The organism is Peribacillus sp. TH14 (assembly GCF_016651145.1).
Taxonomy (GTDB): Bacteria; Bacillota; Bacilli; order Bacillales; family DSM-1321; genus Peribacillus; species Peribacillus butanolivorans.
The window spans coordinates 5322274-5379944 of record NZ_JAEKEK010000001.1 but is presented as its reverse complement, the minus strand read 5'-3'; the positions used below and the strand labels follow the sequence as shown (position 1 = coordinate 5379944).

The 57671-nt window shown below is 37.1% G+C and carries 47 protein-coding genes and 2 pseudogenes (1 of these 49 running past the window's edge); 42 read left to right on the top strand and 7 right to left on the bottom strand.

From position 1 onward, the window contains the following. The 7 genes and pseudogenes from JFU50_RS25885 to JFU50_RS25855 form a co-directional block, all read left to right on the top strand. On the top strand, positions 1 to 5 hold the end of the coding sequence (locus JFU50_RS25885) for a thiamine pyrophosphate-dependent dehydrogenase E1 component subunit alpha (RefSeq protein ID WP_201224749.1). It extends 991 nt beyond the left edge of the window; only the last 5 of its 996 coding nucleotides appear in the window; its start codon lies beyond the left edge, outside the window; the stop codon is at positions 3 to 5. A gap of 12 nt (positions 6 to 17) precedes the next feature. Beyond that, entirely contained in the window at positions 18 to 1001 is a 984-nt protein-coding gene (locus tag JFU50_RS25880; protein ID WP_201224748.1) for an alpha-ketoacid dehydrogenase subunit beta, read from the top strand. A 25-nt stretch (positions 1002 to 1026) separates the two neighbouring features. Then, positions 1027 to 2289 carry a dihydrolipoamide acetyltransferase family protein gene (locus tag JFU50_RS25875; RefSeq protein WP_201180883.1) on the top strand — a complete coding sequence of 421 codons (1263 nt, stop codon included), beginning with the start codon at positions 1027 to 1029 and terminating at the stop codon, positions 2287 to 2289. 51 nt (positions 2290 to 2340) lie between these two features. Continuing rightward, positions 2341 to 3210, top strand: coding sequence for an aminoglycoside 6-adenylyltransferase (locus JFU50_RS25870; protein ID WP_201224747.1), 870 nt, complete (start codon positions 2341 to 2343; stop codon positions 3208 to 3210). 406 nt (positions 3211 to 3616) lie between these two features. Continuing rightward, the gene (locus JFU50_RS25865) at positions 3617 to 4216 is read left to right on the top strand and encodes a nitroreductase family protein (RefSeq protein ID WP_098174704.1); all 600 of its coding nucleotides are present in this window, start codon (positions 3617 to 3619) and stop codon (positions 4214 to 4216) included. A 464-nt stretch (positions 4217 to 4680) separates the two neighbouring features. Then, complete coding sequence (locus JFU50_RS25860; RefSeq protein WP_201224746.1) at positions 4681 to 5658, top strand: ring-cleaving dioxygenase; 978 nt, start codon at positions 4681 to 4683, stop codon at positions 5656 to 5658. A 125-nt stretch (positions 5659 to 5783) separates the two neighbouring features. Beyond that, a pseudogene (locus tag JFU50_RS25855) lies at positions 5784 to 6385 on the top strand (nitroreductase family protein). Positions 6386 to 6533: 148 nt separating this feature from the next. Here the strand turns inward: JFU50_RS25855 and JFU50_RS25850 are convergent. Next, entirely contained in the window at positions 6534 to 7877 is a 1344-nt protein-coding gene (locus JFU50_RS25850; protein WP_201180877.1) for an aminotransferase-like domain-containing protein, read from the bottom strand. A 116-nt stretch (positions 7878 to 7993) separates the two neighbouring features. On the opposite strand from JFU50_RS25850, the gene JFU50_RS25845 reads away from it, so the two are divergent. Both JFU50_RS25845 and JFU50_RS25840 read left to right on the top strand, forming a co-directional pair. Further along, the gene (locus JFU50_RS25845; protein ID WP_201224745.1) at positions 7994 to 8962 is read left to right on the top strand and encodes a DMT family transporter; all 969 of its coding nucleotides are present in this window, start codon (positions 7994 to 7996) and stop codon (positions 8960 to 8962) included. Then, positions 8955 to 9839 carry a DMT family transporter gene (locus tag JFU50_RS25840; protein WP_201224744.1) on the top strand — a complete coding sequence of 295 codons (885 nt, stop codon included), beginning with the start codon at positions 8955 to 8957 and terminating at the stop codon, positions 9837 to 9839. Before JFU50_RS25845 ends, JFU50_RS25840 begins: the two co-directional genes overlap by 8 nt. Before the next feature lie 263 nt (positions 9840 to 10102). Here JFU50_RS25840 and JFU50_RS25835 read toward each other — a convergent pair whose 3' ends face one another. The 3 genes from JFU50_RS25835 to JFU50_RS25825 all read right to left on the bottom strand — a co-directional run bounded on the left by JFU50_RS25835 (position 10103) and on the right by JFU50_RS25825 (position 12856). Next, positions 10103 to 10660: an MFS transporter gene (locus JFU50_RS25835; RefSeq protein WP_201180874.1), complete on the bottom strand. Its 558-nt coding sequence runs from the start codon at positions 10658 to 10660 to the stop codon at positions 10103 to 10105. After that, a complete protein-coding gene (locus JFU50_RS25830; protein ID WP_201180873.1) occupies positions 10657 to 12087 on the bottom strand; it encodes an FAD-binding oxidoreductase in 1431 nt (476 codons plus the stop codon). The genes JFU50_RS25835 and JFU50_RS25830 overlap by 4 nt, the downstream gene beginning before the upstream one ends. A 160-nt stretch (positions 12088 to 12247) precedes the next feature. Beyond that, a complete protein-coding gene (locus tag JFU50_RS25825; RefSeq protein WP_053345796.1) occupies positions 12248 to 12856 on the bottom strand; it encodes a TetR/AcrR family transcriptional regulator in 609 nt (202 codons plus the stop codon). Positions 12857 to 13345: 489 nt separating this feature from the next. On the opposite strand from JFU50_RS25825, the gene JFU50_RS25820 reads away from it, so the two are divergent. The 28 genes from JFU50_RS25820 to JFU50_RS25685 all read left to right on the top strand — a co-directional run bounded on the left by JFU50_RS25820 (position 13346) and on the right by JFU50_RS25685 (position 45379). After that, positions 13346 to 14665: an MFS transporter gene (locus JFU50_RS25820; RefSeq protein ID WP_201224743.1), complete on the top strand. Its 1320-nt coding sequence runs from the start codon at positions 13346 to 13348 to the stop codon at positions 14663 to 14665. 506 nt (positions 14666 to 15171) lie between these two features. Then, a complete protein-coding gene (locus JFU50_RS25815; RefSeq protein ID WP_201224742.1) occupies positions 15172 to 16641 on the top strand; it encodes a response regulator transcription factor in 1470 nt (489 codons plus the stop codon). Between the two features lie 193 nt (positions 16642 to 16834). Beyond that, positions 16835 to 18514 carry a urocanate hydratase gene (gene hutU, locus JFU50_RS25810; RefSeq protein ID WP_201180870.1) on the top strand — a complete coding sequence of 560 codons (1680 nt, stop codon included), beginning with the start codon at positions 16835 to 16837 and terminating at the stop codon, positions 18512 to 18514. Further along, entirely contained in the window at positions 18511 to 19770 is a 1260-nt protein-coding gene (gene hutI, locus JFU50_RS25805; protein ID WP_201224741.1) for an imidazolonepropionase, read from the top strand. The genes hutU and hutI overlap by 4 nt, the downstream gene beginning before the upstream one ends. A gap of 186 nt (positions 19771 to 19956) precedes the next feature. Then, positions 19957 to 20220, top strand: coding sequence for a hypothetical protein (locus JFU50_RS30475; RefSeq protein ID WP_207196331.1), 264 nt, complete (start codon positions 19957 to 19959; stop codon positions 20218 to 20220). A 78-nt stretch (positions 20221 to 20298) separates the two neighbouring features. Further along, positions 20299 to 21621, top strand: coding sequence for an MFS transporter (locus JFU50_RS25795; protein ID WP_201224740.1), 1323 nt, complete (start codon positions 20299 to 20301; stop codon positions 21619 to 21621). Between the two features lie 409 nt (positions 21622 to 22030). Beyond that, a complete protein-coding gene (locus JFU50_RS25790) occupies positions 22031 to 23323 on the top strand; it encodes a Glu/Leu/Phe/Val family dehydrogenase (RefSeq protein WP_201180865.1) in 1293 nt (430 codons plus the stop codon). Between the two features lie 72 nt (positions 23324 to 23395). Next, positions 23396 to 23542 (top strand): hypothetical protein, encoded by a 147-nt coding sequence (locus JFU50_RS25785; RefSeq protein ID WP_162878834.1) that lies wholly within the window; start codon positions 23396 to 23398, stop codon positions 23540 to 23542. Positions 23543 to 24059: 517 nt separating this feature from the next. Further along, positions 24060 to 25445, top strand: a complete 1386-nt coding sequence (locus JFU50_RS25780; protein ID WP_201224739.1) for an MFS transporter — start codon at positions 24060 to 24062, stop codon at positions 25443 to 25445. A gap of 93 nt (positions 25446 to 25538) precedes the next feature. After that, entirely contained in the window at positions 25539 to 27098 is a 1560-nt protein-coding gene (gene hutH, locus JFU50_RS25775; protein WP_207198832.1) for a histidine ammonia-lyase, read from the top strand. 173 nt (positions 27099 to 27271) lie between these two features. Beyond that, on the top strand, positions 27272 to 28330 hold the full coding sequence (gene solA / locus JFU50_RS25770; protein ID WP_342366320.1) for an N-methyl-L-tryptophan oxidase: 1059 nt from the start codon (positions 27272 to 27274) through the stop codon (positions 28328 to 28330). Between the two features lie 536 nt (positions 28331 to 28866). Beyond that, positions 28867 to 29628, top strand: a complete 762-nt coding sequence (pxpA, locus tag JFU50_RS25765) for a 5-oxoprolinase subunit PxpA (protein WP_201180862.1) — start codon at positions 28867 to 28869, stop codon at positions 29626 to 29628. A 117-nt stretch (positions 29629 to 29745) separates the two neighbouring features. Then, the gene (locus tag JFU50_RS25760) at positions 29746 to 30885 is read left to right on the top strand and encodes an NRAMP family divalent metal transporter (RefSeq protein WP_201183296.1); all 1140 of its coding nucleotides are present in this window, start codon (positions 29746 to 29748) and stop codon (positions 30883 to 30885) included. 76 nt (positions 30886 to 30961) lie between these two features. After that, on the top strand, positions 30962 to 31753 hold the full coding sequence (locus JFU50_RS25755) for a putative hydro-lyase (RefSeq protein WP_201224738.1): 792 nt from the start codon (positions 30962 to 30964) through the stop codon (positions 31751 to 31753). 13 nt (positions 31754 to 31766) lie between these two features. After that, the gene (pxpB, locus tag JFU50_RS25750; RefSeq protein WP_376111246.1) at positions 31767 to 32534 is read left to right on the top strand and encodes a 5-oxoprolinase subunit PxpB; all 768 of its coding nucleotides are present in this window, start codon (positions 31767 to 31769) and stop codon (positions 32532 to 32534) included. Further along, a complete protein-coding gene (locus tag JFU50_RS25745) occupies positions 32531 to 33526 on the top strand; it encodes a 5-oxoprolinase/urea amidolyase family protein (RefSeq protein WP_201224737.1) in 996 nt (331 codons plus the stop codon). The genes pxpB and JFU50_RS25745 overlap by 4 nt, the downstream gene beginning before the upstream one ends. 324 nt (positions 33527 to 33850) lie before the next feature. After that, positions 33851 to 34933, top strand: a complete 1083-nt coding sequence (locus JFU50_RS25740; RefSeq protein ID WP_201224736.1) for a hypothetical protein — start codon at positions 33851 to 33853, stop codon at positions 34931 to 34933. Continuing rightward, a complete protein-coding gene (locus JFU50_RS25735; RefSeq protein WP_201224735.1) occupies positions 34920 to 37088 on the top strand; it encodes a molybdopterin oxidoreductase family protein in 2169 nt (722 codons plus the stop codon). The genes JFU50_RS25740 and JFU50_RS25735 overlap by 14 nt, the downstream gene beginning before the upstream one ends. Continuing rightward, the gene (locus JFU50_RS25730) at positions 37089 to 37649 is read left to right on the top strand and encodes a 4Fe-4S dicluster domain-containing protein (protein ID WP_201180850.1); all 561 of its coding nucleotides are present in this window, start codon (positions 37089 to 37091) and stop codon (positions 37647 to 37649) included. Between the two features lie 11 nt (positions 37650 to 37660). Further along, the gene (locus tag JFU50_RS25725; protein WP_056527086.1) at positions 37661 to 38188 is read left to right on the top strand and encodes a Rieske (2Fe-2S) protein; all 528 of its coding nucleotides are present in this window, start codon (positions 37661 to 37663) and stop codon (positions 38186 to 38188) included. Between the two features lie 186 nt (positions 38189 to 38374). Then, entirely contained in the window at positions 38375 to 38686 is a 312-nt protein-coding gene (locus tag JFU50_RS25720; protein ID WP_201224734.1) for a hypothetical protein, read from the top strand. Continuing rightward, on the top strand, positions 38673 to 38879 hold the full coding sequence (locus JFU50_RS31110; RefSeq protein ID WP_242489103.1) for a hypothetical protein: 207 nt from the start codon (positions 38673 to 38675) through the stop codon (positions 38877 to 38879). The genes JFU50_RS25720 and JFU50_RS31110 overlap by 14 nt, the downstream gene beginning before the upstream one ends. A 74-nt stretch (positions 38880 to 38953) precedes the next feature. Beyond that, positions 38954 to 40459: a nitrate/nitrite transporter gene (locus tag JFU50_RS25710; RefSeq protein ID WP_201224733.1), complete on the top strand. Its 1506-nt coding sequence runs from the start codon at positions 38954 to 38956 to the stop codon at positions 40457 to 40459. 204 nt (positions 40460 to 40663) lie between these two features. Further along, the gene (locus JFU50_RS25705; protein WP_201180841.1) at positions 40664 to 41314 is read left to right on the top strand and encodes a sensor histidine kinase; all 651 of its coding nucleotides are present in this window, start codon (positions 40664 to 40666) and stop codon (positions 41312 to 41314) included. A gap of 100 nt (positions 41315 to 41414) precedes the next feature. Continuing rightward, positions 41415 to 42068 carry a response regulator gene (locus JFU50_RS25700; protein ID WP_207196336.1) on the top strand — a complete coding sequence of 218 codons (654 nt, stop codon included), beginning with the start codon at positions 41415 to 41417 and terminating at the stop codon, positions 42066 to 42068. Then, a complete protein-coding gene (locus JFU50_RS25695; RefSeq protein WP_201180839.1) occupies positions 42058 to 42519 on the top strand; it encodes a GAF domain-containing protein in 462 nt (153 codons plus the stop codon). The genes JFU50_RS25700 and JFU50_RS25695 overlap by 11 nt, the downstream gene beginning before the upstream one ends. Positions 42520 to 42539: 20 nt before the next feature. Then, positions 42540 to 44267: a sensor histidine kinase gene (locus JFU50_RS25690; protein ID WP_201224732.1), complete on the top strand. Its 1728-nt coding sequence runs from the start codon at positions 42540 to 42542 to the stop codon at positions 44265 to 44267. A 356-nt stretch (positions 44268 to 44623) separates the two neighbouring features. Beyond that, positions 44624 to 45379, top strand: a complete 756-nt coding sequence (locus JFU50_RS25685) for an IclR family transcriptional regulator (protein WP_201180837.1) — start codon at positions 44624 to 44626, stop codon at positions 45377 to 45379. Between the two features lie 791 nt (positions 45380 to 46170). On the opposite strand, the gene JFU50_RS25680 is transcribed toward JFU50_RS25685, so the two are convergent. Continuing rightward, positions 46171 to 47193: an NAD(P)H-dependent amine dehydrogenase family protein gene (locus JFU50_RS25680; RefSeq protein WP_201224731.1), complete on the bottom strand. Its 1023-nt coding sequence runs from the start codon at positions 47191 to 47193 to the stop codon at positions 46171 to 46173. 296 nt (positions 47194 to 47489) lie between these two features. Beyond that, a complete protein-coding gene (locus tag JFU50_RS25675; protein WP_201180835.1) occupies positions 47490 to 48404 on the bottom strand; it encodes a LysR family transcriptional regulator in 915 nt (304 codons plus the stop codon). A gap of 367 nt (positions 48405 to 48771) precedes the next feature. Here JFU50_RS25675 and JFU50_RS25670 point away from each other — a divergent pair, with 367 nt between their 5' ends. From JFU50_RS25670 to ggt, 4 genes and pseudogenes are all read left to right on the top strand, one after another. Further along, positions 48772 to 49746, top strand: coding sequence for a TAXI family TRAP transporter solute-binding subunit (locus JFU50_RS25670; RefSeq protein ID WP_201224730.1), 975 nt, complete (start codon positions 48772 to 48774; stop codon positions 49744 to 49746). Positions 49747 to 49839: 93 nt separating this feature from the next. Further along, complete coding sequence (locus JFU50_RS25665) at positions 49840 to 50322, top strand: DUF1850 domain-containing protein (RefSeq protein ID WP_342366319.1); 483 nt, start codon at positions 49840 to 49842, stop codon at positions 50320 to 50322. A 15-nt stretch (positions 50323 to 50337) separates the two neighbouring features. Beyond that, positions 50338 to 52327 (top strand): annotated as a pseudogene (locus tag JFU50_RS25660) (TRAP transporter permease). Between the two features lie 433 nt (positions 52328 to 52760). Continuing rightward, the gene (gene ggt, locus JFU50_RS25655) at positions 52761 to 54836 is read left to right on the top strand and encodes a gamma-glutamyltransferase (RefSeq protein ID WP_201224729.1); all 2076 of its coding nucleotides are present in this window, start codon (positions 52761 to 52763) and stop codon (positions 54834 to 54836) included. 396 nt (positions 54837 to 55232) lie between these two features. Here the strand turns inward: ggt and JFU50_RS25650 are convergent, their stop codons facing one another. Further along, positions 55233 to 56414: an acyl-CoA dehydrogenase family protein gene (locus JFU50_RS25650; RefSeq protein ID WP_313889344.1), complete on the bottom strand. Its 1182-nt coding sequence runs from the start codon at positions 56412 to 56414 to the stop codon at positions 55233 to 55235. A gap of 318 nt (positions 56415 to 56732) precedes the next feature. Between JFU50_RS25650 and JFU50_RS25645 the strand changes: the two genes are divergently transcribed. Then, on the top strand, positions 56733 to 57608 hold the full coding sequence (locus tag JFU50_RS25645) for a transporter substrate-binding domain-containing protein (RefSeq protein WP_201180825.1): 876 nt from the start codon (positions 56733 to 56735) through the stop codon (positions 57606 to 57608). Positions 57609 to 57671 lie beyond the last annotated feature (63 nt).

Below are 57671 nucleotides of genomic sequence, written 5' to 3'. Positions count from 1 at the left end.
AGTAAGGAGGAAAGAAGATGGCTGTAATTTCTTATATAGATGCAGTGATAATGGCTATACGCGAAGAAATGGAACGCGATCCGCGTGTATTTGTACTAGGTGAGGATGTAGGGAAAAAAGGCGGGGTTTTTAAAGCAACAACTGGTTTATATGAACAATTCGGAGAACAACGGGTTATTGATACTCCGCTTGCTGAATCGGCTATAGCTGGGGTTGGCATTGGTGCGGCTATGTATGGAATGAGGCCGATTGCAGAAATGCAATTTGCTGATTTTATCATGCCTGCAATCAACCAAATTATTTCAGAGGCTGCCAAAATACGTTATCGCTCTAATAATGACTGGCAATGTCCAATAGTCATTAGAGCTCCATACGGCGGCGGAGTCCATGGGGCGTTATATCATTCACAATCCGTAGAAGCCATTTTTGCCAATCAACCAGGGCTGAAAATTGTCATGCCATCCACGCCATATGACGTGAAAGGGTTATTAAAAGCAGCTATTCGTGATGAAGACCCAGTTCTTTTCTTTGAACATAAACGTGCTTATCGCCTAATTAAAGAAGAAGTACCGACTGATGATTATGTATTACCTATTGGCAAAGCAGATGTGAAGCGTTACGGTGATGACGTTACCGTGATTACTTACGGCCTTTGTGTTCATTTTGCGCTTCAGGCAGCTGAAAAATTGGCCAGTGATGGGATATCTGTTTATATTCTTGATTTACGAACCGTTTATCCATTAGATCAAGAAGCCATTATTGAAGCAGCATGCAAAACTGGAAAAGTTCTATTAATTACAGAAGATAATAAAGAAGGAAGCATTATTAGTGAAGTGTCAGCCATTATTGCAGAAAACTGTCTTTTTGATCTGGATGCACCGATAATGAGACTCGCCGGTCCGGATGTTCCAGCCATGCCATATTCTCCACCATTGGAAAAATCCTTTATGGTGAATCCTGAAAAAGTAGAAAAAGCTCTACGGGATCTTGCAGCCTATTAAATTATCGGCAGGGAGGGTATGAAAATTGAAAATACAACAAATGAAAATGCCTCAGCTAGGGGAAAGTGTTACGGAAGGAACAATCAGCAAGTGGCTCGTTAGGCCTGGAGACCATGTGAATAAATATGATTCAATTGCGGAAGTGATGACTGATAAAGTCACAGCGGAAATCCCTTCGTCTTTTACCGGAAAGATTATAGAAATTTTTGCAAAAGAAAATGAGACAATGGTAGTTGGCGAAGTGATTTGTGCGATAGAAGTGGAAAATGTCAGTGAAAAGAAGGAAGACAGTGACCAACAATTAGTCGAAAGCCTGAAAACGATTGAAACAACAACTAGCACTAATCACCTTAAAACAAGATATTCACCAGCCGTATTAAAAATTTCACAGGAAAATGGCATTGATTTAACTAAAGTCAAAGGATCGGGAAGAGACGGAAGAATCACCCGGAAAGATTTAGTGAAACTTCTTGAAAAAGGAGTGAATAAAATTGAAGAAAATCAGGAGTTGGCACCAACAGTTATTGCTTCAAAACAAGATCCTGTTGAAAAATCGTTTTCTTCCATTGAGACATCAGTCCATTCAGTTGGCGATATAGAGATTCCTATTACAGGAATCAGAAAAACAATTGCAGCCAATATGGTGAAAAGTAAACATGAAGTCCCGCACGCTTGGATGATGGTCGAAGTCGATGCAACAAACCTTGTTAAGAATCGCGATTCATTAAAAGCTGAATTCAAGCAAAAAGAAGGCTATAATTTAACATACTTTGCATTTTTCATCAAAGCAGTATCACAAGCTCTAACCGAATTTCCGGAGATGAACTCTATGTGGGCTGGTGATAAAATCATTCAAAAAAAGGATATTAATATATCAATTGCTGTAGCTGCGAGTAATGCTCTTTTTGTTCCAGTGATTAAACATGCGGACGAAAAATCAATTAAGGGACTAGCCAGGGAGGTTCATGAACTCGCTCAAAAAGCGCGAACAGGAAAGTTGAAACCAGAAGATATGCAGAATGGGACATTTACAGTTAATAACACGGGGGCATTCGGATCTATTCAGTCGATGGGAATTATTAACCATCCACAGGCAGCCATCCTTCAAGTTGAGTCTATCGTCAAACGTCCAGTAATCATTGATGATATGATCGCGGTAAGGAATATGGTGAATTTATGTTTGTCGATTGACCATCGGGTACTTGATGGTTTAGTATGCGGTAAATTTTTAGCTAGAATAAAAGAAATTATTGAAACTGCTTTTCAGGAAGGTGCCTCCATTTATTGAGAAAAATATACCTTACACATAAGGCGTGTTTAATTAACTGGAGGTAAATGTATGCGGACTGAAGCTGACATGATTGAATTAATATTAAAAATTGCAGAAAAAGATGATCGAGTCCGTGCTGTGGGAATGAATGGTTCACGAACGAATACGAAAGTTCCAAAAGATGTGTTTCAGGATTATGATATCGTTTATATTGTGACCGAAATGGAATCTTTCATACGAGACCATAAATGGATTGATGTTTTTGGTGAACGAATCATTATGCAAAAACCTGAAGAAATGTCATTATTTCCACCAGAATTAGGAGGGCGTTTCTCTTATTTAATGCAGTTTACAGACGGAAACCGTATTGACCTATTATTAGTTCCTTTCGATGAAAAAGATGTTTATTGCAAAGAGGATAAACTTACGATTATTTTAATGGACAAGGATAATTGCCTTCCTTCAATTCCTAATCCGACCGATGTAGATTATTGGATTAAAAAACCTTCTACCGAATTCTTTGATGATTGTTGCATTGAATTTTGGTGGGTATCAACTTATGTAGCAAAGGGTTTATGGAGAAAGGAAATTCTATATGCACAAGAGCATCTTAACAATGTCAGATTAATGCTTATTCAAATGCTAGAATGGCAGGTAGGTATTGAAACGAACTTTTCAGTAAGCGTTGGTAAACACGGCAAATATTTGGAGTGTTTTTTGACTGAAAAGAGTTGGCAGAAGCTTCTTTCCACTTATGCAGATGGAAGTTATGATGGTGTTTGGAGAGCTTTATTTTCAATGTGTGATCTTTTTGATAGTACAGCGATGTATGTTGGAAAACATTTGAATTATGAATATCCTTATGAAAATGAAAAGAGTGTTATTACATACCTAAAACATATCCAAAACTTATCGCCCAATGCTACTGACATTTTTTAAGCTTTTTTAGCAAACATGTAAGTTCAAATGAATTGGGGAATATATGATGTATTTCTAAACAAGTGAAGTATAAGGTAATTGGAAGCGGATTTTTCCGATACTAGCGACATCTCCAATTACCTGTTCCCAAAAAAACTGAACCTTCATGAAACTAGCCACTTATTAATTCAAATTAAGCAACTTCTCAATTTATCCCATATACAATCACTCATCATTTATAGCCCAGCCTCGGATAAGCAGGCATTACTAAGGACTTCTCAGAAGAAACGACAGCCTTTTCCTATCAGCAATACAATTAGATCAGTATGAAATGTTTGACATTATTTTTTTTATGTTTAAAATTACTTTGAAATAAAGATATATGTATTCGAGATAAATATAAAGAATTCTGGAGGGAATAAACGTTATGACAAAAGATTTTTACACGGCTATTAAAGAAAGACGTTCTTATTATGGAATCAATAAAGAAGTACAAGTTTCAGATGACAAAATAAAGGACATTGTTGAATTTGCAGTAAAATACACTCCATCAGCTTTCAATTCTCAATCAGCACGCCTTGTTGTGTTAACAGGCGAAGCACATGATAAATTATGGGACATCACGACTGAAACGTTGAGAAAAGCAGTTGGAGAAGGAGATTTTACAGGTACTCAACAAAAAATGGATTCCTTTAAATCCGGTTATGGAACAGTATTATTCTTTGAAGATAAGGCGGTTGTGAAATCTCTTCAAGAACAATTCGCTTTATATGCTGATAATTTCCCAATTTGGTCACAACAAGCTTCAGGTATGCATCAATTAGTTGTGTGGACAGCATTGGAAACAGAAGGATTAGGAGCAACATTACAGCATTATAATCCACTAATTGATGATGAAGTGAAAAATGAATGGAACATCCCAAGTAACTGGAAACTAATTGCTCAAATGCCATTTGGTAATCCAACAGCTCCAGTGGGAGAAAAAGAATTTCAACCACTTGAAGATCGTGTTAAATTTTATAAATAAAATTGATTAGGAAGAAATAACTTTTAGTAGTCGCATTACGTATTAGCGAAAAGTTATATATCTAAGAAGTTCATGACCCCCTAATGGCAGCGACACTAAAAAAGTCTTCTATTCGGGTTTTTCTTTGCCAATAGATAGAGAACTATTAATAAATGGATTTTATTATGATGAGTAACAGCGAGTAAAAAGATTGAGTTCAAGTAAGGTCATATTAACAAAGGTTGCATAATTGTAATCATAATCCATATTTGTTGACAGAGAATGATATCCATGATAAATTATCTTTAAATGAAGATATATTAATTCGAGATAATTGACTGAAGATAAAACTCTAAACACAATATCACTTGAATAGACAATCGACGTTAAAGGAAAAATGTAGTAACCGATTACGAATGAGTGAATCAGCAAAAAGCGACAGTACCCAATAAGCCAAATTGTCGATTTTAGTAGGAGGAATATAAATGAATGAATTAAAAGGAATCCACCACGTAACAGCCATTACAAGTAGTGCAGAAAAGAATTATGAATTTTTCACTTATATTTTAGGAATGCGTTTAGTCAAAAAAACGGTAAACCAAGATGATATTCAAACATATCACCTATTTTTTGCAGATGATGTTGGTGGTCCAGGTACAGATATGACTTTCTTCGACTTCCCTGGTATTCCAAAAGGAGTACATGGCACTAATGAAATTTCAAAAACATCTTTCCGTGTACCAAATGATAAAGCATTAGAGTATTGGGTTAAACGTTTTGATCGTCTAGAGGTTAAAAATACCGGAATTCAAGAACAATTTGGTAAAAAAATCATTTCATTTGTTGATTTTGATGACCAGCAATATCAATTGATTTCAGATGAAAACAATGAAGGCGTTGCTGCGGGGATACCATGGCAAAAAGGACCTATTCCTTTAGAATATGCTATTACAGGATTAGGCCCCATTTTTATACGGATTGCCAACTTTGATTATTTTAAAGAAATGTTGGAAAAAGTTTTATTATTTAAAGAAATAGGGAAAGAAGGATCATTTCATTTATTTGAAGTTGGAGAAGGTGGGAATGGTGCTCAAGTAATTGTAGAGCATAATGCAATTCTTCCTCAAGCACGGCAAGGTTTTGGTACTGTTCACCATACTGCATTCCGTGTTGAAGACCGTTCTGTTTTAGAAGAATGGATTAAAAGAATGGAAAGCTTCCAATTTCAAACGTCTGGTTATGTAGACCGTCACTTTTTTGAGTCACTTTACGTAAGAGTGGCACCGCAAATTTTATTCGAATTTGCAACAGATGGCCCTGGCTTTATGGGAGATGAGCCATACGAAGCGCTAGGAGAAAAATTATCTTTACCGCCATTCTTAGAACCAAAACGTGAACAAATTGAAAAATTAGTTCGTCCAATTGATACAGTAAGAAGTACAAAGGAATTCATTAAAGAATAATTGATGTGAATTACATCTTTAAACGAATTATATGCTGGTTTGTTCCTAATACTAAAACAGGTAGAAATAATATGAAAAGAATGATTCAAGATACATTTTAAAAATAGTTCAGGAGGAAATGAGTTATGACTAAAGATTTTTATACAGCTATTAAAGAAAGACGTTCTATTTATGGAATAAATAATGAGGTAAAAGTATCAGATGAAAAGATTAAAGAGATTGTTGAATTTGCTGTAAAACATACCCCATCGGCATTTAATTCTCAATCTTCCCGTCTTGTTGTGTTAACTGGTGAAGCACATAATAAATTATGGGATATTACTACTGAAACGTTAAGAAAAGCGGTTGGAGGGGGAGATTTTACAGGTACTCAACAAAAAATGGATTCCTTTAAATCTGGATACGGAACAATATTATTCTTGGAAGATGAATCTGTTGTGAAATCGCTTCAAGAACAATTTGCAACATATGCTGATAACTTCCCAATCTGGTCACAACACACCTCAGGTATGCATCAACTGGTTGTTTGGACAGCACTGGAAGCAGAAGGATTAGGAGCAACTTTGCAAAGCATTATAATCCACTAATTGATGATGAAGTGAAAAAAGAATGGAGTATACCAAATAATTGGAAAATGATTGCGCAAATGCCATTTGGTAATCCAACTGCTCCAGCGGGAGAAAAAGAATTCCAACCACTTGAAGACCGTATTAAATTTTACAAATAAAGTGGACTAGGAAGAAAAACTTTGTTGAGAGCCAATACTAAATTGGCTCTTTCTTTGTACTCATTTTGCACATGCTTTTTCAGAATCACAAATGTAAATGTTATCCTGAAATGATATTTCAAAATGTAAAGTCGCATTTTAAGTTAGTTTATAGGTAATAGTTCTGTTTGTTATTCAATTCTTTAAAAATGAGAGCTATTCCTTGGTCTAGCTTTTGTATATTTGTATTGGACACATTTAATTTTAATATTTTTTCTTGGTGAAAGCCGTCTATATAATTTTGACCTATCGTCTCTACAAGTACTTGTTGATTCTGTAAGTTTTTTATGAGGTGAGCACTATTTAAACGATGAGGTAGCACGATATGAGAATTCATACATATGGATGCTGGGCGATAAAAGCCTAGGGTAGAGTGCTTTTCTAGAGCATCATATAGCAAGTTTGCACGCATTAAATAGGACAGACGTACTTTGTTTCTATGACGTTCAAACATGCCGCTTTTTATGTAGATTTCCAAGGCTGCTTGTGAAATCATTGAACTATCAATATCGGCTGTTCTTTTATAAAGTTGGAAGCTGTCTACTAATGATTTAGGCAATACGGCGACACCTATGCGTAATCCTGGAAACATTATTTTAGAAAAACTTTTTAAATAAATGACCATGTGATGAGTATCCTCGGAAAAAATAGGGTCTACCTTCAAATTTTCTTCGAAATCTGCTAAATAATCATCTTCTACAATATAAACACCATACTTTACAGCAAGTTTTAGTATCTCTTCTCTGTCCTTTTTAGAGTAAGAAGTCCCTAACGGATTATGAAAACGAGGCATCGTATAAAAAAATTTAATATCCTGACTTCTAAAAATCCTCTCTAATTCCCCTAAATCAATACCTTCTGCTGTTCTTTGGATTCCTAGCACGGAAATCTTGTACGCTTTCAATTGTTCCACAAATAGATGATAGCTGGGCTGTTCCACAAGTATATGAGTACGTTCATTTGGAAAGGGGATGAACGTTAATAAGGAAAGTGCTTGTTGCACGCCAGAAGTAATGAAAATCTGTTCTTCTTTTGCGAATACCTGATATTGCTCTAATTGTTTTTGTATCACTTTAATTAAAGAGGGTAGTCCTTTTGGAGTGCCATAGATAAACAATTCTTGCTGATAGGTATCGATGGCTTTGTTGATACAATGTTGAAAGTCATGATACGGAAATTGATGCCAAGCAGGAGCGGAGGTAACAAAATCGATTTCCGAAGTTGGTTCACTTTTAGCATCAAATTCTTTTTGCACGACATAATATCCACTTTTAGGAACCGAGTAGATTAAATGCCTCTTTTCCAATTCTTGCAGGGCTTTCAAGACTGTACTTTTACTACATTGATGTTTATCGCTTAATTGACGAATAGATGGGAGTTTAAAGCCCGCTTTGAGCTGTCCATTCTGGATGAGAGATTCAAATTCATTAAACAAAGCTACGTATTTTAGCATGTATACCTCCTATAAACTGTACCGTTACAGATGCTTCTTATTTGTATTGTATCGTAGTGGAACTTTTAATACGATACTAACAACCGGCCGAGTGATGAAAAGGAGGATTTACGCATATGTCAGAACAAAAAAAAGCCTATTTTGCGGCGATAGTATATGCCATTATTATTGGATTTTCATTTATCTTTACAAAAATATCATTAATAGAAGCGAGTCCGCTAGATACTTTAGCACATCGATTTACGATGGCTTTTTTGATCGCTATAATTTTAAAGCTGTTGTATAGGAGGTCTTCAGTGAAGATGAGTGCAAAGGATACTTTGAAAATTCTTCCGTTGGTGTTCCTTTATCCAATTTTATTCTTTACATTTCAAGTGTTTGGTCTCGTTTATACTTCATCTTCAGAAGCGGGTATTATCCAAGCGACCATACCAATTTTTACGTTATTATCAGCTTCATTATTTTTGAAAGAATATGCTGGTAAAGGTCAAAAATTTTTTCTTTATTTATCTGTGATGGGGGTTATCTTTATCTTTGTCATGAACGACTTGCAACTTGAGGCTCATAGTTTGAAAGGAACGATACTGATCTTATTATCCTCAATTGCTGCAGCTTTCTATAATGTGTTAGCAAGGACATTAACAAAGCAATATTCACTATTTACGTTAACTTATGTGATGACGTTCTTTGGTTTTGTTGCTTTTAATAGCATGGCCATCATCAACCATATAATTAACCAATCAATTAGTAGCTTTTTTTTACCCTTAACAAGTAGTTCATTTCTCATTTCAATCGTATATCTTGGTGCATTATCGTCACTGCTTACTGGGTTTTTATCAAACTATGCATTATCTATATTACCTGCCTCTAAAATGAGCGTTTTTAGTAATTTAGCAACATTGATTACGATCATAGCTGGGGTGATTTTCTTACATGAATCCATTCACTATTATCACGTTGTAGGTGCGATGATTATTCTTGTTGGTGTTATTGGCACGAACTATCTTGGTAGTAATCGGTCAAAGCATATTAATAAGACTATTGCCGATCCATTGATGAAAAAGGGGAGTAAAGTGAATGAATAAATATGTTTTATTACTCTTGATTAGCTGTATATGGGGATCTCAATTCTTCTTTATTGCATTAGTTATAGATGATGTTGGGGTTATTACTTTGTCAGCCATCAAAGCATGTATAGGTGGTATCTGTTTACTCTTCATTGGCTTTTTTTTATCGAAAGAAGAGCGAAGAGTAAATAAGAGTTATTATAAATGGTATATAATCATTGCGGTTTTCGAGGTTGTACTGCCATTTGCATTCATTGCACAAGGCCAGAAAACGGTGCCTAGCAGTGTCGCAGCGATGTTGATTGGAATGGTTCCTGTTTTTACTATCCTCTTTTTAATAGCATTTTTCAAAAGAAAAAGCACAATGCCGGAGATTACAAGTATCCTATTCGGATTTGCAGGTATTGTCTTTCTTTCCTGGCCAACACACGGTTTTCAAGATCTTTTCAACAGCATTCAGGGTAATATCCTATTGATATTAGCAGCTATGAGTTTTGGATTATCATTGATTATCCTGGAGAAATTAAACGAGGGATCTTCCGTTATTCATATGAGAAATGTATTACTGATTGCCAGTGCAATGCTCATCCCAATGTCCCTAGTGTTTGAGCAATCTTTCGAATTGGATTTAGAACGATCTCAATCTATTTACTTAGTCATTTTAGGCATTTTCCACGCTGGTGTTGTTTATGCATTATTTAATAGGCTGATTCGGCAAGAAGGCGCGTTATTTACGTCATTTAGTAATTATATTGTGCCAGTCATAGGAATGATTTTAGGCTTTTTCTTTTTACATGAAGCGTTGTCTATTCAACAGTTGATTGGAATGGGTGTTATTATGATGTCATTAGTTTTATCAGACGAAAAAATAATAACCATGTTGATAAGAAAGTAGTTTTTTATATTATTTGAACTCTGGTCCGTTATCTTTATACTTATAAACAAAGTAATTTTAGAATTCGTATATTTAACGAAACCAAATTGAGAAAAGGGGAGCAGGTTTAATATAACTTTGTAAGATCATTTTTTGTTTTTTGATCCGCAAATGATTTATATAGTAGAAGAAGCATCTGCTGAGGTTAATGCAGATGCTTCTTCTACTAAAAGGGGTAACTGATTTATTAGCGCTAACCAGTAATAAATCCTTATATTTTTTATTTATTCTACATTATATAGTGAAGTGTTTTTCTCCATCTTCATTATAATAAATCCACTCCAGGCAAACATTAAGGATGCAAGGTAAAAGATGCTGCCAATCGTTAAAAAGTCGACTAAATATCCGGTTGCAATCACCGCAGCTGCAGCACCTATGGATGTCCAGACATGGTAGTTTCCAATTTCCTCACCCGCTGTTGTCTTAGTAACATATCTTGCAAGTACCGTTTTTTCAGTGTTTTTTTGTACAGCTCCAAGGAGCCCCATTATGATCTGCAGGAGATAGACATGCCAAATTTCATATGCGAGAGGAAAGGCAAGAAGGATTAGTGCCATTCCCCATGAATAGAAAAGGAGAAATGCTTTGTCACCGGCTTTGTCAGTGAATTTTCCGATTAAAGGATAGCTAAGTGCTGCAGTCAGTGAGAATATTCCATATGCCCATCCGAATTGCGAATAACTGGTGCCTACATTTTTAATTAGTAAAATATAAAAAGGGAAAATCATGCTGGCAGCCATTCCAACAGTGCCTTGGTAAAAAACAAAACGTTTATAATTCATGGATGATACTCCTTATAGAAAAGATTCATGAAGCGATTATCAGGATCATATTTCTTCTTTAATCGAAAGAATTCATCGGTACGCGGATACGCTTCAAATAATTGTGTCTTTGTTGGATACCCATAATAGGGCAAATAGTAGCTACCGTTATGGTCAAGCGTCACATTAATCATGTTACGGATGACCCTTCCCGTATTTTCCTTACTTTCGTTATCTGTACCTTGATTGATGAGCATTACAAGAGCGAACATATCATCCTTGGCATAGGACATGAGTGATTCATCATTATGTTCCACATAACGAATGGTAATATTTAATAAATTAAACTCTTTTTCATCAGATAAGGTTTTTCTTAAATCATCGATATAATCAGCAAATTGATCAATCGGAACGAAATATTCTTGAAGAACTTCAGTTTTGGAGGGGTGGCTGTAATCCATAAAAGCAGAGTCAGACCGCATCACATTATTTCTGGAAATCAAGTTACCATCAATATTGGCCGTGTAGGTTTCTTGAGTTTCCCAAAACCTTTTTTTACCCCAGTCATTATAACGGGAGAGGCCAAGAAAGAATTTAGGCACGGCGATGATCGTTTCCCGTTTGAGAGTATTGTAGTTAGATAGCTGTGTTTGGTCAGTTGCCCTATAATAATCCGTTACATACATTTCATCCAAATAGGAGTCAGGAGCAACCGATATTCTTGCCAGATGCATTTTAACATCATCGTTTTGAAGAACATCTCTTTTAAAGTACGACGTATATTCATTATAATGGAGTGATTTAGTTTTAATTTTATAAAGTTCGTCATCGGTAAGTTGGAGTGTCACGTCGAGTATTACTCCAAACAAACCATACCCGCCAATAACCGAATAGAAGAGCTCCGAATTTTCTTTGCGGCTCACTGTTAGGATTTGTCCTTTTGCGTTTAGCAATCTAAAAGACTCCACAGTTTCTATCAAGGCATGATGCCGAATATCGCGGCCGTGGACATTAACGCTCAAAGAACCGCCTATGGTAAAAATATTTTGAGATTGACTGACCTTCAGTGCAAGTCCATATGGGTTGATATATTCCTGGAGAACAGCCCAGGTTGCTCCGCTTTGGACCGTGATGCGTTTTTCTTTTACATCCAAATCAAGTATTTTATCATATTGTTTCATATCTAGCAGAATACCATTTGGATATAATGTCTGTCCTCCTTGGCTATGTTGCATTCCGGCAATGGAAATATGATCATCGTTTTTTCCGGCTTCTAAAATGACCTTTTTGATTGCTTCTTCACTATCTTCTGCCTTTATCGCTTTCATTTTAACGGGCATCAGCCGGCTGATATCTTCTGCAATAGGGTGGTCAAGCTTGAAATTAAAAGCCTGCAGTGATAATCCAAATAAGATTGCATATAGGATGATAAAGAAAAATCGTTTCATAATATCTGGCTTTAAACTCCTCGTTTAAAATGTCTGACACTCAAGTGAAATAATGAAAATGTATGAACTTTATAGATTAATGGAGTTACCCTGACCATTCAATGAGATTGGGGTTAATATTGAATTAAATGTCAGATTTTTTGAAAATGAATCTTTTGATTTATGTATTTGTTCTTTTCAGCCCATTAATGATTGTTTCGGTTAGCGGTATGGATAGTGATTCCAAGCTTTGTTCTGAGTTGTTTAATCCCCAATGATAGATGATTCCCATCAGGCTTTGGGTGATAAGTTGTGAAATTTCGTTAACTGATTGGTCAGTGCCAATGTCGTTTTGTTCTTTCGCCTCTTCAATTAATGAACGAATAATTTGGACGAGTGAGCGATTTGAATTTAAAAAGTAAGTATGTTCTTTTGAATCTAAAGCGGAACTGTAAATCACTTTCATTAAATCTTTGCCCATTTCTTCTTCCAGAAAACGCATCAATTTGCGTATGAAAATAAACAATTTCTCGGTAGGGTCCATATCGACTGGGAACGAACGGAAGACTTCGCGATAGTAATCATCGACTTCTGTGAATCTCACTAAAAAGATGTCCGATTTCGCTGAAAAGTGTTGATAAAATGACCCTTTTGATGTGCCGCTTTTTTTCACGATTTCGTCAACGGTAACTTTATCATAACCTTTTTCGCTAAATAGCTTTAAAGATATTTTTAAAATTTTTTCACGAGTCTTTTCTCCCCTAAGCTGTTTCTTTCTGGGTTCAATCATAAAAAACCTCCAAATGTAAATTGACAGAATATTCCTATATAGTTTAATATCAGACTACAGTCTAGTTAAAGGATTGTTGGTCTATTTAATCTAACGTAGATCATGAATAATCACAACGCTTTCTTAATTGCATTTTGCACATTTAGAAGGCGTTTACAAAATTCAAGATAAGTATGGGGGAGGTTCATTCAGTTTAAATAGGAGGTTTTTCAAAGTAGAAGAATTTGGTGATAAGGTTCGTTAGATTTTTCTGAAGATTCCTATACAATCAGTTACTATCATCTAGAAAGGCTTATTCCTCTTTAGCCCTGAGTATATGGATTGTATTTATAATATTGTTGGATTCAGTATATGTAAATGGAGGGAGGTGGTATCAGGATAAATTGATAGTCCTAGGAATGAACCAGAGAGTCGGGAAGCACGAAAAGAGATGTGCAGTAAACGGATTATTTTTTGGGAAATAGTAGCATGAAAAGGGAGGAAATAATCATGAATCATTCCAGTGGTGAAATAGAGAAAAGAACGATCAGTAAAACGATGAAACGGATTCTTCCATTTATCTTGATCCTTTATATCATTGCTTACTTGGACAGGGTCAATTTAGGCTATGCTGCTTTACAAATGAATGCTGAATTAGCCTTATCCGCTGAAGTTTTTGGATTGCTTTCTGGTATTTTCTTCATAGGCTATTTCTTTTTTGAAGTTCCAAGCAACATGATCATGCATAAAGTGGGAGCTCGGATGTGGATTGCCCGTATAATGATTTCGTGGGGACTCGTGGTAATATTAACAGGTTTTGCACAAACAACGATGCATTTATACATTCTCCGTTTTTTATTAGGTGTCGCCGAAGCGGGTTTTTTTCCTGGTATAATTTTGTATTTAACTTATTGGTTCAGGGCCCGCGAAAGAGGACGGGCAACAGCGGTTTTGCTTTTAGCCTTACCGATAGGCGGATTGATTGGTGCGCCTGTGTCGACGTGGATTCTTGACAATATTTCCTGGTTTGGTATGGCAGGCTGGAGATGGATGTTCATCCTTGAGGGCATTCCAGCCATTATTATTGGAATTGTTGTTGTTTTCTATTTAACTAATAGACCGACTAACGCTAAATGGTTATCTAAGGAAGAAAGTGATTGGTTAGAAGGGGAATTGAGTGCGGAAAGAAAACTAAGCTCGAAAATAAATAAAGTCACAAAGCTTGATATGCTGAAAGATTCGAAAATATGGAAGTTGGCACTTTTCTATTTCGCAGGGTACACATCTATCTATGGATTGTCATTCTGGATTCCAACCATCATAAAATCTTTATCGGAAAATGCAACAACCAATTTAGAAATTGGATGGTTAGCGATGATTCCATCGTTAGTCGGGATACCTGCCGTTATGTTTGTAGGCTGGAATTCAGATCGGACCAATGCACATAAATCACACTTGCTCGTTTGTCTCATGATAGCAGTTATCGGTTTTATTGGGTGCGGCTTTTCTGATAGTGTCTTTATGATGGTGCTTATGTTAACGATTACATCTTTCGGGTTATACGGTTTCAGTGGATGTTTCTTTGCATATATGACCTTTTTCTTCACTGAATCCACTGCACCAGTTGGAATAGCCCTAGTCAATTCATTTGCGGCTTTAGGCGGTTTTGTAGGACCGATGATTCTCGGAACTGTTGCTTTTACTCAAGGTATGTTTATCTTATCTGGATTACTTGTAATAGGAGTCATCACCCTATTATCATTAAAATTGACAAGTGCTTCAGATGAAAACATCGTAAAAGAAGTTGAAGTCAATATTAATCAATTATAACTGATTTAAATGAAAATTAAATTGTGTGCCTTAAAAGGGATATAAAAAGAAACACCATTGAAAAGTGTAAGATTTTTCTCTGGTGTTTCTTTTTATTTTTTAATATAGTTGTATCGTAAAGAAAGAACAAGCTCTTTTACTGCCCCACCCATTTTTTAGAAAGCGTGAATTGAAAACTTGGAAAGACAGTTAATATACTAAGAATAAGAAACTCATGAACGAACAATGACTCGTATTTAGATTAATGGTAAGTCTTTGTAAGATAGCAGTTATCTTCAGTGGTTGCTCTTAATGTTAGTTCCTTCTGTAAAAACTTTTAATAAATCCGAATGGATGAAGTCTGCTCAACAAGACTTGTTCTTAACATTCTGTGTGGAATAGAATTGAAGGAAAGGTGAAAGCTTCTTAGAAAATAATTGTATTATTCATTTTCTTTTAAAGGCGACTTTAATGTATAGGTACGTTTCCTTGATGAAAGTAAATGCAAGAAGAGATGAGGGAATAATGTGGAAATCCATTTGGTGGCAAAAGATGAGATAGAAGCTCAAGGAATCCGGTGGATAGTGGAGTCTCATCTTACTGGAGTTCGATTGATTCTGTGGAAAACAATTGAGGAATTTGAAGTGGGTATGCAAAATCAACAACCAGAATTCGTCATTTTGGATATGGATTTATGGACGAGTGAAAGTGAGATGTTGGGTGTTAAGTTAAAGCAACGAGGTATTCGATGGTTAGGAGTTTCATCTGAGCGAATCTTTCAAACTGCATATCGAGCGCTTCGTTTTCGTGCGGAAGATGTTTTATTCCGTCCTTTTTCTTCTGTAGACTTAGTAAAACATATTCAACAATTACGTTATCAATTGAGAAACGGTCAAGGTTATCTCTCAAATAACACAATGGAAGTAGAGAATACGTTGGCCATCGGTTACCCTGATTTCTTTTTGACAGAGCGGAGACATAACAGTAGGTTAACGATGGTCGCATTTTTGACACCTCATCATAACACGCTTCCTTTAGTTTATGATGAATTACAACGTTATTCTTTTACCGGCAATAATCAAATATTTGCGTTATCGGATTTTATTTTATGCGTCCAGGAAACTAAGGAAGTCGATGTATATAAGGAAGAGTATCAAGCGTTTCTTGCTCACTGGAAAGAACGTATGGATGAGCCTCTTGCCATAATAATCAAAGTAGCAACTTCAGATGATTCGTTAAAAAATACATACCAGCAAACTCGTGAATTGACGAGGCGAATTTTTTTCGAAGGTTATGATATTATTTTAGCAGAAAGTCAACAAATGTCCTCTCAAGAGATGGATCCATTTCTCACTCCTCTGGAACAACGGCAATGGATTGAAATGCTTGAAAGACGAGATACGAAAGCGATTAGGAATTGGGTCGAGCATGAATTTCTGACTTTTCAGCAACCATACCCTGACCCTGAAATAGTTCGCATTCGCCTTACAAGTGTTCTTGCACAAATCAGGAGGCATATGAAATCATACAACCTCCAAAACTCTTCTTTAGAAGCAATCTATCATGAAGTTTTTCAGCAAATAGTACATAAACCAGTTATTTATCAAATTGTTAAAGAGCTGCTTATGTTTACCACCCGTTTGCTTCTTCAGGACCATGAGCAATTACAAAATGGGGCGCGCACACTTGTGGAAAAAGCAAGGGAGTTAATTGAGTCTAACTATTGGGATGCCCAATGGAGTTTATCAACATGCGCTGATGCGCTTCGTATTAATAAAAGCACTCTAAGCCGTCGTTTTGCAGCCGAATCCGGTCAGTCTTTTCGCAATACCCTGCATCAAGTTCGAATTAGAGAGGCTAAACGTCTATTAAAGGAATCGGATTTATCATTGGAAGAAATTGCACAATTAACGGGTTATTCACATCAAACATATTTTAATGCAAAATTCAAACTGCTTGAAGCGTGTACACCATCTGCTTATCGGTCTGGATTATGAAAAAAGGCGATTCAGCTAATACTGAATCGTTTTTTTTATTGGGCTACAAATGAAAAAAATGAAATTGTTTATAAAAATATAAAACAAATAAAAAAATATGAAAACAATTCATAAAAATATCATCAAATTATAATAAATTATTTGAATTTTTAGTTTAAAATGAAAATATAACACATCAAGGAGGCTGTAAAAAATGAATGCTAATACAAAAAACAAGGTTATACGATATGAAGGTACAGATTTGAATACAAAAGGGTGGCAACAAGAGGCCGTTCTTCGAATGTTGATGAATAATTTAGATCCAGAAGTAGCTGAACGCCCAGAAGATCTTGTGGTATACGGTGGAATTGGAAAAGCAGCTCGTAACTGGGAGTGCTTTGATGCAATTGTCAAATCACTGAAAGAACTGGAAGACAATGAAACTTTACTTGTTCAATCTGGAAAACCGGTGGCTATTTTTAAAACTCATACCGATGCGCCACGTGTACTTATTGCAAATTCGAACATTGTCCCGGCTTATGCAAATTGGGAAACATTCCATGAACTCGATAAAAAAGGGTTGATGATGTATGGACAAATGACAGCTGGCAGCTGGATATATATCGGTTCTCAAGGAATTGTACAAGGAACTTACGAAACATTCGCGGAGCTAGCGAAGCAGCATTTCAATAATACTTTAAGAGGCACTATCACAGTAACTGCGGGTCTTGGCGGTATGGGTGGGGCACAGCCGCTAGCCGTAACAATGAACGGCGGTGTCTGTATCGGAATTGATGTAGATGAAACAAGAATTGACCGGAGAATTGAAACTCGTTACACGGATGTGAAAACGGATTCATTAGAAGAGGCTATCCGTTTAGCTATAGAAGCAAAACAAGCAGGAAAAGCTTTATCCATTGGTCTGATTGGGAATGCTTCTGACATTCTTCCTGAAATGATTGCTAGTAACTTTATCCCGGACGTGTTAACCGATCAAACATCTGCACACGACCCACTAAACGGTTATACACCTTCAAGTATGTCATTTGAAGCAGCAGCTGAATTGCGCAAATCGAATCCAGAAGAGTATGTAAAACGCTCTAAAGCTTCTATGGCCAAACATGTTAGAGCAATGCTTGAAATGATGGAAAAAGGTGCAGTGACGTTTGACTATGGTAATAACATTAGACAAGTGGCGAAAGATGAAGGGGTGGAAAATGCATTTGACTTCCCTGGATTTGTTCCAGCTTATATCCGCCCACAATTCTGTGAAGGAAAAGGTCCTTTCCGTTGGGTAGCACTGTCTGGAGATCCTGAAGACATATATAAAACAGATCAGGCGATTTTACGTGAATTTGCAGATAATGAACATTTATGCAATTGGATTAAAATGGCTCAGGAAAAAATTCAATTCCAAGGCCTCCCTTCTAGGATTTGCTGGCTGGGGTATGGCGAGCGTGCCCGTTTCGGAAAAATTCTAAATGATATGGTCGCGAGCGGAGAATTAAAGGCACCAATAGTAATTGGGCGTGATCATCTGGATTCAGGCTCTGTTGCTTCGCCAAATCGTGAAACTGAAGCTATGAAAGACGGATCAGATGTGGTAGCTGACTGGCCAATTTTAAATGCCATGGTTAACGCAGTCGGTGGAGCTACCTGGGTATCCGTACATCACGGCGGTGGAGTAGGAATGGGTTACTCACTTCATGCAGGTGTGGTTATTGTGGCTGACGGTACAAAAGAAGCAGGGGCTCGCATTGAACGTGTATTAACAACAGACCCGGGTATGGGTGTAGTGCGACATGTGGATGCAGGATATGAATTGGCAGAGAAAACTGCTCGTGAAAAAGGAATTAATATCCCAATGCTTGATAAAGGAAAAGATAAGTCATGACAAAACCAATTTGGATAAAATATGCAGCAAATCTCGCTACTCTTGCATCAGTAAAAAAAGGTCCCCGTTCAAAAGAGGCTATGTCTGACCTTGGATTGATCGAAGATGGCAGCTTGTGGATGGAAAATGGTTTGATTCAAGCTGTCGGTACGACTAAAGAAATAGAGGAGCTTTATGCAGATAGATTGCATGAAGCTGAAGTTTTCGATGCGTCTGGCTACCTTGTAACACCGGGTCTAGTGGATCCCCATACGCATGTTGTATATGGCGGGAGTCGAGCAAGTGAATTTGAAATGCGTCTTGAAGGTGCAACATATATGGACATTATGAATGCGGGTGGCGGTATCCATGCAACCACCCGTATGACAAGGGAAGCAAGTGAAGAAGAATTGATGGAACAAACCATTCGTCGACTTGATTCGTTTCTCGCTCATGGTGTGACAACGGTGGAAGGGAAAAGCGGTTACGGTATGAATCTGGAAACCGAGTTGAAACAGTTGCGTGTGATGAAAAAGCTTCAGGAAAAGCACCATATTGATCTTGTTCCAACTTTTATGGGAGCACATGCGGTGCCGAATGAGTTTAAAGGTCGTGAAGATGACTTTGTCGATCATTTGATTAATGAAATGCTTCCCATTGTAGCAAAAGAAAAGCTGGCAGAGTTTAATGATGTATTTTGTGAAAAAGGCGTCTTTACACCTGAACAATCGGAGCGGATTCTAGAGGCGGGAAAAAATTACGGTTTGATTCCTAAAATTCATGCTGATGAAATTGAGTCTTATGGTGGCGCAGAATTAGCTGCGAAAATAGGAGCTATTTCAGCCGAGCATTTATTGAAAGCTTCAGAAGAGGGCATTCAAGATATGGCCAAATCAGGAACGATTGCCTGCCTCCTTCCAGCAACAGCTCTGTATTTACGTGAAGAGGCGGCTGCAGGACGACGGATGATAGATGAAGGTGTAGCGGTGGCCATTTCGACGGATTGCAATCCCGGGTCCTCACCGACGACTTCTATGCCCCTGGTTATGAATCTAGCATGCATCTCGATGCGGCTCACCCCAGCAGAAGCATTAACGGCGGCGACATACAATGCTGCTTGTGCGATCAATAGGCAGGAAAAGGTAGGATCGCTGGAAGTCGGAAAACAAGCAGATGTTGTTTTATGGAATGTAGAAAACTATCAGGAATTGCAATATTTATTTGGAGTTAACCACGTTAAGTCCGTATGGAAAAAAGGCGTACAAGTGGTGAAATAATATAGAGAAAGAATGGCTTCAAAAGCCTGATGATCTTGGGATGTACCAGAAGAAGATACGCCTTACCTTATCCTTTATGGAGCACCCATTTCACGGTCCTCAATCAGTGTATCAGGAGCCTCTTTATATCCGCTGAAATTTCGGCGGATGTGAATAGGCTTTGTTACCTACAACTTGGATGAAAAAGTGGATCTAACAGAATTCCGAATTGTCAATGAAGGAGATATACTTGATATTTTAGCTGCGCTGGGTGTACATGCTTCTACCCAAGGTGGAATGCCAGCTAATGAGTTGATTGATATTTTACTAGATATTGGCCAGCACACGATTGTCATGCAAATTGATTTTGTCTGTCTTGATCCGAGCAAAGCCTATACGGGTGCCGAAACAGTCAAAGTCAGGGTATGCATGGCTGCAATTTATTACAGGTTGCTAATACAGACTAGATAAAGGGTCTTATGATTACAGTTTTTATGTTTAAAATCAGTAAGTATTGCTGCTCTCTATCACACATCAAGGGGGAACTACATGTTGAGAAATAAATATCGTTATTTTATTATTTTTATGATTATTCTTATTACAATCATAAATTATATTGATAGAGGTGCACTTTCATATGCCCAAGCTGAAATCATCAAGGAGTTCAATTTAGATCCAGTAAGTTGGGGAGCAATCTTAGGATATTTTGGATATGGTTATATATTCGGAGCGCTATTTGGTGGTGCTTTAGCAGATAAGAAAGGTCCTAAATTTATGTGGATCATTGCTGGAACTACATGGTCTTTTTTTGAAATTGGGACAATATTCGCAGGTCATATAGGTGCAGCATTATTTGGAGGTTCTGCATTGGCAGGATTTGCGGTGTTTCGTGTTTTATTTGGGTTCGCTGAAGGACCTACCTTATCAACAATGAACCGAACTATGGCAAACTGGGTATCTCCTAAAGAAAAAGGGTTTGCTGTAGCACTTGGATTAGTTGGGACGCCAATTGGAGCATTAATTACTGCACCCATCGTAGTAGGTCTTCTAACATTCACTAACTGGAAAGTAACATTTGTTATTCTCGGTTTATTAGGTTTTATTTGGGTAGTAATTTGGAACAAAGTATTTACAAACCTACCTGAAGATCATCCAAGAGTCTCGAAAACCGAACTAGAAGAAATTCGAAGTGCAGATATATTAATTAAAGGCGAAACGAAATTAGACGAACAAATAAATGTACCGTGGTACCATTTTTTTAAAAACCCTACGTTAGTAATGAATGCCATTGGATATTTTGCCTTTTTATATGTAAATATTTTATTACTTACATGGACTCCCAAATATCTGCAAGATGAATTTAATTATTCACTTTCATCTCTTTCATATATTGGTATGATTCCCTGGGTAGGAGCTATTATCACTGGATTATTAGGTGGTAAAATCTCGGATATATTACGTAGAAAAACAGGGAATTTACGTATTGCTAGATCTTGGTTCACAGTAGTTTCCTTATTTTGTACAGCTGTTTGTTTTATGTTGATCCCAACTGTTGAGAGTGCAGCAGCAGTACTTGCATTAATGTGTATAGGCAATGCCTTTAATTATTTACCAAATTCTATCTATTGGATTGTTGTTCTTGATACAGAGCCAAATAAAGCAGGAACTTTTGGGGGAGTAACTCATTTTATTGCGAATCTAGCTACTATTATTGCACCGACCCTAACAGGAAGTCTTGTAGCAAAACATGGATATAATGCAATGTTTATTGCAGCATCCATTGCAGTAACAATAGGAATGATAGCCATGGTTTTTGTGAAACCAGGTAAACAAAGTAACTCGTCTAAATCAACCAATGATATGGTCAGTTAAAAACATAGTCTTTCTAGGAAATAGGGTTTCAACAAAGAAAGTAAATTAGAAAGAAGAGATTAAGACCAATAAATAAGAACTTACAGCTTATAAGGAGCAATGGTTACGGCGATTGCTCCTTTTTTGTAAGATGATGCTAAAAGAGAAACAATAAATATTGATATAAGAGAGGTTGGATTAGCTTCTTAATCCAAGATAAGTGGATGTTGCATTGGATGTTTTCTTTTTTGATAATCCTATACACATCCTTTCTCTTGATTTCCGCTTCATGGATTAGTACGAGACACAAAGCAAATGTTCTATTTGTATGATGCGTCTCAAAATTGTTTTTCTAAATAGGTTTAATCCTCCACTGCAATAGAAAAGACAACGAGGGATAAATTTAATTACTAATAATGGGGTGGATATCATGTCAATTATAAAGACTTCGGAGAGCTTATCCGAGGAACAGAAAAAGGAAAATGAATCACTCGATTTATTTCTTTCAACACAAACGGTCATCAAAGAGGCGCTGAATAAACTAGGTTACTCAAACGAATTATTTGAATTATTAAAAGAGCCTCTTCGAATGCTGACAGTTCGTATACCTGTCAAAATGGACGATGGTTCTGTTAAAGTTTTCACCGGCTACCGTTCTCAACATAATGATGCTGTAGGACCTACGAAAGGAGGCGTTCGCTTCCATCCAGAAGTAAATGAAAATGAGGTAAAAGCATTATCCATTTGGATGAGTTTAAAGTGCGGCATTACTGATCTTCCTTACGGCGGGGGAAAAGGTGGTATTATTTGCGACCCAAGGGTAATGTCGTTTGGAGAACTTGAGAGATTAAGTCGTGGATATGTTCGTGCTATTAGCCAAATTGTTGGCCCTACAAAAGATATACCAGCACCTGATATGTATACGAATTCTCAAATAATGGCGTGGATGATGGATGAGTACAGCCGCCTTCGAGAATTCGATTCTCCTGGATTTATAACAGGAAAACCGATTGTATTAGGAGGGTCACAAGGTCGTGAAACGGCTACTGCACGTGGCGTAACTATTTGCATTGAAGAAGCGGGAAAGAAAAAAGGCATTGACTTACATGGTGCACGCATCATTATTCAAGGCTTTGGGAATGCAGGGAGCTTTCTGGCAAAATTTATGCATAATGCAGGAGCTATGGTGATCGGCATTTCTGATGCAAATGGTGCTCTTTATGATCCAAAAGGACTTGATATTGATTATTTGATTGATCGACGTGATAGTTTTGGAACAGTAACGAACTTATTTACCAATGTTATTACGAATCAAGAATTACTTGAAAAAGAATGTGACATTCTTGTACCGGCAGCTATTTCAAACCAGATTACAGCACAAAATGCCCATCGTATTAAGGCATCGATTGTGGTGGAGGCAGCAAATGGGCCAACAACCCTCGAAGCAACCAAAATATTGGATGAAAGAGGAGTCCTCCTTGTTCCGGATATATTGGCAAGTGCCGGTGGGGTAACTGTTTCTTACTTCGAATGGGTTCAAAATAATCAAGGGTATTATTGGTCAGAGGAAGAGGTTGTTGAAAAACTGCGTAAAGTAATGATTGATTCTTTTGAAAATATATATCAAAACGCACAGGTTTATAAAGTGGATATGCGTTTAGCCGCCTATATGGTTGGAATTAAAAAGTCGGCTGAAGCTTCGTCTTTCCGTGGCTGGGTATAAAATGTGAAAATCTCTATTTAAATAGGAAAATAAGGGGTTTAAAATAAAATCTTCTAAGGGGAGGGAATTTTTATGTGGATAATCACTGTCCATGCGAAGAACAGTATAAAAATGTTTGAGTATGACACTGAAAAGGAAGCACGGGCAAAATTCGAGAGAATACAAGGGTGTAAAATCCTTAGTGAAGTCATTTATTTCAATGATTATTGTTTAGCTTAATCATGATAGTTTCGGTTCCATAGGTGATTTGGTAGAAGACTCTTTAATAGAAAATTGAGGATAGTTGAAAGTATTTGCAAAATGATGAAATCTATAATACTTGAGTTACATTAGTTTGGCACAAAAGAGATAATACTAGCGGAATTTTCGTTATAAGTGTTTATATTTATAAATGTTTTGTGTTTTTTAATAAAAATACAATAGAAATATAATATTATAATATAAATAATAAGATAATCATTAATTTATAATATTTTTTGTGAGATTTTCATAATAAAATTAGGTTCATAGCTAGGAGGTAAAAATATATCAAAGCGATAACAAATGGTGAAATAATGAATGTATAGTACAGCATGCTGGAGTTGGCATTTTGTATATAGATTATTCATTTTGAATTAGTTGTTGCGGAGGCCGGAAAATTTAGTGATTTTGTTGGAATATGTCCTAACTGATATTTCATTGTAAAGTATTTTTTTAAGTTGATATATCTGAAAAATCTAAAAATGGAGGGGATTCTTTGAGCGAACAAAAATTCACGATTGACGATGCACCATTTAAAAAGTTTCATTTTCGTATTGCTGGCCTTACTTTTGGATCAAGCTTCTGTGATGGTTATTCACTTGGAATCATCGCGATGGCTCTGACAGTACTTGGTCCTCAATTGGAGCTAAATGCAATGTGGACGGGATTGATCGGAAGTTCTGCATTAGTCGGTCTTTTTGCGGGAGCTTTGGTACTTGGAAGGCTTTCTGATCGTATAGGCAGACAGAAAATCTTTCTCGTAAACTTTTTACTTATCACGATTGCTACTATTTTACAATTTTTTGTTAGTAGTCCAGAAGAGCTTTTGATTTTACGGTTACTAATTGGTTTTGGACTTGGAGGAGATTACGCTGTCGGTACGACTTTACTCGCCGAGTTTTCACCAAAAAAGTATCGCTCCTCGCTCCTCGCGTCTATAAACGTAGTATGGACGCTTGGATATGTAGCATCAAACTTTGTGGGTCATTACTTGGGACAGGTTGGTTCAGACTCATGGCGTTGGATGCTTGTTAGTGCTGCTATTCCCGCTATTGTGGTTTTAATCTTACGGATAGGAACGCCTGAATCACCAAGATGGCTTGTCAGCATGGGGCGTGTCGAAGAAGCTCGCCAGATTGTAAAGAAACACCTTGGATCGAACGTTGAAATGGGAGAAACGACTACTAGTGCTGAAAATCAAAAGACTCTAGGATTTCGTGGGCTTTTCAGTAAAAAGCTTCGTAAGCGTTTGGCTTTTGGTGGAATATTCAAATTAACTCTTGTTATTCCGTACTTTGCAATCTACACCTTTCTACCGTCCATACTAAGTACAATGGGTTTTGAACAAAACTTTTTTGCCGATACAATGTTAAATCTATTCTTGCTTGTTGGGGCAATTGTTGGTTTTTGGTTGCTTGCGAAATTTTCACGTAGAGGATTTACCATCGGGGCTTTTACAATCCTTACTGTTTCATTGTTTTCACTCAACTTCTTACACAATGGTTCTCAGTTCTTAATGTTGATAGCCTTCTTGATCTTTACTTTTTTCATGTCAGCAGCATCAAACCTTACATTAGTATACCCAGCAGAGCTTTTTCCAACTGAGATTCGTGGATCTGGAATAGGTATGGTAACAGCAATTAGTCGGATTGGTTCTGCAATTGGAACATTTCTGCTGCCTATTAGTCTAAATTCATTTGGATTGGGTACTTCAATGATTGGTATGGCTGTAGTTCTGCTAATCGGTTTGATTGTATCGATTGCCTGGGCACCTGAAACGAAGAATCTTTCCTTACATGAAGCAAGTGACCCTTTGCTTGAAGCGGGTAACTCTCCGAAGGGAACTAATATTCTCTTTACCGAAAATAAGAAAATAACATAAGATTATTTTCTAGTAAATAATTGAGAAAAAGCGTTACTATCGTCTCCTTGTTTAATCTTGAATATATTTTCGAAAGGAGAGGAGTTTTGAATCATGACAACAATAAATTGTATACGCCCTAAAGATATTAAAGAGGTTGTACTTGGGGATGGTGCTATCTCAATCCAAGAAGTGATTGCGGTTGCTAGATATGGGGCGATCGTTTCCTTTACTCAAACATATTGTGATAGGGTGGATAAATCCCGTAGCCTAATAGACAAGTTTTTAGATGAAAATCGATTGATTTATGGTGTAACAACAGGATTTGGCAGTAATATGACAGAGATAATTTCTTCTGAAGATGCAGAAACTCTTCAACGAAATATTATTCGTTCTCATGCAGTTTCTGTTGGACCGCCTCTAGAAAGAGAAGTAGTGAGAGCCATTCAATTGATGATTCTTGTGAATTTAGGTCAAGGTTTTTCAGGAGTCAGATTAAAAGTATTAAATCTAATTTCTTCACTTTTAAATCACGATATTATTCCGTTTGTTCCAGGTGATGGGTCAGTGGGATATCTTTCTCCTGAAGCTCACATGGCCTTAGTAGTGATTGGAGAGGGGAAGGCATGGTATAAAGATGAGCTCATCCCTGGAATAGAAGCGTTAGAGAAAGCTGGATTAGCACCTGTTACGTTGGGTGCTAAAGAAGGATTGGCACTTACAAGTGGAACTACTTCTGTCACAGCGATGGCTATCTTGGCCTTATACAATAGCATGCAAGCAGCGAAAACTGCTGACATTACAGGGGCTATGTCCTTAGAAGTGCTAAAAGGTACAATTAAAGCATTTGATCCTCGTTCCCACACCGTAAAGAAACATGAGGAACAGGCTAAGACAGCCAGAAATGTAACAAGAATACTTGAGGGCAGCCAAATCATTGATACATACAAGGAACATAGATTACAAGATGCGCTTAGCATACGATGTATTCCACAAGTTCATGGTGCCATAAAGAGAGTATTGAAGGACGCTGCGGTTACTATTGAGAATGAGATGAACTCTGCAAGTGACAATCCAATTATATTTCCGGAAGAGGAAGATGGAATTGCACTCATGGGTGGAAATTTTGATGGTTCCTACGTAGGAATCTACGCGGATACGATGTGCATTGCCTTAGCGAATTTAGCGAAAATTACCGAACGAAGAATTGATCGTCTAGTAAACCATCACCTTAGTGAACTTCCTAATTTCTTAGTAGTTAATCCAGGGTTAAATAGCGGCTACATGATTCCACAATATACAGCTGCGGGACTATTGAATGAGATTAGAGTTCTTTCACATCCTGCAACCGTAGATAATGTCCCAACATGCGCTAACCAAGAAGACTTGATAAGTTTTGCCTATTATGCTTCGAAGAAAGCATATCAGATTTCAAAGAAACTTGAATATATTTTAGCCATTGAGCTTATGACGGCCACGCAAGCAATGGATTTTCATCACCCCTTGAAACCGTCGCCGATTACGGAAAGTGTGTACCATTTAATACGCGACCAAGTCCCAATGGTAAAAGAAGATCGATTTTTTTATCCTGATATCGAAACCGTTTATGAGCAAATTCACGAAGGAGAAATAGTCAAACTAGTCGAAATGGCGGTTGGTGAAATTGAGTTCTAAAACTATAGTGGAAGCTGTTTTACTCTAACCAATCTAAGTAAAGCGGCTTCCTTTTTTATCTTTCATCAAGTTAGGAATTTATTATCATCACGCTTATAGCAGAAAGCATAGTTTTTTCCCAACTATACTATCTAAAAGGCTTAATCACCTAATATAGGAGGAGTAAAGAAAAAATGCATTATGATGTAATTGTAATAGGAGCTGGATCTATGGGAATGTCTGCAGGATATTTCCTATCTAAAAATGGACAAAAGGTATTATTATTAGACTCTTTTGTTCCTCCTCATAATAAGGGCAGTCATCATGGAGAAACAAGAATTATAAGACATGCTTATGGTGAAGGGGAAGAGTATGTTTCTTTGGCACTTAAATCTCAAAAATTATGGAATGACTTAGAAAAACTTACGGATAAACAGTTATTTCTTCCAACAGGTGTACTGAATGCAGGCAGTCAAAAATCCACATTTATTAAGCAAGTAATCGCAAGTTCAAATAAATTTAATTTACCTTTAGAAATCCTAGATTCAAATCAAATCCATAAAAGATGGCCAGGTATTTCACTACCAGAAGATTATATTGGTTGCTTTGAATCGACTTCGGGTGTGTTAAAAAGTGAAGAGTGTATTCGAGCGTATCAACAACTTGCGGAGTCACATGGTGCTAACATCATTGTGAATAGCCAAGTAAGGAAGATATGTGTTCATAGAAATGGGGTCACGATTAAAACTGATGAACAGACTTTCTACGCAGAAGCATTAGTTGTTGCAGCGGGAGCATGGTCACCAAAACTTTTAGCGATGTTAGACTTAAATGTTCCTCTAGCCCCTATCAGAAAAACATTTGCATGGTTTGAAGCAAATGAATTATATAATTACAAAAACTTTCCGGCCTTCACTTTTGATACATCTGTAGGTACATACTATGGCTTTCCAAGTATAAATGACAGTGGTTTAAAATTAGGGAGACATGATGGGGGAAATTACATTAATCCTGATGATTCTATAGCAGGGTTTGGTGAATTGGATGAAGATGAGGGAGATTTGGTACAGTTCCTACAACAATTTATGCCTACCGGTCAAAAAATAAAATATGGGAAAAACTGCATCTATACAATGACCCCTGATGAGAACTTTATAGTGGATACCCATCCTAATTATCCACACATTGCTATTGCGAAGCAGGTTTCTCTGGGCACGGGTTTAAATTCAGTAGTGTTATTGGAGAGATTTTAAGTGACCTAATTATTTCAGGTAAGAGTGAGAATGATATCTCAGTATTTTCTATAAATCGATTTAATTAAAAATGAGAAGACTTGAAAAAAATATTTTGCTATCGGGATGAAAATACAAAGTCGCAAGTTTAACATGAACCTACATATAGAATGAAAATCCAAGTCGTTGATTCCTTATCTAAGGAAAAAACGGCTTTTTTTATTGGAAAATGCCTTAGCATTTGTTTTTACTGGTTAATTGTTATTACACCTATAGATTATTTTTTTACTTTAATCTATATAGAATAATCTTCTGTATCAATTGAAGAATATATCAATATATTCAAGGTTAATAAAAAATACAAAAACATATGTTAGGTTAGCTAACAAATTATATTGTCGAAATAATAAAAACATGCTAGAATGAGAATATTCCGAAATATGAAACACTAATTCCGAATTTCGGGATTTGTGAAATTGAATGAAAGTGAAATACAGATTTTCTACATATTTATAAGTTTTAATTTTCGAAATTTCTGTAAATAGGAGGAGTGTTCAATGAATACAGTTGATTTGAATTGTGATTTAGGAGAGAGTTTTGGCACATATCGAATTGGGAATGATGAAGAGATTTTGGATTATGTAACATCTGTCAATGTTGCTTGTGGCTTTCATGCTGGTGATCCGACCGTTATGAGAAAAACGGTTCAACTTGCTTTAGAGAAAGATGTCAAAATTGGTGCCCACCCTGGATTACAAGATTTAATAGGTTTTGGCCGACGCAATATTAATATTTCTCCACAGGAAGCTTATGATATTGTTGTATATCAAATTGGTGCATTAAATGGCTTCTTGCAATCAGAGGGCGGGAGTATGCAACATGTTAAACCACATGGTGCTTTGTACAATATGGCGGCAAAGAATAAAGAGTTGTCTCTTGCCATTGCTGAAGCTGTATACAAAATTAATCCTGAGCTCATTTTATTTGGCTTGTCGGGAAGTGAACTAATAAGTGCTGGACAGACCATTGGATTACAAACTGCTAGTGAAGTGTTCGCGGATCGAACTTATCAGCAGGATGGTTCATTGACTTCTCGAATGGAAAAGTATGCATTGATAGAAAATGATGATGATGCTGTTGCACAAGTTATTCGAATGGTTAAAGAAGGAAAGGTTTTGTCACAGCAAGGAACTGATGTGACTTTAAAGGCAGATACAATTTGTATTCATGGGGACGGAGAACATGCTTTAACCTTTGCTCGTCATGTAAAAAAATCCTTAGAAATATCTGAAATTACAGTTAAGTCTATTTCTATATAAAATCATATCTAGGGGGTAGATTCCATTGGAGCCAATCAAAAATACAACAACTGACCAGAAAAAAATCATTCTAAGCCAAAAACTAACCGGACATTATTGCTAGGTGCGGCATTTCTTATGGCAACATCAGCCATAGGACCAGGTTTTTTAATGCAGACAACTGTATATACCCAAAGTCTTGCAGCAAGTTTTGGGTTTGTTATTCTTATTTCAGTTATTCTTGATATTTTTGCACAAACAAATGTATGGCGCATTATTGCTGTATCTGAAAAACGAGGACAAGAGATTGCAAACATGGTTCTTCCAGGACTAGGTTATGTTCTAGCGGCACTCATAGTTATGGGGGGGCTAGCATTTAATATAGGGAACATCGCAGGAGCTGGACTTGGTCTAAATGCGATGACTGGAATTTCCCCAACTGTTGGGGCGGCAATTAGTGCCGTCATTGCAATATTAATTTTTGTTGTAAAAGAAGCAGGTAAAGCGATGGACCGTTTTACACAAATTGCCGGCGTGTTCATGATCTGTTTGATGGTGTACGTTGCTTGGACAACATCCCCTCCAGTTGGTGAAGCAGTAGTAAGGACATTTGTACCCGATAAGATTGATATTATCGCAATTGTTACTTTAGTTGGAGGATCTGTAGGTGGGTATATTACATTTGCTGGTGGGCATCGTCTATTGGATGCAGGCGTGAAAGGTGTCGGAGCACTGCCAGAAGTCACAAAGAGTTCAGTAATGGGTATTTTAATAACAACAGTTATGCGAATTGCTTTATTTTTAGCAGTTCTAGGTGTTGTATCTAAAGGCTTGCAAATTGATTCTGAAAACCCTGCAGCATCCGTTTTTCAACTTGCTGCTGGAAATGTTGGTTATAAAATCTTTGGTGTTGTTATGTGGGCTGCAGCAATCACATCAGTAGTTGGTGCTGCATATACTTCTGTTTCGTTTATCAGAACATTCAGTGAAAAAATAAATAAAAAGGCGAACTGGATTATTATTGCCTTTATAGTCGTTTCAACAATTTGCTTTTTGTTAATTGGCCAACCAGTTAAAGTACTACTTGTAGTGGGGGCAATTAATGGTCTGATTTTACCAATTGCACTTGGTACACTTTTAATTGCGGCATATAAGAAGAATATTGTGGGTGATTATAAACATCCTTTATGGTTAACGATATCAGGTGTATTTGTGGTAATTGTTATGGCGTTAATGGGTGGATATACATTAATTTCTCAACTACCATCACTATTTTAATAACTATAGATTCAATCTAATTATTACGACTAGCAGTTTGTGAAAAACTGCTAGTTACTTATAGGAGATGTATAATATGATTAATCTTTCGCAAGCAACCCCGGCTGAATTGCGCGCAATGATCCGCAACAATGAATTGATTAAACCGACTGCTGGAATGGCAAACGGCTATGCACAAGCAAACTTAGCCATCTTAAAAAAAGAGCATGCTTTTGATTTTTTATTATTTTGTCAGCGTAATCCTAAGTCTTGTCCACTTCTAGACGTAACAGAAATTGGTTCTCCTATTCCTAAATTTGCTGCTCAGTCTGGTGATATACGTACAGATATTCCAAAATACCGGATATATAAATATGGTGAATTAGTGGAAGAAGTAACGGATATTTCAGATTATTGGGAAGATGATATGGTTGGATTTTTAATCGGTTGCAGCTTTACATTTGAACATGCCCTTTTAAACAATGATATTTCCATTCGTCATATTGAAGAGGACTGTAATGTACCGATGTATAAAACGAATATTTCATGTATTGAAGCAGGGATATTTCACGGGGAAATGGTAGCAAGCATGCGTCCGATTCCTCAGCAAGATGTGGTGCGAGCGGCTCAAGTTACATCGCGTTTTCCTGCTGTTCATGGTGGTCCAATCCATATTGGAGATCCGGGGGTGATTGGTGTTTCTAACATACAGCAGCCTGATTTTGGTGATGCAGTAACGATTCGTGAAGGAGAAGTGCCAGTCTTCTGGGCTTGTGGAGTAACGCCTCAATCTATCGCAATGGAAACAAAACCGGCGATTATGATTACGCATGCACCAGGACATATGTTTATAACGGATATTCGTGATGAAAAATTAGGCGTTTTATAACTAACAGAAAGAGATGAGTTCTATGCCGGAAAAGCTTTTGAATAATACTACATGCGTACTGTCTCCCTTAGGCGATTCTGCAATCGTGATTACATTTGGGAATGAAATTAAATACGACATTCACAAAAAAATTAAAATGTTTATGGATTTGCTTGAAGATGAACCTTTTGTTGGATATATAGAATGTGTGCCGGCTTTTACAAATTTGACAGTTTTTTATGATCCTCTAGTTATCTATAAGAAACAAAAACAAAGCAATAACGATGAATTAATTTCTCCATATGAAGTGGTTCGTTCTATCCTGGAAAGGAAACTACAGTGGTTAAAAGAAGATAAAAAGCTGACACATCGAACAGTTTCTATTCCTGTATGTTATGGGGATGAATATGGCCCGGATTTAGAATATGTAGCTCGTTATAATAATTTATCTACTGATGAAGTCATCCATATTCATTCAAACGGTGAGTACCTAGCCTATATGATTGGATTTGCACCAGGTTTTCCATTTCTCGGTGGACTATCAGAAAAAATTTCAACGCCTAGACGATCTTCTCCAAGAATGACCATACCAACAGGGGCAGTTGGAATTGCAGGTATGCAAACGGGTGTATATCCTATATCAACACCTGGAGGGTGGCAATTAATTGGACAAACGCCAACCAAACTATTTTTACCAAATGTAAATCCTCCAAGTTTATTACAAGCAGGAGACATTGTGAAATTCCATCCAATTTCTAATCAAGAGTATAAAGAAATTATTCTAAAGGAGGGGTTACAGTGAGCCTGCGTGTAATCAAGCCGGGATTATTAACTAGTATTCAGGATCTTGGAAGAAAAGGATTTCAGCAACATGGAGTGATTGTAAGCGGGGCAATGGATGCATATTCCCTACGAATTGCCAATATGTTAGTTGGCAATAAAGAAGGTGAAGCGGCCCTGGAAATTACGTTAATGGGTCCGACTCTTAAAATAGAAAAAAATTGCTTGATCGCGATAACAGGTGGAAATTTATCACCTACTATTGACAGTCAAGCTGTTCCAATGTGGAAGCCTGTTTATGTAAAAAAAGGCACGATTCTTCGATTCGCTGGATGTAAATCAGGTTGTAGGGCTTATTTGTCTGTAGCGGGAGGATACGCTATTTCTACAGTTATGAATAGTAAAAGTACATATTTAAGAGGGGAAATTGGCGGCTATAATGGAAGAGCATTAAAAGTAGATGATGTTGTGGATTTTAATGAAACTTCTACTATTCTAGATAACCGGAAGTTTAAGGAAGCGTTTACCGCTCCAAAGTGGTTTGTCAATGAAAAGGAGTTTATGCCAAGTCGCATGCCAGTTATTCGTTTCATAGATGGAAGCCAGTACGATTATTTTACGGCCTCTAGTAAAGTTAGTTTTACAGAGAATTTGTTTAAAGTTTCAAACCAATCTGATCGTATGGGCTATAGAATATCAGGCCCTTTGCTGGAGTTACAAGAAAAACGTGAGCTATTGTCTGAAGCAGTAATTAACGGGTCTGTTCAAGTTCCTCCTGATGGAAACCCTATCATTCTTCTTGCGGATAGCCAAACAACGGGAGGGTATCCTAAGATAGCTCAAGTGATAACTGCAGATTTACCATTAATTGCTCAGGTCAAACCAGGGGAAGCTATTCAATTTTCACGAGTATCCTTAAAAGAAGCTGAGCAGCTTTTCCTTCAAAAAGAACAACAATTAAATGTATTAAAGGTTTCAATTTCATTAGCTCTAAAAAAACAGCATATTATATAGTTATTTCACATCAAGAAGTAGCAAAAAGGAAGAGAGTACTCTTATTAAAAGGGCACTTTCTTTTTTTTGTTTATTCTCCGAAAACAGCCTAACATCAAGAAAAAATTCCATCTGTATTTCCTCCTATATAATATAAATTACAAAAAAACTGGAAAATAGGAGGTTTGAAATAAAGTACAGGCAGTTCTGCACATCAGAGCTGTTTTTTTATTTTCAAAGATAGGGGAATTTTCCCCTTAGGATGGGGAAGTTCCCCGATATGGAAAAATCGGGGCACCTCTTACAATAAGGGTATGGTAATTGTTTGAATGAGGAGGAATAGTAATGCAGGCAAAAGTCGCAGCAAATCAAAAAACAGGAAAATCAATTGATAATGCATTTGCATCACATTTTGCTAAGTCTATGTTTCTAGCAGTTTGCGGACTTGTAACCTTATCGTTTTTTGGCACAAGAATGTTTACACACGTAGATTTAAACCTTTATGGCTATATGGTGGGGACGATTATTTTTATTGGGGGGGTCTTTTACAGGTATATCGCATGGGGAGAAAGGCCGCCAACAAAGATTTTTATAAAAAAAGGCATCAAACTTCTATTTAGAAAATCAACGCCTAAAACATCAGTTGAACATTTAGCAACATACAATTTCATCTGGAATAGGGGAATTTACCGATGGACTCAGCACATTCTAATCGGATGGGGATGTATTCTTTCCTGCTTCGTGACATTTCCTCTAGTATTTGGATGGATGTACTTCACCATGGACGAAAATGGCTACTACAACATTATCGCAATGGGGATCCGGGTAATAACAGTACCAGCTAATGGGATCATTGCGAACTTATCATATAACGCTCTGAACATTACAGCTGTGATGGTTATCGCCGGAGTATGCATGGCTCTATACCGCCGTTTGAAAAATATGCAGGCAAGAGCAGAACAAAAATTCATGTATGACTTTCTTCCATTATATATGCTGTTATTAGTTAGCATTACAGGCTTGTCACTAACGTTTATGAACATCTCTTTGCACGGTGCAGGTCAGCCAGCTATGTCCCTGATTCACCAGTGGTCAGTCATTATTACATTGATTTATCTTCCGTTCGGAAAACTTGCTCACATACCATTCCGCCCAATGAGTGTATTTGCAAGAAACTACAGAGAGCATTATGCGGAACAATCCATGAAAGGATGCAAAGTGTGTGGTGATGAGTTTGTTTCAACAGAACAATCAAAAGATGTCGTAGAGGTTCTCGGCGTGAACGATATCGAATTTCAAACGAAGGAAGGCCATCATCTCGCTGAAATGTGCCTACCTTGCCGAAGAAAATACCGGATTGCTCAATTTTCCGGTTTCCCTATCCATGAGCTAAAAGTTAAGGAGGCAAACCAGAATGCAAAGGGATAAGTTTTTTAAAGAAGTAGAGAATGTGATACACCCGAATGAAACATTGGTCAAAACGCATTGTGCATATTGTGGAATGCAGTGCGGAATGAATTTAAGGGTAAATAGAGCGACAAATAAAATCATTGGGGTTGAACCACGTTATGACTGGCCTGTAACGGTTGGGAAAATGTGTCCAAAAGGGGTTACAGCTTACCAGCAGACGAACCATGATGATCGTATTTTAAAACCGCTTATTCGTGATGATGCATCATTAAAGGGAACAAAGGAAGGCTTTCGTGAAGCAAGTTGGAATGAAGCATATGATTTAATCGTGAAAAAGTTCAGTGAGCTTCAAAATAAATATGGAAAAGATTCATTATCCGTTTTCAGCGGCGTATCAATGACAAATGAAAAATGCTATTTAACAGGGAAATTTGCACGTGTGGCTCTTGGAACGCGCTACATTGACTATAATGGCCGTTTCTGTATGTCTAGTGCGGCCGGGGGATTCCTTCGTTCTTTCGGCATAGATAGAGGTTCAACATTACCCTGGACAGATATTCATGAAACGGATTGCTTATTTATTGCAGGAAGTAATACAGCAGAATGTCATCCAACTTCTATGTTCCGAGTCTGGAACGTTCAAGAAAGAGGCGGATACATTATCGTGGTGGATCCCCGCGAAACGCCAATTGCGAGAAGAGCAGATGTGCACCTTGACCTGAAACCGGGAACGGATCTTGCCCTTGCTAATGGAATCTTAAATTTATTAATTCAAAAGGGTTATGCTGACAAAGAGTTTATTAATAATCATACAAACGGATTTGAAGAAACAAAAGAGCTTGTAAAAGAATTTACACCGGAATATACGAGTGAGCTTACAGGTGTGGCACCGGAAAAAATCATTCGCGCAGCAGAGATTTATGGAAAAGCACCGAATGCAGTTGTCATGTTTGCCCGTGGAATTGAACAGCAGCATAAGGGTGTTGACAATGTATCTGGATATACAAACATGGCGCTTGTAACGGGTAAGATTGGCCGTCTGAAGTCTGGTGTAGCAACATTCACAGGTCAAGGAAACGGACAGGGTGGACGAGAGCATGGTCAGAAAGCGGATTTATTGCCAGGATATCGAAAAATTACAAATCCTAAACATGTAGAAGAAGTTTGTAAAGTATGGAAAATCACTCCGGAAGAAATGCCTCATCCGGGTGTTTCTGCTTATGAAATGTTTGAACTAATGGAACAAAAAACGATCCGCGGATTGTATCTGCTATGTTCTAATCCTGCAGTATCCGCGCCGAATTTAAATTTCGTCAGAAGCGCGATGAAAAACCTGGATTTTATGTTGTGTTCGGATTTCTATCTTTCTGAATCAGCAGAGTTTGCGGATGTGATCCTGCCGTCTGTAACGTGGTCAGAAGATGAAGGGACAGTTACAAACCTGGAAGGAAGAATTATTAAGATAAATAAGGCACAAGAACCAATCGGTGAATCTAAGCCCGATTGGCAAATACAAGTAGAGCTTGCAGAACGTCTCGGAAGAGGAAAATATTTTTCAAATTTGAAAACAGCAAAAGATATAGCTGATGAATTCAGACTGGCTAGTAAAGGCGGATATGCTGATTATTATGGAGCTACATGGGATAAAATCGACAAACAGGACGGTGTATTTTGGCCTTGCAAGGATGAAAATGATAAGGGAACGCCGCATATGTTCCTGGATAAAAAATTCTATCACGCAGACGGCAAAGCGAAAATTTGTGCGCTTCCTTACCGCCCCCCTGCTGAAGAGCCAGATGAAAAATATCCGCTTCGTTTAACAACTGGACGTGTCGTTTACCACTACTTATCAGGGAACCAGACGAGAAGAATCCAGTTCCTGCGTGATATGTGTCCGGAGCCATACGTCGAAGTACATCCGGAAACAGCAAAAATATACAATATGGAACATGAAGAAAGAATCCGCCTATTTACCCGAAGAGGTGAGGCAATCTATAAAGTGAAAATTACAGAAGCAATTCGTAAAGATACTGTATTTGTTCCGTACCACTTTGGTCACGAGCAATCTATCAATCTATTAACCATTGCAGCACTGGATCCGATTTCCCGTATGCCGGAATATAAGGCATGTGCTGCTCAATTGGAAAAAGTAGAAATAAAGAAGGTGCAATAAATGGAAAAGAGGCTGTACTTAGAACTTGAAAACTGTATAGGATGCCGTTCATGCCTTGCAGCATGTACACAATGCGGAGGGCATGAAGAGCGGAACAGAAACTACGTTTACGATGTAAACCCTATGGTTAATCGGCAAACCATGCCTCTTATGTGCCTTCATTGTGTGAATCCAGCCTGTGCAAGAAGCTGTCCAGCCCAGGCAATCCAAATCCATGAAACAGGGGCCGTATTATCAGCTCTCGTTGAAAAATGTATCGGCTGCCAAAACTGTACGATTGCTTGTCCATACGGAATACCAAAATTTGATACTGAACAAAACTTAATGTACAAATGCGATTTATGTATCGACCGGACAAAAGACAGTATCCCGCCAATGTGTGCAAGTGTTTGCCCGTCTAATACACTTCAATGGCTAACAGATGAAGAAATTGAAAATAAGAAAAAACAATTTAATCTAGATAATGGAAAATGGGTGACTAGCATACCGTATCTTGAAGGTGAAACGAACGTTAAAGTAAATTTGCCTGGTATTTTACAGGGGATAACAAAGCTATTTTAGGAGGGATTAAGGTGCCGTCAGATAAAAATAATAAAATTCCCTTTAATGAAGATAATTACACTCATAATATTGAACGGAATAATGAAAGAAAGCTTGACAGACGTGGGTTCATGAAAACATTAGTGGGGGCTGCTGGCGTATTCGCAATTTCCTCCCTTCCTTGGGGGGCGGTAGCGGCTAAAGAATTGCTGGGGCTTGGGGAAAAGGAGTATCCTCACAAAAAAATCACAGATGTAAGCAAACTTGCAATTGGTGACGCATTAGAGTTTAAATTTCCAGGTGATCATGATGATGCTCTTTTGATCAGATTGTCAGAAAAGAAATACGTAGCTTACCAAAATGCATGCACACATCTTCGCTGTCCGGTTTTCTGGGTGAAGGAAGAAGGAGAGATGATTTGTCCTTGTCATCATGGAAAATTTGATGTTGAAACAGGTGCTCCAACTGCCGGTCCGCCAAGAAGGCCGCTGCCTGAGATTCAGGTGAAAGTTGAAAATGGCGCGGTATACGCAGTAAGGGTGAAGCGTTATGAGGCTTAAGTTTATTGGTGTCGCGCTGCTTTGTGCCTTCTTTATGATGAATATTGTATTTACCCAATTTATGGTTCACCAATATTATTATGAAAATTATGTAAATGTATTAATATTTGGGGGATTAAACATTGTGGTGTTTCCCTTAGCGTTATTTACTTATAAAAAAACGAAAAATGAAAAGGCGTGAATCAAATGAACAGTGAAACATACCTTGATTTTTGTTTTATAAAAGAAGCATCTGGAAATTTTGCTACTGAAATCGATAAGCTCCTTTCAGACCTTTTTAAAGATGTCCGTCTTAACTGGTATTTAGATGAAAAGTCAATAGATGGGGTTGATATTGTAGTTGCCGAAGTAAAGGGAATGAGCAGATGGGAGTCTGAAGAGGAAACAATGGAATTTATCGAGAATTATGCAAAAGATACATTCTGGAAATATTTGCAGGGTTATCAGATGAATGTTTACCTGGCAAAGAGAGGGTGCAATACCTGTGGAACAAATTAATGTAGAAGATATACAACCATTAGTATCGGAAAAAGCAAGAGTAGCCATCTTCGATGATCATGGCCAGGATAAAGCTCCTTTCGTTTCTATAACGATTGTTAAGGTGGAGCTTTGTCCTGACAAAACACATCTGCGTATTTATTTTGACGACATTAACTTTTTCGGCTGTCCCATTGATATCCAATGTGACTAAAAATGAAAATGAGTGGTCAGCTTTTGATGAAAATTCGGGTTTACAATATATAATTAGAAGAGAGAGTGGTCAGGATGTTTAGAAAAATTCAGCTTCCATTACAAACCTTAAATCTCGTTGTAGGATTTATGGTGTGGGTATTAATTTCTTCCCTGCTGCCTTTTATTAAAGAAGATATCGCTATACAGGATGGTCAGCTTGCACTGGTAACAGCTGTTCCTGTTATTTTAGGATCTATTCTTCGCATTCCCCTTGGCTTTTACGCCAATCAGTTCGGGGCTAGGAAAATTTTCCTGATTAGCTTTATATTGCTGTTATTCCCTGTTTATTATATCAGTATCGCGGACTCTCTTGCTGATTTGTTGATTGGAGGGCTTTTTCTTGGTATTGGGGGAGCCGTATTCTCTGTAGGAGTAACCTCTTTACCAAAGTATTATCCTAAGGAACGCCATGGCTTTATAAACGGAATTTACGGTGCAGGAAACCTTGGAACGGCTATATCAGCGTTTGCAGCCCCTGTTGTAGCTACGAAGTTTGGCTGGTCTACAACCGTGCAGCTTTACCTTGTAATTTTGGCAGTCTTTATTGCAGGTAACTTCCTATTAGGAGATAAAAGGGAACTGAGAGTTAAAACACCGCTTTTAGAACAAATTAAGGGTGTCTACAAAAATGAAAAACTATGGCTGCTAAGCTTATTTTACTTTATAACATTCGGTTCTTTTGTTGCATTTACTATTTACCTGCCAAACTTTCTTGTAGCGAACTTTGGATTAGATAAAGTTGATGCCGGTATAAGGACAGCAGGCTTTATTGTCCTTGCTACTCTTATGAGACCAATTGGCGGGTGGCTTGCCGACCGCTTCCATTCTCTTATTCTGCTCATGTTTGTTTTTGGAGTTTATACGATTTCAGCAATGATCCTATCCTTTGCTCCTTCAATTAGCTGGTACACATTTGGCTGTTTAAGTATTGCTCTATGTGCTGGAATGGGAAATGGTGTTATTTTTAAGCTAGTGCCGATGTATTTCCAAAAACAGGCTGGTATTGTGAATGGAATTGTGTCCGCAATGGGCGGTTTGGGAGGATTTTTCCCGCCGTTAATTCTATCCTTGTTATTCAATATCACAGGCCATTATGCAATCGGGTTCATGGCATTGTCAGAAGTTGCTCTTGCAAGTTTGATTTTAGTCGTCTGGATGTATTTCCAAGGTAAAATGGAGCTTGCCAAAGAAGTTATTGACCATACAATAGAAGGCATTTTGATCACCGATACCAGTGGTAAAATCATTTCAGTAAACCCTGCGTTTACAAGTATTACGGGCTATCAGGAAAATGAAGTAATTGGAAAGAATCCTAGTATACTTAAGTCAGGTAAACAGCCTCAAACTTTTTATAAGGATTTATGGAAATCTATTGAAAAAAATGGTTTCTGGCAAGGTGAAATCTTGAATAGCCGTAAGGATGGACAACAATATCTACAATGGCTGACAATTAGTGCAATAAAGAATAATGCTGGGGATGTTGTTCAATATGCCGGGATGTTTAGTGACATTTCAAGTAATAAAATGAAAAAATCATAAAAAATCAATGTGCAGTAAATCATTGAATCCCAGTTTTGAAGCGGAGTTTTCGACGTACAAGAAGTACTAGTGCAAACTTTCCCTAAGGACAGAAACTCTTCATCAGCTTTTACATCGCTCGACCGAAAGCGTAACTTTTGGGAGGACGTCTCGTATTAGTCGGCCTGCCCGATAATTTGCGACAAACGATTAAGGAGGGTGGGAATGAATACTCAGCCACTCAAAAAAAACATCAGTTCTTATATTATTCAAACTCATGAAGAAGAGATTAAACGAATTGCAATGGAGCTTCATGAAGGCGTGGGACAGTCCCTCTACAGTCTTTTTACAGGTATGCAGCTCATTGAAAAGGCAATCGAACAGCCTGCCATGAAAAGCTATGCAGGTGATATGAGCCAGCTATTGGAAAAGACAATTCAAGAAATCAGGCTCTTGGCTGTAGAATTGCATCCTCCTACCCTTACAACTCTGGGGCTAATTTCTGCTATGAAAAGCTATATAAAATTATACACTTCAACATATGGCATTGAAGTTGAGGTAGAGAATCTGGGTGTTGAATCGCAAATCTCTGATAGAGATAGCATTACACTTTTCAGAGTCTGCCAGGAAGCATTAGTGAATATAGCAAGGTATGCTGATACGATGAAGGCAAGTATAATATTCAAATGGAAAAAAAGCAGGTTATTGATTATGATTAAAGATTCAGGAAAAGGGTTTGAGGTGGAAACGGCTATGAATAAGTCGAGCGGGCTTGCAGCCATGAGTGAAAGAATGCATTTGATTGGCGGAGAATGTACCATATTTTCAAAAATAGATAAAGGGACTTCTATAGAGATTTCTCTTCCATTATATTAAAATGGACTAAACAGGGGGTTTGCTAATTGAGCAATCCCCGTTGTTGTTTCAAATTCATTTATAACAATACATATACGAACAAAGCTAAGGGGGAACAGCTTTGATAAAAATTTTGCTTTGCGATGATCACGCCGTTGTAAGAATGGGCTTAAAGATGCTATTAAATAATCATTCTGATATGGAAGTGATAGGGGAAGCTTCCGAGGGGAACGAAGGAATACAGCAAGCACTAGAGCTCCAGCCAAATGTGGTAGTCATGGATTTAAGCATGCCTCATGGGAAAGATGGCTTATCAGCAACTTCAGAACTGAAAAAACTAATGCCTGAAGTAGCCATATTAATACTTACTATGCATGATGATGAAGAATATTTGTTCAGAGCTATTCAAGCGGGTGCTTCAGGCTGTATTTTAAAAACTGCACCACATGAAGAATTATTGGTAGCTATTCGCTCTGTTTCGACCGGAAATGCTTACCTTCATCCATCTGCAACTAAAAGGTTAATGGAAGTATACATAGGCAGTGTGAAGCAGGGGACCTCTGATACTTTCAATCTGCTTTCGGACCGTGAAAAAGAGGTCCTGACCTTGATTGCGAAAGGATTTTCCAATAAAGAAATTGCCGGACAGCTTGTTATAAGTGTGAAAACGGTTGAAACCCATAAAGGAAACCTGATGGAGAAGCTTCAGATGAAAACAAGACCTGAACTTGTTGCATTTGCTTTAAAAAAGGGGTTATTAGGGTATGGAATTTAACGTGTGCAATAAATCGAGAAAAGATCAACCATTTAAACAAGCGTGTGAACAAGTATTAGAAGAATTGAACTGTGATTTTGTTGGACTGGCTTTACAAAACAGCATCGGTCCAGACGTAAGCTGGCATTATGCCGCCGGGAACAGAAATGATAAATACAAAAGAATAACAGTTCGATATGGAAAAGGGATAGCAGGTAAGGTAATATCAACAGGCAGACCGATGGGAATTGAAGATTTTCCTAATAATATTCTGGGTAAAGCACTAGAATATCCTATCATGCTCGCGGAAAATCTCAGCTACGCTTTCGCAGTTCCAATTCAATTTAAAGGTGTTCTCAAAGGTGTATTATTAGTAGGTAATAGAACAAAACAGCCTATTTCTGAAAGTGACCAGCATACGATCCTTGATGCAGCGAAAAGATTGGAAAAGGAATTAAACAGCTCAATTTAACGGCAACAGGAGGACTATGTATGGACTGGAATAATCATTTGGAAATGGAAAAAGAGAATTCTTTTGGGTCCAGCGAAGCGACAATTCTCGTTAATGAATCAGGCGTCATCTCATTTGCGAATCAACAGGTATATGAAAATTTTGGTTATTTAAATCATGAATTAATAGGAGAAAAGCTTTTGAATCTTATGCCAGGAGCAAATCTTCAGGCCAGTGGGGAAGGGGAAATAATCCACCAGTTCGGAATCCACAGGGATGGACATACTTTTTCACTTTTTTTCAGGGTAAATGCCTTTTCGCTTGAAAAAGAGGTCTTTTACTTAGTCGTGTTCCATAAAGTGAAAGACCAATCACGACTTAATCAACAGCAAACCTATCCCATAAATGAGCTGGTTGATTTAATGTACGCACTCGATGAATCAACGATTGTCGCTTTTACAGATGAAAAAGGCAAGATACAATCCATAAACAAGAAATTTTGTGCTGTATCCCAATATTCAGCAGCAGAACTTATAGGGAAGGATCATCGAATTATCAATTCAGGTTATCATTCAAAGGAATTTATGCAAAATCTTTGGATAACAATCTCGACAGGAAGTGTATGGAGGGGCGAAATTAAGAACAGAGCAAAGGATGGAACCTATTATTGGGTAGATACCACAATTGTCCCTTTCTTAAATGAAATAGGGAGCCCTTATAAATACCTGGCAATTCGGAAGGAAATTACCGAATATAAACGAGTTGTAGAGGAACTGAAAAAGTCCGTAAATAAACTTGTCGATTTTCAATTTGCTTTGGATGCTTCATCAATTGTAGCTATAACCGATCAAAGAGGGACCATCAAATTTGTTAATGATCAATTTTGCCGGATTTCGGAGTTTTCAAAGGAAGAGCTGATTGGACAGAATCATCGAATTATTAACTCGGGATTTCATTCTAGAGAATTTTTCAATGATCTTTGGAGAACAATTTCATCGGGGAAAGTATGGAAAGGTGAGATTAAAAATAAGACCAAGGGTGGAACCTATTATTGGGTAGATACGACTATAGTTCCGTTTCTTGATGAGCACAATAAACCATACCAGTATTTAGCGATTCGCTATGAAGTGACCAAGAGGAAGATTGCGGAAGAAGAGATTCAGAAAATGACGGGAAAAATCATTGATGTTCAGGAAGATGAAAGGAAACGCCTTTCTCGAGAGCTTCACGATGGTATCGGACAAAACTTATACAGCCATCTCATCACGATTAACAGGCTGCAGACAGAAATGAGTCATCCTCTTTTAGATCAGATGCGAGATGAAGCAACTGAAATTATCGAAGAACTCCGACACCTATCATGGGAACTGCGGCCATCAGTACTTGATGATCTTGGTTTGTTCCCAGCCATTCGCTCTTATTTGGTCCGGTTTTCAGAGCATCACCATATCAAGATCCATTTTGACTGCTATTTAAATTGCCGTCTGAATACAAACAAAGAAATTACCATTTACCGTGTAATCCAAGAAGCATTAACGAATATTCGTAAATATGCTCAAACCGAAGAAGCAACAGTGACGATTCGGGAAATAGATGACGAAATTCGTGTGGTTATAGAGGATAAAGGAAAGGGATTTGATTTAGAAAAGGTTACCCGTGGAGTAGGCATATTCAGTATGGAAGAGAGAGCCAAAGCTGCCGGTGGAAACCTTTCCCTTCATTCTGTTGAGGAGAAAGGGACAAAAGTATTTTTGGAAATACCTTTGTAAAGAAATTTTTTTTGTAACGATCAGGTAAATTTAGCTCCCAAGGAATTCCTGATAGCTTTACGCATTAAGATAATATTCCCATTAAAGATCCTCTAAGGGGTCTGTTAAGCTTATAACCCATGGCGAAAGCTTCCAATTTACAAGCAAATAAAAGTTGAAAGTTATGAAGAAAACCGCTACGAAGCTAATATGAATATGTGCTCAGAGCATTTATGCAAAATAACAATCTATGCGAAAACAGTCTTATTCAATTACAACTTTTGTGCTTTGTTTTATAATAAATTGATAGTATAGGTGAACACCAATTTCTATCTTCTGCACTAATAAAAATACTAAAATCATGAAAGGAGCCATGTATGCAATCACAAAATAAAACCGTTATAAAGTCAATGCAGATTCTTAACCTTTTCATAAATCATTCCAGGCTCACTTTTAATGAAATGATGGAACTTTCTGGCCTCCCAAAAACCTCTCTGCACCGTATGATTGGATCATTAGAAGAAATGGGGTTTTTAACAAGAGATGATGATGGTTATTATTCACTTGGGCTAGTATTCTTGCAGTTTGGACAACTCGTAGGGGAGCGTTTAGATATAAGAAAAATCGCATACCCCATTATGAAAGAACTTCGAGATGATGTTGAAGAAGCTGTGAATCTAATTGTGAGAGATACTAACGAAGCCATGTATATTGAAAAGGTAGATACGTTGCATCCTGTTCGTTTATATACTTCAATCGGAAGGCGTTCACCACTGTACGCAGGTGACTCTCGAATAATACTCGCCTATTTGTCTGAAGAAGAGTGTGAAGCATATCTCGAAAATATAGAATTAAAACCAATTGCTATTGGAACGATAACAGATAAAAAAATACTCCGTCATGCTTTGGAAGATGCAAGAATGAAAGGTTATACGATTACTTCCTCTGAATTAGAGGATTATACAAAATCCGTAAGTGCACCAATACTTAACGGTAAAAATCAAATTGTAGCAGGTATAAGCGTAGCTGGAATTGATGCAAGATTTCAAGAAGATCGCTTGCCGGAATTAATTGAAAAAGTAACGAATGCCGCCAGACGAATTTCATTGAAACTAGGTTCTCAAACTTCGTAAACTAAAACCGAAAAAGAGGTAGCAGATTAATAAACTTTGTATGTCCCCCAATTCAATTCAGTACTATACTATCTGATTTTTGTTTCCATAAGATTTACTTGGAATTTCTAAAAGTTGAGGGATAGGACTATGGAAAGCCATTCCCGAACGGAAACAACCATGAGCAGACCTTTCTTTGATATTTCTTAGGAGAACCTTTTACCACTTGGTTCCTTGAAGGTAGTGAATGCTTCATCTCAACTAAGGGAATAATTTGTGTAACCACTCTAATCATTTACGATTAGGTGGTTTTTGGGGTTTTTGTTATCATTTTACTAACAGTTTTTATCCTCATTGAGTTGTTAAAACATCTAAGCATATAAATTGAGCTCTCCAACCTTTTTCAGTATCATAGTCACCTATGATAGTTTTGATACCGTCTTCCATAACATTTTTGTTGAATAAATATCTGCTTGTGAAGAAGCTGATTTTTTTATACGGCGTATGCCTCAGAAAAATAAAACAATACTTTATTTTATAATTTAATCTGTCCACGTAGACTGTTAAAATACGATATTTACTCTTGTAAGGGAACAAATAAAATGAACTAAAACATAATTGGTAATAATTAGGAAATTCATCGAATAAGAAACGAAACGTGTACGGGAATCATCCTATTTTCAAATCTAGAATTCTCGTACACGTCAAGGAAATATAATAAACTATTGAAGAAATGAACATATTCTGTGTTGTCTATTTTTTTAAGCCATTAGAGCAGGTTACACTTCGCCCCAGTGATGCTGTTTCTGCATTTAAATACGTGCAAATTCGGATTGATATATATTCCTTGGTACTCCAATGTCAGCCATGGTAAGTAACCCTGGTTTGCGAATGGCATCGATCTGCTTAGCGGTATTGATAACCATTGCAGCGGTCGCAGTATCTCCAAAAATACCATTTGGAATGATCAATCTTTGCGTTTCGTTTCCTTCAATAATAATTTCATCTTCTTGATTAATTCCAACAGACATAGTCAAATCCAAGCATATTTCCCTTCCATTTGAGGTCTTGCCCTTGGATACTTGATGAAGGCCATTTACATCTCCTGGTTTTAAGGAAGTAAGTGGAACGGTAATATTTTCTCCAGCAATCGTCGGTTCAATTGTATTGTTTACACTTGCAAGGTTCCAATTGAGACCATAAGCGATTAATCTGACAGATTCTTCAAGCCCAACATGCCCAATTTTATTCTGTTCAGCTAAGGATTCAAATTCTTCTTTGGGCATACCGATACCGACTTTTTTTTGTAAGGGAATGCGTCGTTTTGAAACATCTACCCTACGGTTGACAATTATTTTATTGACCGTTGTTAATACTGTTGAAAAACAGATGACCAATGTATCCATGATGAATCCTGGATTAATGCCAGTCCCAATGACACTAAGCCTTTTAGCCTTAGCGTAATCATCTATTTCCTTGGCAAGTTCAGGGTAACGGTCCCAGGGGAAAGAAAGCTGTTCGCAGGTAGAAACGACTGAAAAACCATGATCTAGAAGTTCTTTGATTTGTGGCCATACTTGTTGTAAGTTAGAACCGGTTGCATGAAGGGCGACAGGATGATCTGTGTTCGTTTTTACTTCTTGTATACTGGATACTACATTTAGTCCTGTTTGTTTTTCATTGATTAATAACCCAATATCATTTCCAATCTTTTCAGGATCAATATCTATAACACCAATAATCGAGTGTGGATTAGTTTGGTATGCACTGCGGAGAATTTCTATACCAATAGGGCCGAGTCCGAATACTGAAAATTTTGAATGTTGTTTAGTCAATAATCTCTCATCCTTTCAAATATCGTATAAAAAAATGCTAACATGGTAAGATAAATAATAAAAATAGTAAATTTTTATATACTTATAAATATTGGTTATAGAAGGGAGTACTTAAAGAAAGGGGGAATTATCAAGAAACGTATTTGTTCAAAGCGGGAAAATTATTTGGATTATAATTGAAATTGAATAATCAATATAAATTTATGTAAAAGAGGCTCTACCAAAGGTTTTACTTTTGGTAGGGCCTCTTTTTTAAAAATAACCTAATGTTTATTCTGGATCAAAATAAAAAACTCTTATCTATCGTAAAACGTTGGATCGTTTTGTAGAGTATGCAAAATTTGATTAGTTAATAATGACGTATCATCGTTGTTTTTCCATATCGCTGAAATGGAACTAGTTAATTCAGTGTTATCGATGTCTAAAGCTTTAACGTTACTTGTCCCTAACAAACCAATCATATCTTTGGGCATGAGAGCAACGCCTAGGTTATTAGAGACCAAATTAGCTATAGTTAATAATTCCGATCCTTTACATAATTCTTTCGGAGAAAATCCAGCAGTTAAACAAGCCTTTTCCAATAGAAATTGAAGGGAGTGTGCTTGAACCGCATCATAATGAATGAAAGATTCATCCTTTGCTTCGTATAAGTGTATAGAATCCTTTTGAGCTAGTGGATGAACAGTTGAAACCACTAATTGTAATGGAAATCTTTTGAATTCAATCATGTTCAATCCTTCATGGGCAATTATGTTATTGTGAATGGGTGTTCGGATAAACCCGATGTGATAATTTTGTTGATTAACTAGTTTGACAGCCCTTGATGATGTTGTTTCATGTAGATAAAATTCAACATCAGGATATTCCCCAAGAAACTTTTTTAATAGCTTTGGGATATAAATGCTAGCTGCAGAGGGTACGGTAGCGATTTCTATTTTAGGTTTGGGGATAATCTTGTTTTCAACTATGTAATTGATCGTTTTCTCAATATCATCGAAGGAAGGAGCGAGTTTTTTATAGATGTACTCTCCCTCCTCTGTTAATGTGATTTTTCTTGTTGTTCGATTTAAAAGTTTAAAACCTAGTTGTTTTTCAAGGGAAGAGATTTGTTGACTTAGCCCGGGTTGGGAAATATGCAGGGTTTTGGATGCCTCACTGAAACTAAGATGGTTAGAAATCTCTATAAAATAGCGTAGAGATAGAAAATTCATATGATCACTCACTTCAGTTGGATTTCAAGAATCACTGCCAAAAAGGTAATTTTTATAATGAACACTTATAAGTTTATAACAATAATATATTTCTAATATAGAAGAGTCAATATTATCCTTTAATAAAGGGTGGAGCTGTATAATTAGGGATTTCCACTCACAAATGATTGAATTTTCTTATTTATTTGCAGTATTTTGACCCATTTACGCCTTGTATTTTACTGATTTTGTAAGAAATAATAATTTATTCCTAGAGATTTTTCAGTACTAAGGTCTAACTGGAAAATACAGGTAAATCAAGGTAGTCGGTAGAATATTAACAATATCATCTATTAAATGGTGATAAAAATGCAAAAGGAGGATTTTAATGAAAAAATTATACAGTGGCTTTCTATTAGTTAGTATCTTGATGCTTATCGGAATCATGACAGCATGTAGTGGCAGTAAAGAAGGTGTCTCCGGCGGTGGAAGCCAAAACTTAAGTCTATTGACTGGCGGAACTGGCGGTACATATTATCCACTTGGTGGACAAATTGGAAATATCATTTCTGATAACACAAAGGCGAATATAACACCCCAAACATCCGGTGCTTCAGCTGAAAACATGGAAACCTTGAGAGTGGGAGAAGCTGAAATTGCTTTCTCGCAAACAGATATCGGAGCATATGCAATTGAAGGAAAAGAAATGTTTGAAGGAAAACCAATTGATAATATCCAAGCAATCAGCTCTTTATATCCGGAAACGGTACAACTTGTAACGACAGCTAAAAGTGGAATTAAATCAGTTAGCGATCTAAAAGGAAAAAAAGTATCAGTGGGCGCACCTGGATCAGGAGCATACATTAATGCCATGCAAATTCTAGAAATTCATGGATTATCAGACAAAGATATTAAAGCACAAAATCTATCTTTTGATGAGTCAACTGACGGAATCCAGGCAGGTAATATTGACGCAGCATTTATAACTGCAGGCACACCAACTGGTGCGGTTGAAGCGTTATCTGTACAAAATGATATTGTCATTATTCCAATGGAAGACGACAAAGTTCAAGCATTGGTTGACAAATATCCATACTATGCAGAGGATACCATTCCTAGTGGCACTTATAAAATAAAATCTGACATTAAAACGGTGGCTGTTAAAGCAATGTTAGTTGTATCAAAGGATCTTGATGAAGAATTAGTATACGAAATGACAAGAGCTATTTATGAAAATACAGACAAAATCACACATGCAAAAGGTAAGTTCATTAAACCTGAAACGGCACTTGAAGGATTAGGGGATATGGAGCTTCATCCTGGTGCAGCTAAATACTTTAAAGAAAAAGGTGTAACTCAGTAAACACTATAATGGTCGGTAGTACGCTATATGTGTTCTATCGACTTTTGTTTTCTGGAAAATAGATTCCTAATTTTGAAAGGGGTATCTATGAGAGTGAAGAAATTTACGATTTATTGTATACCTCTACTATTGTTTAGCGCTTTTCTATTCTTCTTTCCATATAAACAAGTCATTGCTTTTTCTTACCAGGATCAAGAGGAATTACTAGCATATTTACCGTTGAAAAAAGAAAAAACTGTTCAAATAAAGTATACACACTCTATTCACTTATCAGAAGTACTCGAAACTTATCACTTATCCGACAAGAAAATGAAACTAACCGAGCTTGCATATAAAGATTTTGCAGTTGGTATGCCTTCTAATGCAGAAGGTGACGAAGTATTTGAAGAGAAAGACGGCACTTATTATATAAAAAATATGAATCGCCAATTTGCATATATTGATTTAAGAATAGGGAAAGTTAGAGCAAATCATCGGTTAATTTATAAGGGGTGTACATACACATTTTCAAGTTTTATTAAGCCAGGCACATGGATCAGAATTTCTCCAAAAAAATTTCATTTTGGGAACAATTGAATGGAGTGAATATAAATGGCTGATGATAACGAAATAGCGAAGTATTTAACGGAAGAAGAACAACAGGAACTATTAGAAAAATACGATCCTGAAGCGGGAACAAGGAAATTAACAGGTATTTTGGGTTACATTGCTTTTATCGGTCTCTTAGCCTTTTCATTATTTCAATTATATACGGCTGTTTTTGGTGTTTTTACAGCACAAATTCAAAGGACGATACATTTAGGTTTTGCACTTTCTTTAATTTTTTTACTATTCCCCGCAAACCGCAAGAAACGTCAAAAGGGAAAGTTCCAAATTGCCTGGTACGATATTATTTTAGCTGTTCTTAGTATTGGAGTAGGCGCTTATTGGCCATTATTTTTCGAGGATCTCGTTATGAATGTTGGTCGTTTAGGCACTTTGGATTTTGCAGTTGGTTTAGTAGCGATTCTACTTGTACTTGAGGCTACTAGGCGTGCAGTAGGTCTTCCCATTATGGTTATTGCCATAGTATTTGTTCTCTATGGACTTTTTGGACAATATATGCCTGGGTTCTTATCACATCGTGGTTTAACCTTTGAGCGTATGGTACAAACGATGTTTTTCTCTACGGAGGGGATATTAGGCACACCATTAGCGATTTCATCTACATTTATCTTCCTGTTTTTATTGTTTGGTTCTTTCCTTATTCGAACAGGGGTTGGTCAATATTTTAATGATCTTTCAACAGCGATTGCTGGTAGAAGAATAGGAGGGCCTGCAAAGGTTGCAATTTTTTCAAGTGCTCTTCAAGGAACGATAAGCGGAAGCTCTGTAGCTAATGTTGTTACTTCAGGAGCATTCACGATTCCGATGATGAAAAACCTTGGATATAAAAAGGAATTTGCTGGTGCAGTAGAGGCAGCTGCTTCAACAGGTGGTCAATTAATGCCGCCAATAATGGGGGCTGCTGCATTTTTAATGGTTGAGTTTATTGGTAACGGGATTACGTATTGGGATATAGCTAAAGCAGCTTCCATTCCAGCCATACTTTACTTTTCAGGAATTTGGATAATGACACACTTTGAAGCGAAGAGACTTGGATTGCGTGGGTTAACCAAAGAAGAAATGCCTAGTAAGAAAGAAGTATTTGGTAAGATTTATTTATTAATTCCGATAATCGCCATTGTTTTATTACTCATGTCAAATATAACGGTTACACATGTCTGCACTGTACTCAATTGTCATCTCTGTCATAGTGGGCTTTATTAACAAAGATGTACGTATGAAATTCATTGATATTATTTATGCATTAGTTGATGGAGCTCGTACAGCACTTGCAGTAGCAGCTGCCACTGCATCAGCAGGTATTATTGTAGGAATTGTGACGAAAACGGGATTAGGGCTAAAGCTGGCAAATGGTTTAATCGATTTGTCTGGTGGATATTTAATACCAACACTTATGCTAACGATGGTAGCAGCACTTGTTTTGGGAATGGGATCACCGACAACTGCAAACTATGTAATCACATCCACAATTGCGGCGCCTGCAATAATTTTACTAGGTGTACCGGATTTATCGGCACATTTATTCGTTTTCTACTTTGGAATAATTGCAGACATAACACCACCAGTTGCATTAGCAGCTTTTGCAGCTGCAGGAGTTTCTGGTGGAGAACCGATAAAAACTGGGATAGAGTCATCAAAACTGGCAATAGCCGCATTTATTATTCCATACATTTTTGTACTTTCTCCGCAAATGCTTATGATTGATACAACTTGGATGGAAGTTGCATGGGTTGTTCTTACAGCAATGACGGGTATGATCGCAATTGGAGCCGGTGTAATTGGTTACTGGGTGAGGGGGATGCACTGGTTAGAAAGAATCCTTGCTATCGTGGTTGGGCTGCTATTAATCTATCCTGAAACAATTTCGGACATTATTGGATTAACTACGTTTGTAATATTACTTGGTTTACAATATTTGAGGAATCGAGACAAGGATAACAGTTCTAATATATTGGAACATAAACAAAATATGTAGAAATCATACCTGCAACGATATTATATGGGCAAGCAGAGGGTGTAAGGTATGTGTTTGTACTCTTTGTGACTATAATCGTAAGGACAACGAATGGTATCAATAAATACTAGAGTTGAAGAAAAGCAGGTAATGGTTTTTTTTATAGCATAAGAAATCTAAATCAAATTTTAATTTTTGATTTTAAGGGGGTGGTTTAATGAGGTAAAGTTTCCAATTCATATTTTGACAAAAAGAGAGAATAAAAGAATGTGCTTCAGTCAGTTCAAACTGCTTTTATATAGTATAGAGTGCATCACGCACATTCCGTCTGATAATAGTGAATTGTAGTCGAATCCTGTAACAGCCCTTTGTGAATTTGTGTAGATCAGTAAAAGTTTCATTAGTTATCTCATTTGTTTTAGAAACAATAATCATTTTGAAAGGAGACTAATTTATGAAATTTATAAAAAGTTTTATTTTAGTTACTTTCAGTTTCTTTTGTATGATTACACCGGCTTTTGCAAGTGTGCCTGGGGTAGATAAGTCAATGAAAAAGGGGGCAACAAAAGGAATAATATCCGTTGCTCATCCGTTAGCTGCTGAGGCTGGTATAAAAATATTAAAACAGGGAGGAAACGCGGTCGATGCTGCAGCTGCCATTCAATTGTCGTTAAACGTAGTGGAACCAATGATGTCTGGAATTGGTGGCGGTGGTTTCATTATGATTTATAGTAAAAAGGAAAATAAAATTACGATGATTGATAGTCGTGAAATGGCCCCGCAAAATGTAACGCCTGAACTTTTTTTAGATGGAAAAGGAAAACCAATTCCTTTTAGTAAGCGTCACACTACTGGAAAAGCAGTAGGAGTTCCAGGAACGTTAAAGGGTGTCGAAACAGCTCTTGAGAAATATGGAACGTTGGATATATCTCAAGTAATAGATCCAGCAATTAAACAAGCTGAAAAAGGGGTTAAAGTCAATTGGATCACTGCTCAATACATCGATGAAAATGTAAAAAAACTTCAAAATAATCAAGCGGCAGCAAATGTGTTTGTTCCTAACGGCCAACCCTTGAAAGAGGGAGATACCCTCGTTCAACCAGATCTGGCAAAGACGCTTAAATTAATTAAAAAACAAGGATCGGAAGTATTTTATAGTGGCCAAATTGGTAAAGCACTTACCAAAGAAGTGCAAAAACGCGAAGGAACAATGACTACAGAGGATTTAGAGAATTATGTGGTGAAAGAAAGAGAACCGATTAGATCGGAATATAGAGGATTCGAATTGGCAGGGGCAGCTTCACCAAGTTCTGGCAGTTTGACTGTCCAACAAATCCTGAAATTAATGGAAGGTTACGATGTACAAAAGATGGGAGCAAACTCACCAGAATATCTTCATTATCTAACTGAAGCAACGCATTTGGCTTTTGCTGATCGGGCAGCGTATATGGCAGATGAAGATTTCTATGATGTACCTAAAAAAGGACTTTTAGATGACGACTATATAAAAGAAAGAAGAAAACTTATTAAGGCAAATAGATCAACCGCTGATGTAAAAGAAGGAGATCCATGGAAATATGAAGGCAAAGAACCTACTTCTAGGGTGAAAGTAAAAGAAGAGAAGACCCCAATTGGACAAACGACTCACTTCTCTGTCATGGATAAGTGGGGAAATATGGTTTCTTATACGACAACGATTGAACAAGTATTTGGATCAGGTATTATGGTGCCTGATTATGGATTTATGCTTAATAATGAAATGACAGATTTTGATGCGACTCCGGGCGGCGTTAACCAAGTAGAGCCAGGAAAAAGACCGAGAAGCAGTATGTCTCCAACCTTTATATTAAAAGACGGTCAGCCATTTATGGCCATTGGTTCTCCGGGGGGAGCAACGATTATCTCATCGGTGTCTGAAACAATTATGAATGTGATTGATCATCATATGTCGATTCAAGAAGCCATTTTAATGCCTCGTATTTATTCCGCTAGTTATCCGACTGTGAGATGGGAACCAGGAATTGAACAAAATACAAGATTGGAGTTAATGGCAAAAGGGCATGTATATGAAGAACAACCGCAGCATATTGGAAATGTGCAGGCTGTTATTTTTGATTATGAACATGGGAAAATGTATGGAGGAGCCGATAATACGAGACAAGGTACAGTCCTTGGGGTAGATAGGATATCCTATAAATCGAAAAAGCCAAAAGAAATAAGAGAAGAGAAGAAGGGACCGTTTACCTTGAAAGTGAATGGAGCCGTATATCCCTATACAGCCAATCAAATGAAAATCATTAATGGAAAACCTTATATTCAGTCAGATAAATTGCTACTTGGTTTAGGTGTAATTGGCACAGCGGATTTAAAAACATATAAACCAGATAATAAATCGTATTTACCAGTTATAAAAGTCGCGAAATCATTGGGATACAAAGTAGAATGGGACGAAAAAGATAAAGTAGTACTGTTAGAAAAAGACAAAACTGATGTGGAAGATCCTGATGATGATGGTACTATCACCAATTAATTTTTTTACTCTAAGTTTTAGGTCTATTATCGTTGAAAAATACTCTTAGAGAACGAAGAGAAAGTGATGATAGTCATAAACCTAATTGAATGATAATAATTCCCCTTGTGCTATGTGCATAAGGGGAATTATTTTAGCCAAAACCCACCTGTGAAAAAGCCGCCAAGGATGTCACTTGGGATGTGTGCACCCAATCAAAATAAAGCCCGCGAGCGAAAGCAGACTTAGAAATAACGCAAGTGAAGGGTGAAGCAGCTTGATCATAAAATCCCTCTCATTCAATATAAGTAAGATTAACTATACGACGAATTAAGCTAAATCCGGTTTAAAATTTTAAAGAACCTGATTTAGCTACATTATTATTTATGGAGGGGACAGGCTCTCTTACCCCAAAAATTACTTTGATGGTGCAGGATAACTAAAATTAGATTTCTCCTGTTCAATTGCAGATAATGCTAATTTTTTTATTGTTACATCATCCATTGGAGGATTGTGTAAACCGGCTCTTACATCTCTATAGTACCTTTGAAGAGGATTGCTTCGTTGAAGGCTTTTTGCACCGACTATTCGCATAGCTTTATCTACAATTGTAATTGCTGCGTTTGTAACAATATGCTTAGCAGCTCCAAGCTCATTGGTGATATGAGCTCTTCGTGATTCATCATCATAAGCCTCTGCAACGCTATATAAGAAATGCCTTGCTTTCAATAATTCCAAATCAATTTCTCCTAGAAGTTGTTGGACATTTGCTAGCTGGCTAATAGGTCCATTTAGACTATTTGGCGAATAATTATTAGCAAATTGTATAGCGTAATCTCTTGCAGCTTGCGCAATGCCAAGGTAACAAGCTGGAATATGAAGAATCCATGCATTCAATTGGCTGCCACTTGGTATTTCAGGAAGTTCGACAAGTTTTGAATCATCTACTTCTACCTCTTTAAGAACCAGATCATGGCTTCCAGTTCCCCTCATTGAAATTACGTCCCATGTTTCATCTATGGTTAGTCCTACTAAATCTTTATGTAGGAGAAAAAATCCAACCTTTTGCTTTTCTTCAATCCATGCAGATACTAGAAAATAAGTTAATACTGGGGACATGGTTGTAAAAGTTTTACGTCCTGAAATAACCCAAGAATTCTCTTTTTTGACAGCTTTTGTTCCAGGACGGCCTCCCCGGGTTGGACTTCCTGTTTGTGCTTCACTAACTGAACGATTCACTAAGGCGCCATTTAGAACTTCATGAGCAAAAAAGTTTATGTTCTTATCTGTCCAACTCTTTTTTTCAAAAAGTTCGCCTATCACTCCAAGGTTCCAGCCAATGGAAAGTGCTGTTGTTGCATCAAAACTAGCCAATGTTTCTTGAAGGAGTATCATGTCATATATTTTTAAACCTCCGCCACCATAGGCTTTGGGAAGAGTTGAACTTGTATATCCCATATTAATTAAATCTTGAATGTGTTCTGTTGGGAAGGTTGCTAATTCATCAATTTGAGCAGAATTATTTTTGAATTTTGATTCTAGTTCATATAACTTTTGTAACCACGTTTTTTGACTCTCTGTTTTAATAAATAAGTTAATCACGTTTTGCCCTCCTGCTATTTTAAAGGTTTACCTATTTAATTTAACAAAATAATCCCTATTATTCTTATTGGTTTAAATGATAATTGTGACGGTTTAAGTTGTCAAGGAATTTATATCCAGTAAATTATAAGTTAGAGATTTCCAAAAAATACATTGACTTTAAAATATTATCAATCTAATATTTAAATTATCAGTTACCTCACTTAACCTACCAAAATAGTTGGTATTCAAGGGCGACGGGTGGATCTACTATATGAGGATAGTTAAAGGTATGTAATAAGCATTATACAAATAAACAAAAGAAGGAGATTTTTTATGAAAAATAAAAAGTTTTTCAATGTGGTAGCCACCGGTTTAGCATTAGTAACCCTTTTAACAGGATGCGGTTCAAGTACATCGTCCGGAAAAGAAGCAAATACAAATGAAGGTAGTAGCGACACAGAAGTAAAAAAGGTAAAAATAGCATATGACCAAGCGTCAAAACCAATGTCTTGGTTAGATGAGAAGGGAAATCCAACTGGTTACGATGTAGAAGTTATGAAATTGGTTGATGAATTACTTCCAGAATACGAATTTGAATATATTGGGACATCAAGTGATGACTTATTAGTAGGCATTGAACAAGGTAAATATCAAGCAGGGGTTAAAAATGCTTTCTGGACACAGGAAAGGACAGAGAAGTTTATCTTTCCTAAAGAATTCCTTGGGTTAAGCAGTGCAGGACTTGTGTTAAAGAAAGAAAATGAAAAGATAAAAAATCTAAAAGACTTTGCTTCAGCTGGTTTTTCTTTAGCACCAATTGCTGCAAACAACGCGCAATATACAATTGTTGATGAATATAACCAGGCCAATAAGGACAATAAAGTAAAATTAAAAGCCGGAGATGCATTCACAGTTGATGTAGTTCAATGGGTAAACGAAGGCCGTGTAGACGGTGGAATAGCTATTGAGGGAGCTTTTAAGAAGCAAGTAGCAGAAGATGGTCCATATCATAATTTAAAAAATGATCTCGTTTACAATGAATTCGCAGTAATCAAAACTTGGCCATTGTTTAACAAAAAAGAACAAGAATTTGCAGACGCTTACGATGAAGCAATCAAAAAGTTAAAAGAAGAAAAGAAGACAAATCAGTTAAGTACAGAATTTTACGGAAGAGATTTGTTTGAGGTATTGGAAACTGTAAAAAGATAACAACACTCTAATCTACCAGAGCCTAAAAAAGTCAATCACTGAGGCTATACTTGTCACTTTCTT

Coding starts and splice junctions, on each gene's coding strand:
- JFU50_RS25825 (WP_053345796.1), bottom strand. CDS start 12,856: ATGATTGAACCCAGAAAGAAACAGCTTAGGGGAGAAAAGACTCGTGAA.
- JFU50_RS25740 (WP_201224736.1), top strand. CDS start 33,851: ATGCAGGCAAAAGTCGCAGCAAATCAAAAAACAGGAAAATCAATTGAT.
- JFU50_RS25870 (WP_201224747.1), top strand. CDS start 2,341: ATGCGGACTGAAGCTGACATGATTGAATTAATATTAAAAATTGCAGAA.
- JFU50_RS25845 (WP_201224745.1), top strand. CDS start 7,994: ATGTCAGAACAAAAAAAAGCCTATTTTGCGGCGATAGTATATGCCATT.
- JFU50_RS25830 (WP_201180873.1), bottom strand. CDS start 12,087: ATGAAACGATTTTTCTTTATCATCCTATATGCAATCTTATTTGGATTA.
- ggt (WP_201224729.1), top strand. CDS start 52,761: ATGAAATTTATAAAAAGTTTTATTTTAGTTACTTTCAGTTTCTTTTGT.
- JFU50_RS25645 (WP_201180825.1), top strand. CDS start 56,733: ATGAAAAATAAAAAGTTTTTCAATGTGGTAGCCACCGGTTTAGCATTA.
- JFU50_RS25865 (WP_098174704.1), top strand. CDS start 3,617: ATGACAAAAGATTTTTACACGGCTATTAAAGAAAGACGTTCTTATTAT.
- JFU50_RS25860 (WP_201224746.1), top strand. CDS start 4,681: ATGAATGAATTAAAAGGAATCCACCACGTAACAGCCATTACAAGTAGT.
- pxpB (WP_376111246.1), top strand. CDS start 31,767: ATGAGTTCTATGCCGGAAAAGCTTTTGAATAATACTACATGCGTACTG.
- hutH (WP_207198832.1), top strand. CDS start 25,539: ATGACAACAATAAATTGTATACGCCCTAAAGATATTAAAGAGGTTGTA.
- pxpA (WP_201180862.1), top strand. CDS start 28,867: ATGAATACAGTTGATTTGAATTGTGATTTAGGAGAGAGTTTTGGCACA.
- JFU50_RS25760 (WP_201183296.1), top strand. CDS start 29,746: ATGGCAACATCAGCCATAGGACCAGGTTTTTTAATGCAGACAACTGTA.
- hutU (WP_201180870.1), top strand. CDS start 16,835: ATGAATGCTAATACAAAAAACAAGGTTATACGATATGAAGGTACAGAT.
- hutI (WP_201224741.1), top strand. CDS start 18,511: ATGACAAAACCAATTTGGATAAAATATGCAGCAAATCTCGCTACTCTT.
- JFU50_RS25785 (WP_162878834.1), top strand. CDS start 23,396: ATGTGGATAATCACTGTCCATGCGAAGAACAGTATAAAAATGTTTGAG.
- JFU50_RS25835 (WP_201180874.1), bottom strand. CDS start 10,660: ATGAATTATAAACGTTTTGTTTTTTACCAAGGCACTGTTGGAATGGCT.
- JFU50_RS25690 (WP_201224732.1), top strand. CDS start 42,540: ATGGACTGGAATAATCATTTGGAAATGGAAAAAGAGAATTCTTTTGGG.
- JFU50_RS25685 (WP_201180837.1), top strand. CDS start 44,624: ATGCAATCACAAAATAAAACCGTTATAAAGTCAATGCAGATTCTTAAC.
- JFU50_RS25795 (WP_201224740.1), top strand. CDS start 20,299: ATGTTGAGAAATAAATATCGTTATTTTATTATTTTTATGATTATTCTT.
- JFU50_RS25880 (WP_201224748.1), top strand. CDS start 18: ATGGCTGTAATTTCTTATATAGATGCAGTGATAATGGCTATACGCGAA.
- JFU50_RS25675 (WP_201180835.1), bottom strand. CDS start 48,404: ATGAATTTTCTATCTCTACGCTATTTTATAGAGATTTCTAACCATCTT.
- JFU50_RS25720 (WP_201224734.1), top strand. CDS start 38,375: ATGAACAGTGAAACATACCTTGATTTTTGTTTTATAAAAGAAGCATCT.
- solA (WP_342366320.1), top strand. CDS start 27,272: ATGCATTATGATGTAATTGTAATAGGAGCTGGATCTATGGGAATGTCT.
- JFU50_RS25705 (WP_201180841.1), top strand. CDS start 40,664: ATGAATACTCAGCCACTCAAAAAAAACATCAGTTCTTATATTATTCAA.
- JFU50_RS25840 (WP_201224744.1), top strand. CDS start 8,955: ATGAATAAATATGTTTTATTACTCTTGATTAGCTGTATATGGGGATCT.
- JFU50_RS25790 (WP_201180865.1), top strand. CDS start 22,031: ATGTCAATTATAAAGACTTCGGAGAGCTTATCCGAGGAACAGAAAAAG.
- JFU50_RS25695 (WP_201180839.1), top strand. CDS start 42,058: ATGGAATTTAACGTGTGCAATAAATCGAGAAAAGATCAACCATTTAAA.
- JFU50_RS25755 (WP_201224738.1), top strand. CDS start 30,962: ATGATTAATCTTTCGCAAGCAACCCCGGCTGAATTGCGCGCAATGATC.
- JFU50_RS25850 (WP_201180877.1), bottom strand. CDS start 7,877: ATGCTAAAATACGTAGCTTTGTTTAATGAATTTGAATCTCTCATCCAG.
- JFU50_RS25820 (WP_201224743.1), top strand. CDS start 13,346: ATGAATCATTCCAGTGGTGAAATAGAGAAAAGAACGATCAGTAAAACG.
- JFU50_RS25730 (WP_201180850.1), top strand. CDS start 37,089: ATGGAAAAGAGGCTGTACTTAGAACTTGAAAACTGTATAGGATGCCGT.
- JFU50_RS25670 (WP_201224730.1), top strand. CDS start 48,772: ATGAAAAAATTATACAGTGGCTTTCTATTAGTTAGTATCTTGATGCTT.
- JFU50_RS25735 (WP_201224735.1), top strand. CDS start 34,920: ATGCAAAGGGATAAGTTTTTTAAAGAAGTAGAGAATGTGATACACCCG.
- JFU50_RS25710 (WP_201224733.1), top strand. CDS start 38,954: ATGTTTAGAAAAATTCAGCTTCCATTACAAACCTTAAATCTCGTTGTA.